Origin of the sequence: Providencia sp. PROV141 (genome assembly GCF_028481645.1) — a bacterium.
Lineage (GTDB): Bacteria > Pseudomonadota > Gammaproteobacteria > Enterobacterales > Enterobacteriaceae > Providencia > Providencia rettgeri.
In genome coordinates, this window is record NZ_JAMPPR010000008.1 from 403,698 (window position 1) to 461,368 (window position 57,671).

Here is a 57,671-nt window from a genome sequence, read left to right on the forward strand (position 1 = left end):
GCAACGACACTTATCAGCGTTGCGATTACTTTGTGTGGTGCCCTGAGCTTTCTGTTTTTACCCGTTTCTCCGTTGCCTCAAGTGGACTACCCTGTGATTAACGTGACAGCGTCACTTCCAGGGGCATCACCCGAAACGATGGCGTCCTCCGTTGCGACGCCACTTGAACGCTCTTTAGGCAGTATTGCTGGGATCAGCGAAATGACCTCAAGCAGTGCGCTTGGGCGAACCACCATTACCCTTGAGTTCAATCTCGACAAAGACATTAATAACGCTGCACGGGAAGTTCAAGCCGCAATTAATGCCGCACAGAACCTGCTACCCAGCGGTATGCCAAGCCGTCCACGTTATTACAAATCAAACCCGTCTGATGCGCCAATTATGATTTTGACCATGACCTCAGACACCCTAAATACTGGCGAAATTTATGATATTGCTTCGACGCGTTTAGCCCAACGAATAGCCCAAATTGAAGGGGTTAGTGAAGTTTCTGTGGGGGGAGGCTCACTCCCTGCCGTGCGTGTTGAACTCAACCCAACTGCCCTATTTAACCAAGGGGTTTCCCTTGATGCCGTGCGCTCAGCCATCAGCAGTGCTAACGTTCGCCAACCGCAAGGCTATATCAATGATGACGAAAAACGTTATCAGGTACAGACCAATGATGAATTAAAAAAAGCCGCAGATTATCGGCCTATTATTGTTCATTATAGCCAAGGCAATGCCGTTAAACTCAGTGATGTCGCCAATGTTAAAGATTCCATTGAAAACGTACGTGCGGCAGGTATGGCAGACGGTAAACCGGCTATTTTGATTGTCATTCGTCGTGAAGCGGGTGCCAATATCATTGAAACGGTTAACCGTATTCGTGATGAATTACCTGAATTCAATGACATGATCCCCGCCGCCATCGAGTTAAAAGTGGCACAAGATAGAACACCGACCATCCGCGCGTCTTTAGCAGAAGTTGAGCGCGCCCTACTGATTGCCGTTGCCTTGGTGATCCTCGTGGTGCTGCTATTCTTACGTTCAGGTCGCGCTACTTTGATCCCTGCCGTTGCCGTCCCCGTCTCATTGATTGGGACTTTTACGGCCATGTATTTATGTGGCTTTAGTTTAAATAACTTGTCATTAATGGCACTAACGGTTGCGACTGGCTTTGTGGTCGATGATGCGATTGTGGTATTAGAAAATATCTCACGTCATATCGAAAATGGCACAAAACCGTTTATTGCCGCGGTTAAAGGTGTGCATGAAGTCGGCTTTACCGTCGTTTCCATGAGCATTTCCTTAGTAGCAGTTTTTATTCCCCTATTGCTAATGGATGGGCTGGTCGGCCGCTTATTTCGCGAATTTGCCATTACCCTTGCAACCGCTATCGGTATTTCATTGGTGATTTCGCTAACGCTCACCCCCATGATGTGTGCTTATTTACTGAAGAAACGCCCTCGCAACATCAAAGCCAAGCATCGCGGATTTGGACGTGTATTACTGCGTTTGCAAGAAAGTTATGGTGTCGCTTTAAATTGGGTGCTAGGACATCGCCGGAGTGTTCTCGCAGTGCTATTTGCCACAATCGGCTTAAATGTTTACCTGTATATCACCGTTCCGAAAACTTTCTTTCCTGAACAAGATACTGGCCGAGTGCTGGGCTTTGTGCGCGCAGACCAAAGCATTTCATTCCAGTCAATGAAAGAAAAAATGACCCGTTTTATGCAGCAAGTTAAAGCCGACCCAGCGACGGATAATGTCACCGGTTTTACTGGCGGTAGCCGGGTCAACAGCGGTTTTATGTATATCTCATTAAAACCACTGGGTGAACGTACTGAAAGTTCAGCTGAAGTCATCAATCGGTTACGCATGAAATTAGCCAATGAGCCTGGGGCTAACCTGTTTATGATGCCAGTACAAGATATTCGTGTGGGAGGCCGACAAGCCAATGCCAGTTACCAGTTTACCTTGCTTGCAGATGAACTTTCTGCATTGCGTGACTGGGAACCCGCCATTCGTAAAGCACTCGGTGAATTGCCACAGCTGACAGATGTGAACTCGGATAAGGAAGACAAAGGCGCGGAAATGGCGATCACCTACGATAGGGACTTAATGGCCCAGCTAGGTATCGATGTCCGTGAAGCTAACAGTTTGCTTAACAACGCATTTGGCCAACGCCAAGTTTCCACTATTTATGAGGCGATGAACCAATATAAAGTCGTGATGGAAGTTGCTCCTGAATATACGCAAGATGTCAGTGCTCTCGACAAAATGTTTGTCATCAACAAAGATGGCGACGCTATCCCACTGTCTTATTTTGCACGTTGGCAACCCGCAAATGCACCGCTAAGTGTGAATCACCAAGGGCTATCAGCTTCATCCACTATCGCGTTTAATGTCGCGGACGGCTATACCTTAAATGATGCCATTGTCGAAATTGAAAAAACCATGACTGCACTTGGCGTGCCATCGACGGTAAGAGGGTCTTTTGCAGGAACGGCACAAATATTCCAAGAAACCTTGCAGTCACAATTATTTTTAATTTTAGCCGCCATTGTGACCGTTTATTTGGTACTGGGTATATTATATGAAAGTTATATTCACCCACTGACTATTTTATCAACCCTACCCTCTGCAGGTGTCGGGGCATTATTAGCTCTTGAATTATTCGATACGCCATTTAGTTTAATCGCCTTAATAGGCATCATGCTATTAATTGGGATCGTCAAGAAGAATGCGATTATTATGGTCGACTTCGCCATTCAAGCACAAAGAACCGCAGGTTTAACGGCCCGAGAAGCCATTTTCCGTGCCAGTTTATTACGTTTTCGCCCTATATTAATGACAACACTCGCCGCTATTTTTGGTGCATTACCGTTAATGTTGGGTAGTGGTGATGGCGCAGAATTGCGTCAACCTCTCGGGATCACCATTGTCGGTGGCTTAATAATGAGCCAATTGCTGACCTTATTTACTACCCCTGTGGTGTATTTAAGTTTTGATAGCTTGAGACAACGTTGGCAGCGCAAGAAATCAGTAACGCAGCAAATTGCGGAGGATACCCATGAAGCTTAGGTTGAATAGCGTGAGTACTCGGCTCTTTCTGGCTATTTTTGCGACATGCTTGCTGCTCGTGGTGATTATGCACCAAGGCGTACGCATGAGTTTTCAGCACGGTTTTATTGATTATATTAAAGAAAATGATCAACAACGTGTTGAGCTGGTTTCTTCTGCCCTTGCGGAACAATATGAAGAAATGGGCAATTGGGCTTTTTTGATTGGTAATGAGCGCATTTTCTTTCGCATTTTGCGCTCTGTAGAACATCAACAACATCGCGGCCCGATGCGCCAACGCTGGCGAACCATTTTCTGGGTTTATGATACACAAGACCGACTCATTTTCGGGCAAGACACGCCCTTACCGAGTAAAGTTCTCCGTGAACCTATTGTGACTAGCAATGGCGATACCGTCGGCTGGCTTGTTGCCAGTTATGAAACAGGAATTAGCAGCGCCCTTGACCGCCGTTTTGATACCAAGCAAATGTATACCAGTTGGATCATCGCTGGGCTGTCTTTGTTTGTGGCTCTGATTGCCACATTGTTCCTTGCCCGTAGCTTTTTAAAACCGATTAAGCGGTTACTCGAGGGCACTAACCGGCTCGCCAATGGTGATTTTGCCACACGGGTTCCTGAATCCGGCCGCGATGAGCTAGGGCAACTGGCTAAAGATTTTAACCATCTTGCCTCGACCCTCGAAAAAAATGAACAAATGCGTCGTGATTATATGGCGGATATTTCCCATGAACTCCGCACACCGTTGTCAGTTCTGCGAGGCGAATTAGAAGCAGTGCAAGATGGTGTCCGTCAAGCCACTCCCGAAACAATCAATTCCCTACTCAATGAAACCCAAACTTTAATTAAGCTAGTTAATGACCTCCACCAGCTCTCATTATCGGATAGAGGCTCATTGGTTTATCGCATGCAACTTACCGATATTATTCCTTTAATTGAAATGGCAATAGGGCAAGCTCGCTGGCGGTTAGAAGACCAACAGCTTTCAGTTGAACGGCAATTTATTGCAGAAGGCTACGTGTTTGCCGACCCAGATCGCATCACTCAGTTGTTCTATAATTTAATGGAAAACAGCTTACGCTATACAGATCCACAAGGTAAAATTGCCATCCAAGTCACACAAGACCAACACCAGCTCTGTATAATTTGGCAAGATAGCGCCCCGGGGCTTACAGCTGAGCAATGCCAACATTTATTTGAGCGTTTTTATCGCGCTGAAGGCTCACGTAATCGCGCCAGTGGTGGTTCCGGTTTAGGGCTGGCCATTTGCTATAATATTGTTGAGGCTCACCATGGTACAATTTCTGCAGCACCGTCATCATTAGGAGGTGTCAAAATTACCATCAATTTACCGATTCAATTAAAAGATAAAGGGTTATGATCATGGCTGAACAGAGCAATACCCCTATTTTGGTTGTGGAGGATGAACCCAAACTAGGCCAACTGCTGTTTGATTACTTACAAGCTGCAAACTACCAACCCGCATTAATTGCGCGTGGTGACGAAGTCATTGACTATGTGAAAGAACACCAACCTGCGCTCATTTTATTAGATTTAATGTTACCGGGCCTGGACGGCATTTCAGTATGTCGTGAATTGCGAAAATTCAGTGATGTTCCCATTATTATGGTGACGGCAAAAACTGAAGAGATTGATCGTTTATTAGGGTTAGAAATCGGCGCTGACGACTATATTTGTAAACCTTTTAGCCCACGAGAAGTTGTGGCTCGTGTCAAAACGATTTTACGTCGTTGCCAACCAAACATAACGACTAGCAATAACCAAACCAAACTTATTATTGATGAGAATGCCTTTCAAGTACGCTACGGCTCTCAGTTACTTGAACTCACACCCGCTGAGTTTCGGTTGCTCAAATTTATGTCTGATAATGCAGGTATGGTATTTTCTCGCGACCAGTTACTGGATATCTTGTATGACGACCACCGCGTGGTAACGGACCGCACAATTGATAGCCACGTCAAAAATTTACGCCGTAAATTAGAGTCCCTCGATAACGAAAAAACTTTTATTCGTTCAATCTATGGCCTTGGCTACCGTTGGGATGAATGTTAAGCAATCAATAGACATACTATTCTTGTGGGATATTTGGTTTTTTTAGCAAATAGGAGTAAAATCCCCATCCCTTAAAAACACTCTCTCGTATGAGTGAGTGCTGACTTGACATCAGATAGAGAATAACCATGTTTACACCAGAGCTTTTATCCCCTGCCGGTTCGTTAAAAAATATGCGCTACGCTTTTGCGTATGGCGCAGACGCCGTTTATGCAGGCCAACCTCGTTACAGCTTACGCGTACGAAATAACGAATTTAATCACGAAAACTTAGCCAAAGGCATTCAAGAAGCTCATGAGCTGGGTAAAAAGTTTTATGTGGTCGTGAATATTGCCCCTCATAATGCGAAATTAAAAACTTTTATTCGTGATTTAACCCCTGTCATTGAAATGGGCCCAGATGCACTGATTATGTCTGATCCTGGCCTTATTATGATGGTTCGTGAAGCGTTTCCTGAGATGGATATTCATTTATCTGTACAGGCCAATGCGGTTAACTGGGCTTCGGTGAAGTTCTGGAAACAAATGGGCTTAACACGCGTGATCTTATCGCGCGAATTATCCCTCGATGAAATTGCTGAAATTCGCCAACAAGTACCGGAAATTGAGCTTGAAGTGTTTGTTCACGGTGCCCTTTGTATGGCCTATTCCGGCCGTTGTTTACTTTCTGGTTATATTAATAAACGCGACCCTAATCAAGGGACTTGCACCAATGCTTGCCGCTGGGAATATAACGTCCAAGAAGGTAAAGAAGACGATGTGGGTAACATTGTCCATATGCATGAGCCGATCCCAGTACAAAATGTGACGCCAACCTTAGGTGCGGGTGCGCCAACCGATAAAGTCTTTATGATAGAAGAAGCCAAACGTCCGGGCGAATATATGACCGCCTTTGAAGACGAGCACGGTACTTATATCATGAATTCAAAGGATTTACGCGCAATCGAGCACGTTGAAAACCTAACAAAAATGGGTGTTCACTCCTTAAAAATTGAAGGCCGTACAAAATCGTTTTATTACTGTGCTCGTACTGCACAAGTCTATAGACGTGCAATTGACGATGCTGTCGCCGGTAAACCTTTTGACCCAACGTTGCTATCTACCTTAGAAGGCTTAGCACACCGTGGTTATACTGAAGGTTTCTTACGCCGCCACACCCACGATGCCTATCAAACCTATGAATATGGCTACTCTGTTTCTGAAACGCAGCAATTTGTGGGTGAATTTACCGGCAAACGTGTCAATGGGATGGCTGAAGTTGATGTAAAAAATAAATTTAGCGTTGGGGATAGCTTAGAGATGATGACACCTGCGGGTAATATTGTCTTTACCTTAGACGCTTTAACAAACCGCAAAGGCGAAGCGATTGATGTTGCACCAGGCAACGGCCATGTGGTTTATCTACCAATCCCTGAAGATGTTGATGTCAATTTTGGTTTGTTGATCCGTAATCTAGCAGGAACAAACACCCGGGCACCTCATCAAACTCAGCCAGAAAAGCAAATTGCGGGCTAATCGCCACTTAGTTATTTTTAAATAACTTGTTCACTAAAAGCCAAAATCTCATCGTTTAATACTTTGATATTTTGGCTTTTTTTTTACCTATAAAACGATATTATTTCACTTTATATGCTTTTTTCTTATATGATAATCATTCGCGTTATTGACATTTTCATTAAAAAATGCGCTGAATATCCAATTTTATGCAACAGATCACATCAATTGGTTATTCGATATCGTATAGTCACTCTCGAAAACGAAGAACTAGAAAGTCATAAAATAAGACTAGGAACCACCTCCTTGGCTGGCTCAATCTCCCTTGAGCTAGCCATTTCTTTTATCTACTACTTTTATTTCATTTCTCTTGTTAACGCTATTTCTGTAAAAAAACGAAAAAAAGCTCATCCATATTTTATTAATCCATTTATACTCGTTTTAACGAATATTTGACATACGTTAAGCCAAATGGATGGGTATTTATGAATCAATATCAGTCAGCCATGGTTATTCTTAATGGTAAACAAGCCAATCACATTGAGCTGCGAAAAGCCATTACTCACCTGCGTAAAGAAGGCCATCAAATTCAAGTCCGTATTCCTTGGGAGCTGGATGATACGCATTATTTTATCTCTCAGGCGATAAAACATGGTGTTGATACCATCATTGCCGCCGGAGGTGATGGTACTGTGAATGCGGTTGCCAGTACCCTGATGAAATTCCCTAGCGAGTCCCGTCCTACTTTAGGGATCCTCCCGATGGGCACAGCAAATGATTTTGCCACTAGCGCGAATATTCCAATGGATATTGAATCTGCCCTAGCACTCTCATTAAAAGGCAAAGCTGTGCCTATTGATATTGCCCAAGTTAATGAGCAATATTATTTCCTCAATATGGCCACTGGCGGCTTTGGGACACGTATTACCACCGAAACACCAGAAGCACTAAAGTCGGCGTTAGGAGGAGCGGCTTACGTAATAAATGGCTTACTGCGTCCTGACACACTGAAAACGGACATTTGCCATATTGAAGGGGAAAATTTTAGTTGGGAGGGGGAGACGTTAGTGATCGCTATCGGAAACGGCCGGCAAGCAGGTGGAGGCCAGCAACTGACACCACAGGCACTCATTAATGACGGTGCATTAAATTTACTGATTATTCCTGCAAGGGATGTGATACCCGCATTTTTATCGAATTTATTTTCAGCTGATAAAAACGAACACTTAGTTGAAAAGCAATTATCATGGGTAAAAATTTCATCTCCTCACGATATGATCTTAAACCTTGATGGTGAGCCACTATCGGGAGATACCTTTACGTTCTCAGTGCAGCCAAACGCCATTCAGTGCCGGTTACCTCCTCAATGTAACTTATTAACTTAAAGCATAATATGAAAGCCCGAGTATTTGGGCTTTCAATCTTTTAAGGTTACCACCATGCATGGAAGTGATGCACAGGACCTATTCCCTTTCCAACTTCTAAGCTATCCGCTTGTTCTAACGCGGCTTGTAAATACGCTTTAGCCTGCGTAACGGTTTCTTGCCAATCCGCGCAACGAGGGCGCAACGCAGCCAAAGCTGCTGACAAAGTACACCCTGTACCATGGGTATTTTTAGTATTTATACGAACAGAAGTAAAACGCCATTCGCCTTTTGGTGTGATTAACCAATCTGGGCTTTCAGCATCACTTAGGTGCCCGCCTTTCATTAATACCGCTTGGCAACCTTTTTCAAGCAATTTATACCCTTGAGTCAGCATTTGACTTTCTGTTTGTGCGACTTTTTCGTCTAACAATACCGCTGCTTCGGGTAGATTTGGTGTAATAATAGAAACGAGGGGTAATAACTGTTGACGCAGCGCATCAACCGCATCTGGTAATAGCAACGGGTCGCCACTTTTAGCCACCATGACGGTGTCCAATACCACATACGGGATAGAATATTGTTTCAGCGCATTCGCCACAACGGCGACATTACTTTGATTAAACAACATACCGATTTTTGCGCTATCAATTCGCACATCACTGAGAACCGAGTCTAATTGTGCCGCCACAAATTCAGGGGGTAAGTCTTGAACAGATTGCACACCTCGAGTATTTTGAGCCACCAATGCTGTCATCACGCTCGTACCATAAGCCTCTAACGCAGAGAACGTTTTTAAGTCTGCCTGAATACCCGCCCCACCCGATGGGTCTGTTCCGGCTATGGTTAACGCATTGATCCTCATGTGTGACTCCCCTTTTCGTCGGCTAAAGCAATTGAATAGATTGATAAGCAAGGTTTACTGAAATCATTTTAAATCAAACAATAAAACCGCCTTAATTGTCTCATAACATTTAACAAATACCAGCGGTTAGTGAATGAATTTTAATGAGTTAGATAAAAAGAGAGGATATCTCACGCAGGGAGAATTAACATAATTTATAAGTACACATTAGGCAAATGAATATTATCAACACCTCGCTGCTGTAATAGTTGAGCGAATGCCTCCACTTCTATTTGGGTTGCCGCAGGCCAGTTAGCTGCTTCATTTTTTACGCCATGCTGTTGAAAGGCGTTAATCTTTATCCGTGTGCTCGTAGGAAGTTGATTTAGAAAATCAGCAAGTTCATCAATATGTTCTAGGTAATCTGTTTGCTGAGGAATATACAATAAGCGCAATTCATACAATTTCTCTGCTTGCGCCAAATATTGAATCGATTGAAAAACACGCTGGTTATCTTTTCCTGTTAGCCTTAAAGCACACTCATCACTCCATGATTTTAGGTCAATCATCACGCCATCCGTATACTCAATCACTTTATTCCAGCCCGCAGAAGCCAGATGTCCATTACTGTCAATAAAGCAGGTTAAATGCTTGAGCTCCGGTGTGGCCTTAATTGCTTTAAATAATTCAATAATAAAAGGTAATTGTGTTGTTGCTTCCCCACCACTAATGGTTACGCCATTCAGGAAAACAACATTTTTTTTCAAGTCATTAATGGCGTCATTAACACTTAATGGCACCGTCATCGGACTTGAATTTTTAGTGCACGTTTGCAAACAGGTATCGCAAAGCTGGCAGGCATCGCTATCCCAGATAACCTTACCATCCACAAACGATAACCCATTGTGAGGACAGGTTAAAACACAGTCCCCACAATGGTCACAAAGCGACATGGTATATGGATTATGGCAATTCAAACACCGTAAATTGCAACCTTGCAAAAAAATAACGTGCCGATTACCAGGGCCATCTACACAGGAAAAAGGAATAACCTTATTCAGCGTAGCGCATCGATTGCTCATGACTAATTACTCGTTGCTGACGGGCTGTAATTTTACAGTTCTTAGTCGCTTCCTCTCCTAACCAGGTAGTGTTACTTCTAGAACCTTGTTCTTTGTATTTTTCGATATCCGACAAACGTACCATGTAGCCAGTAACACGGACTAAATCATTACTCGCCACGTTTGCAGTAAACTCACGCATTCCACAGCTAAATGCCCCTTTGCACAATTGCATTAATGCTTGCGGGTTTTGTTTAATCGTTTCATCGATGGTTAAAATGTCACTGATCCCAGACAAATAGTGTTTGTGATGAGGCGCTACGGCTTGGATATGCGAAACAGGATCGGGCTCTTCACCGTATGGAATGCGAGCCCCCGGTGTAGTCCCTATATCCGAACTGATCCCAGATTGGGCATGGAGCATGGCTCGGTTTTTATAACCATATTTAACAGGTGTGGTTTCGACAAAGTCTGCCAACTGTTCACTGATTTGATAAGACAGTGGCAAGGCAGGTGAATTTGCTTGATACGCACCTTTCGCTCCATCTTTTTCCATAAGGATATTCACGGCTTCAGCTAAACCATAAATACCAAACATCGGGGCAAAGCGTTCTGGCTCTATTAATCCTTCTTGGACAAGAAAACTGGTTTGGAAGAAGTTTGATTCCTCAAATAAAAATGCGCTACGTGTTTCAATGAGTTCCATTTGTAACTCACAATACTTTTTCAATTGCACATTTAAAAAATCAGCTGAATTTTGACTGCGTAATGCAACCTCGCGCAAATTAATACGAACTAAAGTGCTTCCTCCGCCTGCAACAGGCAATGCATTATAACAGCTGACAATGCCGTAACCTTGTTCATCAAATGCAGCACGATGAATGATATCATTCGCAATATGCGGTTTGCTGCATTCACAAATATTTTCAATCGCTTGTAAGAAAAGTGATTCAGGTGTGCGCTGTGGGTGATAAACAAATGTCAGGTTAGGTGCGACTTGCTTCAATTCCGCATCGATACGTAAAATCAAACGGCAAATCACGTTGTCATCCGGCCCAATATTGGCATGCATAAAGGCATCAGGTAGAGTTCGGTCTAATTGTATCCAAAATCTTTTTAATTTTGGATACAATTGTTCTTCTGTCAATTCCCCTACATATGGCATGAGTACTTTATCTAAGTACCCTAAAAATACAGGGAAATTGGTTACCGATGGAACGTGATGATATAAAATCATCAGATGATTAAGCGCATCATCAAAGTCCTCAGCAGGAGCTAATTCTAGGTATGCTGAACCTTGGTTGAGGTATTTTACATAATCAGGCAACACATAGCGTGGCCTATACGGTGCATTTCCTTCATACATATCACAAATAACACGTTCACTTAACGCCTCTGCGAGGGGTTGGCTCATCGCAAGATAGGGAATGTGGCTATCCGCCTCTACCGCTAAAAAATTGGCTTTTTGTTTTGGTGATAATATTTTATCTGTGGCGATAGCCAAGCATTTAGCTTGGTATTCAGTCAGTGGTTCTTGACGTTTCATCATGGTGATGTTCCTTTTTTAGTTAGAAGCTAACGTTGCTTACAGCAATGTATATGCCGTAAACTTTCAAGAACTAGCTCCTAGCCGTGTTGACATGCAGCAACTTATAACCGCCGCCTATATCCTCCATTTCATCCCATTGAGACAAGTCATTATTTGACGTGCGTCATACTTTTTGGATTTGTTTGCACGCTATTTTTCATAAATGTCTGCTCTATCAACATTACTAGTCGTTATCACCTAAATAATACGAAATACCTCTTTATTACAGAAAGTTAGCCACATCTAGAATGAGTGATACATTGGTTTTTCTTATCTTTACTAACTCAATTCAGCTCATTTATTTTCATCAAGTAATCACATTATCTAATTAAAAATGGAGTATTTTGTCAATTATTGGTTTTTTAGGAGAATTAACCTATTCAATAGCCAATTTGATCAGCTAATATCCCTTTTTACTGTCAGTTATCCCCCTTAAAAATAGGCAAAATTAAACAGTTCTAATATGACCAGCTAGTTATTATCCTTAACTATGTAATTAATACTGTTATATTCTGTACATCTTAATTAAAATAATTGAGCTCAAAATTATAATAATAATGCTAATCTGATAATCATTAGCGAGCTAATCATCATTTTTATATCTGCGATACAGAACTGGATTTACAATGAGAGTTTATAAAAACATACAGTTGGCCGTAGGTGCTTCGCTACTCATGAGCGCCTCAATCTGCATATCATCGCCTGCCGTTGCGCAAGAGCAACCGGCAAATTTATGGGATAAATTTAAAAATAATGTCAGTACCACATGGGACTCTGACAAATATGAGTTATATGTTCCAGCGGTGACTTGGCACAACCGTGCAATGTACGACAAGAAAAAAACGGATGAGTATAACGAGCGACCTTGGGGTTTTGGCCTTGGTAAATATCGTTATGATGAAGACAATGACTGGCATGCTATCTATGCAATGGCATTTAAAGATTCACATAATGATTGGGAACCAATTGGTGGTTATGCATTCCAAAAAATGTGGATCCCAGGGGACATTGATGGTTTTCGTATGGGAGCAGGCTTCACTCTAAGTGTCACTGCCCGTAGGGATATGTACTACATTCCAATCCCAGCACCGCTCCCGCTAGTATCAGTGGAATATGACAAGCTTTCGCTGCAAGCCACTTATATTCCAGGAACTTATAATAACGGTAACGTATTATTTGCTTGGCTACGTTGGCAGTGGTGACCTAACGACTTCATCGCAGTATAAAAAGACCGGTCGGGTATTCCCACCGGTCTTTTTATTATAAGAAAAAAACCAAATCTAGCTTAATTGTTGGCTTTTGGCTAAGTCTTGCTTTTTAGCCCCTGAGAATTGATACCCAACCCATAGAACTGCTATCCATAATGGCATAATTAATACCGAAATGCGCAAGCCGTCCATTGTCAGGATGATCCCTAAAATCAACAGTAAAAATGCTAAGCACAGATAGTTTCCAAATGGATACCAAATGCTTTTAAATTTCGTTTCAACACCTTGTTTGTTCATTGCTGCTCTGAACTTCAAATTTGAAACACAAATCATAATCCAGTTCAGAACCAAGGTTGTCACGACCAATGACATTAACAATTCGAAAGCTTTACCTTCCATCACAAAGTTAATTAAAATTCCACCAGAAGTCGCAATACCTGAAATGAATAATGCCATGACGGGGACGCCACCTTTATTCACTTTCGCAAGAAATTTAGGTGCATTACTTTGTTGTGCTAAACCAAACAACATACGGCTTGTTGCATAAGCCCCACTGTTATACACAGACAACGCAGCAATTAAAATAACCACATTCAATGAATTAGCAACCAGTAAATCGCCTAATTCATGGAAAATCAAGACGAATGGGCTTGTTTTGCCATCAAGATCAACCCAAGGATATAACGCGAGTAATACCGCTAACGAGCCAATATAAAAAATCAAGATGCGATATACCACTTGGTTTATTGCTTTTGGAATGCTTTTATCTGGGTCTTCGGCCTCTGCAGCGGTAATACCGACAAGCTCTAAGCCCCCAAATGAAAACATAATAATTGCCAAAGCCATTATTAGCCCATTAAAGCCATTAGCAAAGAAACCACCATATTCCCATAAGTTACTGACTTTCGCTTGTGGGCCGCCATGACCGCTGAGCAGTAAGTAGCAACCAAAAATAATCATAGCAACGACTGCAATGACTTTGATTAATGCAAACCAGAACTCAGTTTCCCCATAAGAGCGCACATTGACCAAGTTAACCGCATTCACAGCAATAAAAAACACCGCGGCAGAAACCCATATCGGGAGTTCAGGCCACCAATGTTGCATATATTTACCTGCGGCGGTTAGTTCTGTCATCCCAACAAGGATAAACATGACCCAGTAGTTCCACCCTGAGAGAAAACCTGCAAAGCCACCCCAATACTTAAATGCAAAATGACTAAACGAACCCGCGACAGGTTCCTGAACAATCATTTCTCCCAACTGGCGCATAATAAGAAAAGCAATAAACCCACACAGTGCGTAACCAAGTAAAACCGATGGCCCTGCCATTTGTATGGTTGTTGCTATTCCGAGGAATAACCCTGTACCAACAGCGCCTCCCAAAGCAATCAATTGGATATGCCTGTTTTTTAATCCCCGCTTTAGCGTCTGTTGCTGTTGCGCCATAACTTTACCCTTTCGTCCTCTTACTTGCTTTTTATCGTCCAAAATAATGATAATGACACAAGTTTATTTGAATTTTCTTATTAACACTACATTCTTCTGGCGCTGTTTTTACCATATTTTACGGCCCAAAAGCAGGTGCTATTAGTTATTTTTTTTCATCACATAACAAAATGATACCGCAGGATAGTTACCCCAACTCAATATCATGGATTGTGCATTAAAAAGCAAATTCAAAATGGTAACAAGTCAGTTACACGACAAATACCAAAAATAAAGTTTTCTCCCCCCTGATCACACAGGTTGTCCATCGCTAAGAGATAGAAAAAAAGACACGCTAAGACAGCACTTACAGCAATAATTAATTTACGACCAAACACCGACAATTCCTTCATATTTCTATGATGATTTTATTTTTCAAATGATTACAATATTAAGGTACTGCCATTTTATGATAGATATCATTTATGGCATTGCACGTAATGCGTTTATAGAACAAATGGTACTCTAATTTAGAGCATCAAATTTGAGGAAAATATGCAATTGACCTCTTTTTACAAAAATTCCGCTCATTTTAGGCGCTATTGGTCATTAACTTATTCTGATTGTGCTTTTTTTACCCTAAAAATGGGAAATACCGCACAAGCAGCCTTTGTCATCATGAAATGAAGTTGTGTATACTTCTGCTACCGTAAAACTAGAAAACATTTGAGATGCCACAAGATAACCACTTAGCACTTGTTTATGCTTTGAGTAAATGGATAGAAGAACACTTAGGGCGCGTGATCCACTTAGAAGAGCTCGCGGCTTATTCAGGCTATTCACTTTGGCATATGCAAAAAATCTTTAAAGAAGTCACAGGGATTTCACTGGGTAAATATATCCGCCAACGCCGTCTTGCGGGTGCGGTTAACTTACTGCGCAATAGCAGCCAGTCTATTTTCGATATCGCTCTGGATTTTGGTTTTGGGTCACAATCCCACTTTACCTATATGTTCCGTAAAGAATATGGCATTACGCCATTTGATTTTAGACAGAATGACCAAATTCAATTAGATGTGAAGCAACCGCTTCATTTAATTCATAATTATGAGTGAGAATATTTTAGCCGCATTAATCTATTGATTCACATGCTAATGCTATAAAACATTGTCATTTCAAGCTTCGACTATTGAACAGAGTTCCTGCTTTGTATTCTGTTCAATTTCATATCAAACACCCATTATTCTATTGTGAGTAAAATTATAACTATTCGTATAATTTACATTCTGAATAATTGGAGTAAGGTATTGGCAGAAAGCACGCATTTTAGGAGGCATTGGATGTCAATCAAACTGGTCGCCATTGATTTAGATGGCACATTACTTAACTCCCAACACCAAATATCTCCCGCAGTAAAAGAGGCTATCACTCAAGCCAAACAAAAAGGTGTACATATTGTCTTAGCCTCAGGTAGGCCATTTTCGGGGATCTCCCCTTACCTACGGGAATTAGATTTAAATACCGCAGATAACTATTGTATTAGCAATAATGGTAGTGTCATTCACCAAGCCAATGATGGAAGTCATCTGGCAGAGAATTTGTTAGATTTCGCTGACTTCCAATATTTTGAAGAACTAGCTAGAAATGTCGGGGTTCACATGCATGCTCTTGCGGATAACAGCATGTTCACGGCAAACCGCCATATTAGTCACTATACAGTTGCAGATGCTTATTTAACTCACACTCCACTAATCTATTGCCCCGTTAATGAAATGGACTCTTCTTTGGAATTTACTAAATTTATGATGATTGACCATCCAGAGAAATTAGATATTGGTATCAGTTATCTTCCAGAGAATGTCTTCGATAATTACGCTTTAACCCGAACAAGCCCGTATTTCCTAGAGGTGTCAAATAAAACCTCAAGTAAAGGCGCGGCATTGCAATGTATCTGTGAAAAACTGGGTATTACACCTGACAAAGTCATGAGTATTGGTGACCAAAATAATGATATCCAAATGCTACAATACGCCAGTGTTTCTGTCGCAATGGGCAATGCTTTAGAGCCAATTCGCCAAATGGTTAAATTTGTGACCACAACTAATGATGAAGATGGCATTGCTGTCGCCATTAATAAATTTATTAATGTATAAGTCCGCAAAAATTCACTTTAGTCTAATTTCTGTTGCAGCGCTTATCTGGACGCGCTGCACCTTTTAACCACTTATTGGTTTTTGCCTCGTCGCTAAAAAGCAAATCACCGACCCCATTGTCACCATTAACACACCTTGCCAAAAACTTAACGTTAATGCCGTGCTTAATAACATAGACGCGAATGCAGTTGATATAACTGGGGTAAAATAAGAAAGTGTCCCTAAAAAAGCCACATTGCCCTTGATAACCGCAAATGTCCATAATGCATTCGCTCCGCCAGTCGCAATTGAGGCAACCAGTAATAATAACAGGCTTTCTTTATTGATAATAAACGGTGTTGGGGTACTGAAAAAATACAGAATCCATAACCCAATAGAGGTCATGATAAAGAATAGTACCATACCATTGTGACCTCCAGAAATACGCTTAGTGACATTGCTGTAAAACGACCAAACAATAGCCCCAATAAAGGCTAAAAAATAACACAGTGGATTGCTTTGAATATTTTCCCAAATCGTTTGCACCGACAATGGCTGATTTCCTGAAATTACCCAGATCAACCCCATAAATGCTAAAACTAACCCTAATCCCAACAATAAAGTGAAACGTTGACGGTTAAAAAATACCGCCAGTGCGATAGTAAAACTTGGCCACAAATAATTCACCATACCAAGTTCAATAGCTTGCTGCCGGCTATTGGCTAAGCCTAACGCCAATACAAAACAGATTTCATAACTAACAAACAGTACCGTTCCCCAGAGTAAATAGCGTTTGGGATACTTCGTTATTTTAGGCACCCCCATGGCAAGTACTAACACAAGGGAACCGACTGTATAAACTAATGCTGCACCACCGACAGGCCCAAAATTTTCACTTACACTGCGGATCAGCCCAACCATTGTGCTCCACAACAAGATTGAAATAACTCCATACAGCGTTGCGGCGTACTGATTCAATTTCATAACTCTCTCGGCTATTTAAATTAGAAATAGGATATATACTGTGATAATACATTTATTTCATCACCTTAAAAAACCTTATAGCTCAAAGAATTATAAAACAAGCGTTTATTCTTATTAAACCTTGATAATATTGCATAAAAAAATTCTCAGGCTTTCACCTAAGAATTTTATGCTTTACGTTTTTTATATTAGCGAGATGTTTCTTTCTCAACCCACTTATCGACTTCTTCTTTTTCCCATATCCCCTCCTCAAACTGTTTCTTTAATTCAGGGTGCTGATTAATATCAAAAGTCGGTATTTTACCTGCAACCAATTGCTGGTTATAATCTTTAGCGAGTTTGAAAGCGATACCCGATAATAAAAGGATCGCGATTAGATTTGTTATTGCCATTAACCCCATGGATAAATCAGCAAGTTTCCAAATAAATGGCATTTCAGCAAGTGCACCAAACATCACCATACCTAATGCAGCTAAACGGAAAATAAATAAACCCGCTGTATGATTATTTTCTAGAAAAATCATATTGCTTTCAGCGTATGCATAGTTAGCAATGATTGATGTAAACGCAAAAAAGAAGATAGCAATCGCAATAAAGGTGCTTCCCCAGCTACCAACGGCAGAAGATAGCGCAAGTTGTGTCAATTCAATGCCATTAATGTTATCCATCCCACTTTCTAGAACACCAGATGACAAAATAATAATTGCGGTCGCACTACAAATAACAATAGTATCCATAAAAACACCAAGCATCTGCACATATCCTTGAGATGCAGGATGAGGTGGATAAGGTGCTGCGGATGCCGCTGCATTTGGTGCTGACCCCATCCCGGCTTCGTTAGAGAATAGCCCTCTCTGAATACCTTGTGTCATAGCCTGAGCAACACCATAGCCAACAGCCCCCCCCGCTGCCTCTTGCAAACCAAATGCATTTCGGATTATCAGCATAAAAACTTCAGGTAATCGTTCAATATGGTGCCCAACAACCCAAAATGCCAATAACAAATAGGCTAACGCCATGACAGGAACAACTAATTCAGCAACCCTCGCAATGGATTTCAATCCACCAAAAATAATAACTCCGCTTAATAAAACTAAGCCAATGCCAACATAAATTGGATTGAAATCAAAGGCGACTGCGGTTGCTTGAGCAATAGAATTAGCTTGTACTGCATTAAATACTAAACCAAAGGCAATAATCAGGAATATTGAAAACAACACCCCCATCCAACGTTGGTTTAAGCCTTTTTGCATATAATATGAAGGCCCACCACGATAATTTCCTTTATCATCTTTGGTTTTATATAACTGTGCTAAAGTACATTCAATAAAAGATGTTGCCATTCCGAGTATAGCTACGACCCACATCCAAAAAATAGCACCGGGTCCGCCAGCTGTTAGTGCAATTGCGACCCCGGTTAAGTTTCCTGTACCGACTCTAGCGGCTAAACTTGTACATAGTGCCTGAAAAGAGGAAATACCTGCGCTATCCGATTGTTTACTGTTTTTTAAGACACTAAACATATGGCCAAAATGCCTAATTTGAATAAACCCTGATCGAAGCGTAAAATACAGGCCTGCCCCCAGTAATAAATAAATAAGTAACGAACCCCAAATAATATTAGTTAATGAGTTTATAAATTCTATCAAATTACACTCCTTTTTTATTAGAACGATTAATAATGTATTAATCGAAAATCAACCCCTCACATTTAAAACATACCCACAGAAAAAGGAGTTTAGCTTACAAAAGCTCAATCATCTTAATATGATTATCAGAAATTATATTTTTTTCTCTTTAATGTAAATTAATTTCCGTTTCATCAATCGTTAACTACATTGTGCTTTAATTAAAACAAGTTAGACACTCCCAAATAAACACATATAACACCTTGAAAAACCTAACCAAGAAAAAATTCTTTATGATTAAGTAAGAAATTAATCAAATGATTGATTTTCAGTATTTATTTTAACCAGCAAGTTACTTGAATAAATAAAAAAACATTATTCATTTCATCGTTTCATTCTTAATTAGCTTATTTCTTAACAAAAATATTTATAATATTTCTTTTGTTTAATTTATTTATTATTTGGAATATCTAATCAATGAATGAGGTTAATTTATAATCAAAAAAACCGTCACCGCACAACCATCGTAATTAGATAGTTGCTTATACTTTCACTTAACAATAAACTGAGCCTAATTAAATTTTATAGACAAGAGGTTAACGTATGGAAATTAATATCAAGTTATCTGATGACCCACTTTCTCAGCTCCCTGAAAAATCATATGAGTCCTTCATTGCTGAGCTAAAAGCACGTGTTTTAGAAGTCTACCCTGGCAGCTATCTTTTGATTACTCATGATAATGGCCCAACAACCTTTCAAACTAAAGGCTTTCATGATGATAACGAAGCACATATTGTCTTACATGAACTTGTCGAAGATGTCTTAAAACATGGCCATTGGTTAAAACAGTAATCTCCCTGTTAGGTTACATGAACAAAACCAGCTATGAGTCTACCTGACCTCTAGCTGGTTATTTTTTATTTCGCCCATATTTCGATAACACGCCTCTAATATGGGTTCAAACTCTGATCAAGATCATACTTAACCTTAACTTTCACCAAAACAAGTTAAAATCGCTTTACCTTACACCGCTATATGATAATGTATATAACGTAATTTTCATTTACATTGCTTTTGCTAATTATAGCGGCCAGTATTTATACTGGCTCTTTTTTATGAAATCATGCTAAAAACCTACTCGTCATCCCCCATTTTAGGCCTAATCTGCTATAGTATTTTTCTAGTACCAGATAGAGTTATTATTCATTGTGTGCAAAATAGAGGTATGACTATGAAGCGTTTGTTACTGGCTTTTTGCCTGGCTCCAGCCCTTGTTATGGCTGATAATGCCCCATTAAATATTAGTGAAATAGCCAAAGATTATTGTGAGATCACTGGTCAAGCACTAAGTGAAGCATACAGCACTGACAAAACTAGCAGTGAATTAACCCAATCAACTATTGCTAAATTGAAAAGTGAAAATGTCGACCTCAAGCAATTAGCCACTGTAGAGTCAGACCTACGCGAAAATCTAACATCAGCGATTGACGCCGTACGTAGCAATAAATCTAAGTTTGCTAATGAAGCCGACTTCAATAAATCACTAAATGACTCTATTTCAGCTTGTAAAATTCAAACTGAACTGCTTTTGAATAAATCTTAATGATTTAATTTTTTAGAAAAGAAAAAACGCTCAAACTAAAATTTGAGCGTTTTTTTATTAATTGGTTGGTTTTTTAATACACAACTGTTCAATCGAGAATTGTAATTCAGGTGTTTCACTAATAATCAATTGCCCATGCTCAGAGAAACGCCCTTCTTTAATGCTGACATTTGCAACAAATGGTAGCGAGCTATCTTGGGTCGATAAGCGGTATAAGCCACAAACCCGATAACTTTCTCCTTCCTTAAACTCACTTTTTTGTACTATATCCACATCACTGAACTCAATCGCTGATGCGTTTCCTAGCTTCTTTTCCACCATGCTTTGCGCTTCATTTTTAACATCTGAGTCACCAATACTGGTATAAGAATGGTATGCAAATACGCCTAAAGCCAATAGCAATACAATTAATAATTTTGTTTTTATACGTTTCAACGCATCACCCTTTCTATTTTATGACAACTCAACCTAGTATAGGTGTATTATATCAATTTGAGTAAACAATTTGAGCTTTTGCCTTACTCATTTACGTTTGTCCTAACCAGTTGACACTAGTTTATAATAATTAATTTTTAAAAACTGAGAATATTACCAATATCCTTCCTGTTATTATTGATTCAATGTATATCTATTAAATTAACATTAATAAAAAAAACATTTTTTATTTAGTTAGTTAGTTTTATACTGGCCTATATACTACTTCACTGATTTAATATATTTTTATGAAAGAAAAAATCGTTAAAAACCTTGTTAGCCTGACTCATGGAACCAACAATGATGTTAAAATAGCGGCAATAAATGCATTAGGCGATTATATTTGTTCTATTGAGCAAGAAGATGCTATCGATAGACTATTAGCCTTATGTGAGGATTATAATAAAGATATAGCTGTCGCATCAATTGTATCAATTAGCAAATTAGCCAAATTCTTCCATGAAACCCAACAAAATAAAACTAACTAAAAAATATCAATTTAACGTAAAATTCATTTGTTTAACAAATAATTTTCATTATGAGAAAATAATGGAAGAAACATGACTGAATTATGGTTTATTCATTTAGATAAGTAAATACAATTGAATTAATTAATTCAAATGGCAGAATAATAATTAATAAATATCTAAAGGAGATATAACATGAATATATTAAAGCCATTAATTCTCAGTGCAAGTTTAATCGCGGTTAGCTTTTCAACATTCGCTTACCCAGGAGATGGCAATGGTTCATGGCACCGCGGAGGGTACCAAAACCAACAGCAATATAATGATAGGCCTTGCGATAATTACCGCCACTCTAATTATGCAAATCGTCACCGTGGTATGATGCAGTATTCAACATCAATTCAAACTACTCAACCAGATGAAACACTGAAAAAAATTGCTGCGGATGCTCCTAAAGGAGAAAATGGTAAACAATATATGGTTAAAGTTGCGGTTGTAGAAATTACACCTAATCCCCCTGTACAAGGCCAATAATTTTTACCAAGGGTAGAATAACACTACCCTTTTTTGTTTATATCACTTCAATGGTTATACCCCCCATATAATTGCTCTCCCTTACTTTGCTACCTTGGCATGTTTCTTTTCATATTTACCATAGATAAATTTGCAATAGTTCACAAGCCAATCAAATGAATAAGTAATCATAAAAAGTAAATAATTATTTACTTTAAGACTATTTTGAGTAATCTAATACTTTCAAAGATAATAATTTCAGGGAATAACTATGGATCGCCGTTCGTTTCTTAAATCCACATCAGTAGTTGCAGGTGGAATTGCACTTAACTCGCTTTTTAATCAAGCCATTGCGCAAACAAACAACATAAATATACCAAGTGAAAAACAACCTCTCTTGCTGAATTTTAATGAAAATTCATTAGGGATGTCACCGAGTGCAAAAGAGGCCATTATCAAAGCGTTACCTAATGCATTTCGTTATCCGGATGACGCTCGCGCTGAATTACAGCATAATATCGGTGAGCGCTACAGTTTATCTAATAAGCACATTAGCATGGGTAATGGATCATCTGAAACGATTCAAGCTGCTGTCGCTATGTTGGCAAATAAAGCAAACAAACTCGGTAAAAAAATTCAACTAGTCACTCCTGACCCAACGTTCAATTATGCAGAACTTTATTCTCTGCCATTGGGTATTACGATAACGAAAATTCCTTTAAAAACTGATTTATCATTTGATTTAGAAGGAATGGAAAAAGCGGCTAATGATTTTGACGGTTTATCAATGGTCTATATTTGTAACCCGAATAATCCGACAGCAATGATCACGCCTTATAGCCAGTTGGTTAAATGGATGGGTAAAGAGTCTGACAACACATTTTTTATCGTTGATGAAGCTTACGCCGAATTTGTTGAAGACCCGAATTTTACGAGTGCTATTGAATTAGTCAAAAAAGGCCAAAGTAACCTGATTGTCACACGTACTTTCTCAAAAATTTTCGCCTTAGCAGGTTTAAGAGTTGGCTATGGTGTTGCGGCTCCCGAAATTATTGCTGCTGTAGACGAATTTTTATCTATTGATAATACCAATACAGCAGGAGCAGTCGCTGCAATCGCGTCTCTAAAGGATAAATCATTTATTGAATACAGCCTAAAATCTAACAATATTTCGAGAAAAATCGTAGAAAAAGCATTAAATGAGATTGGGTTAGAATATGCCCCATCTCAGGCTAATTTTATTTTCCATAAAGTTAAAGGTGACGTAAAAACCTATCAACAACGTATGGCTGAAGCTCATGTTATGGTTGGCCGTGAATTCCCACCAGCCATTGGCTGGAATAGACTCACACTAGGAACCCCCGAAGAAATGCAGCAATTTGTTGTGATATTAAAGCAGTTTCATGAAAAAGGGTGGGCATAAATTAAGTTAACCCAAAAAGAGCAGTTCAAGCTGCTCTTTTTAAATTAAAATGGCCCCTTAAAGATAAAAAAGGCGCCAGCAAAAATAAGAATAAAACCAATTAAATGGTTAATGGTAAAGCTTTCACCTAAATACAATACCGAAAAAAGAACAAAAACACAGAGTGTTATCACCTCTTGCATTGTTTTTAATTCAGCCGCACTGTAATACTGATGCCCTAACCGATTAGCTGGCACTGCAAAACAGTATTCAACCAATGCAATTAACCAGCTAAAGAAAATAACAACATACAACGGCTTTGTTGTGAACTTTAAATGCCCGTACCAAGCAAACATCATAAATACATTTGAAATAATAAGTAAGAATACTGGGTAAAATTTAGTTAACATGCTGATTCAATAGACAAAGAATAAATAACCGATATTATGAGGTTAGAATTAACACACGACAATGTGCTCCCATAAATACCCCTGCACTTCATATCATAAATTTAAACGTATTTAGCAATCATTACGAGGTAATAATGAATATTAAATATGAATTAATGACACAACCAGATTGTCCTGCTGTCGCCCAATTATTGCAATCTAATTCTGAATCCCAACAAGGTGGGTTACTCGGTGAGTATCCTCAAGCCAAAGTCAATGCAATGTTTACTGGAAGTCTGACTACCGTTGTAGCTCGAGATGGAAATAAAATTATTGCTGTCGTATTTAGCTTTGACGCTAACTCTTCATCCCTACCCGCTATAGCGCATTTGATCATTAAACAGCATGCAGAAATTATACAAGATAACTGGTTCTATGGCCCTGTTTGTATCGATAGTGATTATCGAGGGAAAAATATTCTCAAATCTCTTTTTGATAAAATTTGTTCATACAATCAAGGAAAACCTGTTGCCTTTATTAATGCAGACAATCTCAGATCACTTATGGCACATCAAAAAATAGGCATGAGCAATGCCACTAATTTTGAATTTAATGGCATCACATATCATCTAATGGTTGGGAGTTAATTGTGTACTAATTAGTACATTTTTATTTTAATTTGCTTATTTTTTGCTACACTGTGACAAATTATTGTATACAGGAGTCATTTTATGACAGATTTCATTAGTGCAAATCAAAAAGCATGGGATAAACAAGCTGAATCACAACTTGCTTGGTCAACCCCCGTTGATTCCAAAACTATCAATGATGCCAAACAGGGAAAATGGCAAGTTCATTTAACACCAACTCCTGTTGATGATGCTTGGTTAGGGAATGTAAAAGATAAAAAAATTCTTTGCTTAGCTTCTGCAGGGGGACAGCAAGCGCCGGTACTCGCGGCAGCAGGAGCAAATGTGACTGTTTTTGATTTTTCTCAGAAACAGCTTGATCAAGACAAAATGGTGGCAGAAAGAGATAATTTAACCTTAGAGATCGTTCAAGGTGACATGCGATCATTACACATGTTTGCTAATGAAACATTTGATATTATATTTCATCCTATTTCTAATCTATATATTCCAGATGTTAACCCTGTCTGGCAAGAATGCTACCGTGTTTTAAAACCAAATGGACGGCTGTTATCCAGTTTTTTTAATCCTGTTGTTTTTATTGGAGCACGTGATAAACAATATGACGAACAAGGCATAATAAAGCCAAGTTATACTATGCCTTACTCCGAGTTATCTACTTTATCAGCAGAGCAAATAGCACAAAAACAGGCAAGGCAAGAAGCTTTTGTATTTGGTCACTCACTGACAGATCTAATTGGTGGGCAAATAAAGGTAGGCTTTCATATCACTGGCTTTAAAGAGGACTGGCAACCTAATCCACGGTTTGTCGTTGATAATTATCTACCCACATTCCTAACGACGATGGCAGTTAAATCAAATTAATATTAGTGACGCTCGTTTTGCTAGCAACTCAACGAGCTATCATTAATTTAGCTTCTTTTACAATATCTATCCCACACAGCTTCGAATTGTTCTGCGGGAATAATATCATCTGTTTTTTCTACAAAAGGAATGGATATCATTACTTTTCCAGCTCTATTTTTATGAAGCCTAACGATAAACCTTTTATAGCCATGGGGTAATTCATTTTCAAAACCAAAGACTTCACCGCAATAATAGCCCGTTTCATCCCCTTCTTCACTTTTCGTCAATACATAATATTGAACATTTTTATAATTTGCAGCCGAGGGGTAAGCAAGAAAATCTTCGACAGAACTTTTCACTCGGCTTTCGGTATCTAACTCAGCATCAAGTTTAACTTCAGTCATAATTCCTGCAATATACGCACAGCCAGCAACTAACAGTAATACCAGGGTTCTTAATAACATTTTAGTGGTACAGTTCAATAGAAAACACTGCTTATCATTATAGTTAATACTTAAATTTTTGCGACTATAACCAAGTGTGTTTAAGCCGTCAGCATATCGAAAGAGTTTAGTTTTATGATGTTTTATAGCTAATTATTTCACTCTATGTTATTTATTGAGTTAGTTGCCATATATAAACTAATATTGCCGCTGTTATTATCCAAATAGCGGTTGCCATACTTAAACTTCCCCAAGCAGTCATTTTCGTTGCTAATAAATATACCGTTAGTAAATACATTGCATAAGGAATGAGAGACCAGAGCCCAAACAGTGCAGTTTTTCTGAGAGCTTCTGTTCCTTGTTCTTGAACGACAATAACATGTGCAATTAATGCAAATGTAGGAAATAACGGAACTAAACCTGCAATATAGTAAATTTTGCTACGTGAAAATAGTGCAATAATCAATACGGCTAAAGCACCTAAAAGGCATTTAAAGAATAAAGAAAGCATACCGTACTCAAGACTCAAATTTTAAACGTTGACTATTATTATCACAAATCACTCGTAAATTAACTCTCTTATAGGTAGCAATCTACAACAATTATTTCCTCTTAATTCCCTCGTTATCAGTAAAGGTTGCCTAATCCCTTTCAATTTTATGAGCTAAGTCAAATTGTTGAATATAAAGTATCCAGAATTAGTGCCGATACATTTACTTAGTCCCTACGCCTGATGCTTTCGCGTGACTACATATAACTTTTTAGCTATCGGACAGCTTCGATTTGCTCATGGTTAATAACGTTATGTTTAGAAGTCGTTCTTAGTATGCGTACAAACATACTACTCGATGGTATGAAAGGAAATAATCAATGATGTCTGGTAATTTAAAAAAAATTAATTTTAGTTCAGCTAAAGTCTCTTTTTCTGGTTTTAAGACAACAACCCTAGTCTGGTTTATTTCAGGCCTACTTATCGCCCTTCTTCTTTCAACTTGTTGGTTTTTCTTTAGTTCTTTAAAACAATATCAAGAAACATTAACCAAGCTCGATACTATCTATAACGAACAAACACAGTTGAATAATACATGGCAGTCTTTATTGCAGGCACGAAATACCTTAAATCGTGCTAGCTCTCGCCATTTATTGATTATCAATAAGATGAAAACTTCAAATACTGACATAGATAGCCTTATCGAGTTTTATCATAAAAAAATGGCAGAAACAGGTAATTATTGGGATGCATTCACTGCCACCTCACTCTACAAAAACAGCGGTGAATTTGCTGAGTTAGAAAAATCATATAAAGCGTTATATGCTGCATTGAATGAGCTTTCAGTCTTTTTAGTTCAAGGAAAAACATATGACTTTTTAAATCAGCCTACTCAAGGATTTCAGGATACATTTGAAAAAAACTACGTAAGTTATCATCAACAATTAAATAGTAGTTATCATGATATTGCTCTTGCAAGTGAGCAACTGTATAAACAAAGTTTGATTGGTTTAATTATTACTATTTCAATAGTTATCCTCTTAGCTCTATTTATTCGATTTATTCTACAACTTTTCTTTATTCGTCCGCTAAACCAAGTTATTGATGGCATTGAAAAAGTTAGCCAAGGCGTTTTATATCATAGCTTTGATAATAAGGGGTTATATGAGATCAAGTTACTTAAACAGCATATGTCTAATATGCAAAGTAAACTGATTGATATCGTCAAAAATATTTATGACAACACTCACCATATAAAAGTTGAACTTGGTGACATCACTCAGATGAATCACGATCTTTCTATTCGAGCAGATCAACAGGCCGCAGCCATTGTTGAAACAGCAGCCAGTGTCGAAGAACTCGATTCATCTTTTAAATTAAATACGGCCCACACTAATCAATCGTGCCAATTGATGTCCGAGACGAGTGTAACGATTGATAAAAGTAATGAACTTATTTCTGATGTTGTAGAAAACATGGATGATATTGTCGATTTTTCCAAAGAAATCAGTAAAATCACCTCCACCATCGATAACATTGCTTTTCAAACTAATTTATTAGCATTGAACGCCGCTGTAGAAGCTGCCAGAGTAGGTGAACATGGCAAAGGCTTTGCGGTTGTCGCAAATGAAGTACGCGAATTATCAATTAGTTGTACTCAAGCATCCAAAGAAATTAAGTTATTAATTAATAATTCAAACGATAAAATTAATCACTGTTTCCAATTAGCTGCGGATGCAAATGATAATATCGTTTCAATTGCACAAGACACATCTAATATCAATGAAATGATCCAAAGTGTTGCACTTGCTTCAAATGAGCAAACCCATGGGGTAAGCCAAATACACTTAGCAATTAATGAGTTAGATAATACCACACAAGCGAATGCGGCTATGACTCGCGAATTACAATCATCCTTAAAAGCGTTAGAATCTCAATCAGATTTATTAGAAGATATTATTTCTATTTTTCACACTAAACCGAAAACTGACCATGAAGTTGACAGTGATATTCACCACGAAGTGAAAAAAGTAAAACAATTTGTCTAATCATGTATTATTTTGTATGCCGTTTATTTAGGAGGTTGGCTTTCGATAGTCGCCTCCGATAATTTTCTCATGTCCCTCTCATTCCTCCAATTTTTGTTACTATGTTTTATCGCCATTTAATAACTTTTTACAGTTTATCTGATATAACTGATTACGATTACTTCTATTAAACATGAGTTCATGATGACAATAAAAATTACTGTTCTTGTAGATAATAATACCCTGATTGATAGCTATTTTTGCGGTGAGCCCGGTGTTTGCTACTATATCGAAGCTGATAATAAAAAAATATTATTCGATACAGGCTATTCAGATATATTTATTGATAATGCACATATCTTAAATATTGACCTTGCTGATATCACTGATCTGGTTCTTTCTCACGGCCACAACGATCACACATGGGGCTTAAGTCACTTAATTCAACATTTTGACCGCCGTAACATTGAAACACAAGAAGCTAAGCACCTGATATACCATCCAGATGCCTTAATTCCCAAAAAATTTCAATCTAAAGTCATCGGAGCAAATACACCTAAAGAGTTTTTAGCTTCTTATTTTCATTGTATTGAAACGACTAAGCCATATTATCTTTCTGAAAATATTATATTTTTAGGCCAAATTCCTAGAGCCAATAGCTTTGAAGGAAAAGAACCCATTGGTACTACCCTCGACTTCAACCATAATATCGTTGACGACTATGTCTTTGATGACTCTGCACTTGCCATTAAAACATCGGAAGGCCTAATTGTGATAACGGGTTGCTCTCATTCTGGAATTTGCAATATTACTGAATATGCAAAGCATGTAACTGGCATCAATAACATTGTGACTGTGATAGGCGGGTTTCATTTGCAGCAAGCCTCAGAAGAAGTTTTAGAACAAACAGGTAATTACTTTCGCCAGCAAGATTTAAAATTTATACACCCATGTCACTGTACCGATCTTAACGCCAAAATACATTTAGCGAAATTTGCGCCCGTACAAGAAGTTGGCACAGGATTACAGTTAACTTACTCAAGTTAATATAAAACCAGTTAACACAAAATAGAATAAGGTAAAACCTAGTGTTACATTAGGTTTTACCTACACCAGTAATATTAAGCCCTTACAAAAACAATCAAAATTTAGGTTCTTGAACCCAAATCTTCATCCGTATTACTGCCTTTAACCATTCTTGTCATTTCCTCGCAACGGATAATTTTCCCATCTTCTATTTGAAAACAAGCAAATACCTCAAATTCACTTATTGAACCATCTTTTTTAGTCGCTTTTGCCAGATGCTGAGTATGAACACACCCATTCCCTTCTGCGATCGATTTTATAGTAATAACGATTGATTCAGTGGCTTCTTTCAATACCTGCAAATGGGCAATAAACTCATTAAAATCAATTTGTTTCCCATCAACAACTTGGATATATTTGTCTGAAAAATATTGCTTAGCCACAGACAATGAACCTATATCCTCGCCTAATACCGCATTTAATGCTTGTGTTACCCACTGTGCATTAGTCATATTTTATCCCTTATCATAAAAACAGCATTAATAATTGTTATGGGAGTATTATTTTGTATTTCAAGTCAAAAACCAATTTATTATCTTTTTAATTTTATTCCTATACTATATTTCAATAATTTCTTATTTGTCCGTAAATTAATCTACAAAACACCACTTAATTTACTATTTTTATGATTACTCTGATTTGGATTAAGTACTAATCACTGGTATTATCTAATGGTCTATCTAAGCAATAGACACCTTATAACAATAACTATAAATATACATTTCCATTAGATACCCCTGCATGCAGGGGCTTTTTTTTTATTAAATAATTTCATCCCCTAAAGAACCATTATTGATAACCTGTGACTTTTTCCTCATTTTACGACTCTCCTAATTGCTAACATCATACTCCAATCCCATACTTTTTAAGCATTATGAAAATATCTTAGCTAACCACCTAAAGAGGTTAATCATGAAGTTACTTTTGTTAGGATGCATACTTACTGCTTCTTTTTCTTTGCAAGCAATTGCCGCTACTGAAACGCCGATCCGACTAGTTATCCACGGTGGTGCAGGTACTATTACGAAAAATACAATCACGCCTGAACAAGAAAAAGCATACCAAGATAAACTAAATGAAGCGCTAGAAGCAGGTTATAACATATTGAATAAAGGAGGTTCTAGCCTTGATGCAGTACAAGCTTCCATTAATGTAATGGAAGATTCGCCTTTATTTAATGCAGGCAAAGGTGCGGTATTCACTCACGATGGAAAAAATGAAATGGATGCCTCAATAATGGATGGTAGTAACCTGAAAGCAGGCGCCGTTGCTGGTGTTACCATTATCAAAAACCCAATCAATGCCGCCTATGCAGTTATGACAAAAAGCCCTCACGTGATGATGGTTTCTAAAGGTGCTGAGCAATTTGCTGCTGAGCAAGGCATTGAAATTGTCGATCCAGCTTATTTCCGTACTGATTTTCGCTGGAAGCAATTGCAAAAAGCGAAAGAAAAAGAAAAAGTCGTATTAGATCATGATGGGAAAACAGCTGCCCTATTTGTAGACCCGATGTTATACGATTATAAATATGGCACTGTTGGAGCTGTTGCTTTAGACAAACAAGGTAACCTTGCAGCTGGTACATCAACAGGGGGTATGACAAACAAACGGTATGGTCGCGTTGGCGACTCCCCTATTATTGGTGCAGGAAATTATGCAGATAATAATACCGTAGCTGTTTCCGCAACAGGCTCTGGAGAAATGTTTATTCGAACAGCTACGGCTCATAATATTGCAGCACAGGTAAAATATAATAAAGCCAGCCTTTCTGATGCATCTCGTAATGCACTCGATGACGTTAAAGCTATCGGAGGCAGTGGCGGTGTGATTGTGTTGGATAAATCTGGCAATTACGCAATGGAATTTAATTCAGAAGGTATGTACCGTGGAACCATAGGTAATGACGGTATCCCTCATGTATCTATTTATAAAGAATAAACTTTAAGTAAACAACAATCCCTCACGACTTAATTAATAAGTATTGAGGGATTTTATTTCTATTATGACAATATTAAGATAAATGACAGTTACAATCTTTAACTATTTGTAAAGGAAATAAACATGCAATTAGAGTAAATTAATTAATAATTATAACTTTTATAAAAGGTATTTTTATGCGATTTAATCTAACTCAAGTAAATATATTAGAAGAAAACACAAAGATTACAGGGTTACATATAACTTTACTCGGTGATGATAGTTCTGTTCATACACTTAAAATGGATATAAAAGGTTTGGATACCATGAATATGAGTTTAAGGGATATAGAAAAGTATGCCATTAAACAACTTAAACATAACTTTGAACATTGTTCTAATGGTTAAATTATACGATTACTTCTAGGCAATAATAAAATTTATTGCCATATAAATAAATTTTTACTCTTCATCAGGGTTTTTAAGTACTTTATATATTTCTTCTTTTAATCGTAGTTTCTGTTTTTTTAACTCAACCACCTCATCGCCATACCCTCTTCGGTCTGAATGTTCCAATCTTGCAATTTCATGGTCTAACTGATTATGTTTTTCAAAAAGAGCACGAAAATGTGGGTTTGATTGACGAAGTTGAGAAATTAAATCGCGGTACTCTGGAAACATAAGTTATTTCTCCTGCGTTAGTTATATCAGCACATAATCTAGTCATTTTCACCTAAATCAAAAATAATATCATCCACCTTATATCAAATTCCTAACCAACTTCAACTAAATTTTATGTCATTTTGAGTGAAGTATCATCACTATGTTAGTTTAAGCAGGTTATTAATACTTTATTTATGAGTTCATTAAACTATCAATAAAAAATAGCATCATAATGACTCTATTATACAATGCGTTAATGTTAATATGGCGTTTCTATCTCTTATTAAATTTAAACCAACGAGTAAGGTACACTCGAAAATTTAAGATATCTATTTAGAACTCGGGAAAATAAATGCAAATTAAAAATACCGGCGAAATTGAGCAAGATATTCAGGTATACCTTGTAAATTCTTTCACACAAAATAATACTGGTGGTAACCCTGCTGGTGTTGTTCTCAACCCGCCAGCACTCAATACTTCACAAAAAATAGCTATTGCGCAACAAGTCGGTTTTTCAGAAACAGCATTTGTCTATAATGGTGAACAAACTGATTTTGAAGTAGATTTCTACACCCCCGAAGGTGAAGTCGATTTTTGTGGTCATGCCACATTAGCGGTGTTTTTTACTTTAGCGTCACTTAAGCTGATTTCCTCTGGGTGTTACACCCAAAAAACCAAGGCCGGTATTCTAAGTGTGTCTGTTAGCCCGAACAATATCGTTATGGAGCAGGCGCTACCCACCCTGCGAGATGGGCCTAATATCAATGAAGTTGCAGCAGCCCTTGGCATAACGAGTGAAATTATCACTGAAACAAGCTTACCTATCATGATAATTTCAACTGGGTTACCCGACATTATAATTCCTGTAAAAACAGGTCATTTAGATTTACTACAGCCTAATTATGACGCAATAACCACAATAAGTAGAGAATCAAATGCTATCGGCTTTCATGTATTTGAGTTAAATCAAGACACCTCAATCACAGCACATTGTCGAAATTTCGCACCGCTCTATGGAATAAATGAGGAATCGGCAACAGGCAGCGCTAGCGGAGCGCTTGGCTGTTATTTGGTCAATTATGTCTTACCAAATGAAACTCAATTTCTATTTGAGCAAGGTCGTGCCATGGGATGCTCCTCATCGATTCAAGTCAACATTCACTCACAAGCGAAAAATATTACTCAAGTGAAAGTTGGCGGCCAAGCCGCCATGATGGGAACTCGATCAATACATATTTAACTAGAAAGACAATATCTTAGGCCATAAATTATGATTTAATTATTCAATAAAACAATGAGGCTAGCACATGCAAGATTGGAACCCAGATTTGTATCTGCAATTTAAACAGGAAAGAACGCGTCCATCATACGACTTAATCAGCCATATTCATGCCGATAACGTATGTAATTTAACCGATTTAGGTTGTGGTCCGGGTAATTCAACTCAAATACTTCGTGAAATATACCCATTAGCAAGAATAATTGGGGTCGATAACTCTCCTGCCATGCTAGTTGAAGCGAAAAAGAACCTTCCTGACTGCCAGTTTATAGATGCAAACATTGAAACCTGGGTTCCTGAAATCAAACAGGACCTTATATTTGCTAATGCTTCGCTACAATGGTTACCTGATCACAACCTATTATTCCCTCATCTAGTTAATCAATTAAAAAGCAACGGTATTTTAGCCATCCAGATGCCAAATAATTGGAATGAACCCACACATGCTTTAATGCGCAAAGTGGCCAGTGAGCACGCTATTTCCGCCGTCAATAGAACAGCGCTTTTATCAATAGCTGAATATTATGATTTGCTTTCAGCAGCCCATTGTTCTGTTGATATATGGCAAACGACTTATTATCACGTCATGCCATCTATTGATTCAATCATTGATTGGTTAAGCGCGACAGGATTAAGACCCTACGTTGAAAACCTAGATAAAAAACAAACCGAACAATTTCTCGCGCGTTACCATGAATTATTAACAGAAGCTTACCCAACACAAGATAATGGCCATGTTTTAATGCCATTTCCTCGATTGTTTATCATCGCAAGAATGCTTAACTAATTAGTATGGAAACTTTTCCCACGGATGGGATAGTCTAGCAATATAATGAAATACTATGCTGTTAACCTATAACTATCTTCGATTAACTCCTTGAGTTCATCATCAGTAAGGCGCCCTGGCAACTTTATCGTAATCCAATGCTCTTTATTCATGTGATACGCTGGATAAATATCATCTTTTAACCGCAATGAACCAATAAGTTCAGGTGGAGCTTTAAGGTTGATAATATTAATTACCTCCTCATTTTTATTTATTTCTAATTTTTTAGATGAAATACACATAATAACTGCAAACCATTTTGCGTTATTTTTTCGTCTAAAAACAATATATTCAGGATACTTCATCCATGGACTTTCAGGCTCCACACCATAATGATACTGAATATAATCAATCAATTCACTTCTGTTCATTTTATCATTCCATCTCATCAATGATGATTAAATAAAATTACTTACCTACAGAATTATACGCCTTCTCGCTCACTCTGTAACAATATCTTTATTCATGCAGTTATACTTAAAGGGGTTTTTTTACTAAAATTCTTATGAAAACAAGAATATTACCAGTGAATCTTCTAGAGGAACTATCGCACCGATATTTATTTTTCGAACGATAAATTAACAAAGAACAGTTACTAAATAGAAATCACTTTAATGATCCCAAGCAACCACAACACCATTGTAGTGAATAATGTGCTTAATTACTGACATCGATTATCCCAAATCTTCTGAAAATCCGGCTCAGGGATCATTTCCCCCTCGAAATCAAATAAAGGAATGGAAAACACGCACTGGCCTTCATGATTAGCAGCAACTTCAACAATAAACCGCTTATACTTATATGGTAAATCATCTTTAAATGTAAATACTTCACCACATACATCTCCAACAACCTTATGACCCATCATTGAACCATGTGAATAGAATTTAACATTTCTCATGTCAGCAGCTTTCGGTTGGTGCATAAAATCCACTACTGTTTGTTTAGCGCCATCAATAAGGGTTGGTTTTTTACTAAAGTTTATTGAAACACCTATGATAAAGGCTAATAATATCAACAATAAAACACATAAAACTCGCAAAATTTTGGTGTACACAGCAAGCTACCACTCCTGAAATTAATTGCTTGTAATGTATTCCTAATATACGTTTAGGGCAATCATAACCCCTATTTAGCGTGTGATTTGCTTATCCTTTGAAGAAAACCATATCTGTTTTGCACTTACATGACCCCTTTTCGGTTAAAATTCGCTATTATCATTCGATGTTGTATCTATCATGGCAGATAAAATCTGATACAGAAATTACAACTGATAAAACATCAATTATGTGTATTTAATCAATCTTTAATATGTATATTTACCCATTATTTTATAAGAAAGTTAATATTTGAGTGTGCTGATTTTTACATTTAGTTAAAAACGCACCAATTCAATTCACATAGGAAGTAATTATTTAAAGAATATAACAATAAACACTAAAGATAATCTTTACCTTTGAAAACATGAATGGTTATACCGTTTTATTTTTCAGCAGAAAATGAATAACAAACGCATCGTTCCATATTGAAACGAGACAGGAAAATTTCACCCTTCACGATTAATTTACTCAAGTATGCAAAACCACTGCCGATATTCTAAATAATCACGACTAGATTTAATATAGGTTCGTTATTACTTACAGTAAAATCCGTACATAATAAAATTTCTCGGGCTGATTTATTATTATCCAATCAATTAATTTGTAACAAAATATTTCAATTGGTAATATTTTATTACAAACATGATATGACATTGTAAATAAGAATATTTATATATGTATAAATTAAATGGAAATATAGAATAAAAAGTAGAATAAATAAAACACTAAACAATAAGCATAATTTAATCATTAAAATTAATATTCAAAGTATCATACAAAAATGAAATCGTAAATACTCTTTATGCGAGTATTTACGATTGTCAATTCATTTATGTCGCAATATTAAAAAAACAACAAAAACCAATTTAATTTTTATTTATCATCCATTTATAACAAAATGAAGATTAAAATCAAACGATTGATTATTCCATTTCAATCGATTGTACCTATGAAAAATATACCATTGAGCGTTTTAAACGATTGTACTTAGTATTATTATTTGACTAATTTTTTATCTCAGAAAGTTCTTACTCATTATAGGAGTTAATATGGATCGTGCTATTTTAAATAGCAAAGTAAACATCTTAATTGGAAATTATTTAAGACAGAAACGAATTGAAAATGACCTGACCGGTGAAGATATAAGCAAATTACTTCATGTCAGCCAACAACAGGTTTCACGTTACGAAAATGGTGTTAATACTATATCATTCAGTCTAATTCTACTATTTTTAATACAATTAAATATTAGTGTAGAATCCTTCTTTGTTTCTTTATTAAAAGAATTGGAGAGTGAAGGTGAGATTATTGATTTAGGATTAAAATTATACTCTAACTCATCACCAAATAGAAACCAATATCTTTATTTATGAAGATATTTATTCTCAAATAAAAAATACTGCACAACACCAATATGCCAGATAAAAAAATAATAATGAAAGAAATCACACAAAGGAATAAGAACCTTGGTGAATATATAAAAACTATAAGAGTAAAAAGTACGATATCAACTCATGAAATGGCAAGCCATCTGAATATTACAGAAAATCATTACATAGAGTATGAGCATGGGGACACTTCAATTTATGCAGACCATTTAATATCCATATCTAAAATTTTTAATATCAATATAAATGTATTATTAAATGTTTATTTGAAAAACTAGATAATACCACTTGTGTCAGAAGGCTTGGCTCCTACTAGCCTTTTAACCTTCTGACCCTGATTTGCCTCATACTTAAACTTGAAGAAAACAATTGTTTTACCTAAATCAAGCGAACAAGAAATGCAAAAAAGCTAGCGGCTGGCTGCATGAAGCGCAATAATTTGGGTAGTTCCAGTAAAAAGGCCGCTCCTTGTTAGCTAGAGGACTAAGGATTTAATATAATGAAAGGTACTCCGCAATGAGGGTCATCAATAACTGAAATATCGGCTTGGTACAATGTATTCACTTGCTGCTGGGTTAAAATTTCTTTAGGGGATCCATTAGCAATAATTTGCCCTTGATGCATTAAAATAATGCGATCAGCAAAGCGAGCTGCAAGATTTAAATCGTGTAATACACAGCACACATTTATTTTTCGTGTATTGACTAGTTGCCGTAGCAAGCGAAAAAGATGTTGTTGGTGGTGAATATCGAGCGCTGATGTCGGTTCATCCAAAAATAACCATTTAGATACAGGTTCATCCTCCCAAAGCTGAGCCAATAACCGAGCCAATTGCACCCGTTGCTGCTCTCCTCCTGACAAGCTCATATAGTCACGGTGAGCTAAACTCGCACAGTCACACAATTCCATAATATATTGAGCATTATCCTTCTTTTTTAATGAAGGAGACAAATAGCATCCCATTAGAACAATTTCCCGCACACGAAAAGAAAAAGCCATATTGCTATTTTGCTGCATAACGGCTCGAACACAAGCTAATGCCTCGGGTTGCCACTCTTTAAGAGATTTCCCCAACAACATACACTCACCACTATCTGAAGGTAAAAAACCTGTTAATTGGCGTAAAAGTGTCGACTTACCGGCTCCGTTAGGGCCTAAAATTGCGACAATTTCACCGTCAGGTAAAACTAACGAGACGTTATCGGTTAATTTTTTATTGCCCACGCTATAGTTCAAATTTTTCGCGACAATCATGCCATTCTCCGTACACGTAAAATTAACCAAAGGAAATAAGGCCCGCCAATTAAACTGGTTAGTAATCCTACTGGCATTTCCGCTGGTTGAACCACTGTTCTCGCTAATGTATCTGCTCCTAATAATAAACAAGCCCCTGCAAGCGCTGAACATGGTAATAACCAACGGTGATCTGCACCTATCGTCATGCGCACTAAATGGGGGATAACTAACCCGACGAAGCCAATTACTCCGCTAACAGCAACGCTTGCTCCTACTAATAATGAGCTAATTAACAACAATTGCTGGCGAGTTCGTTTTACGTTCACACCTAAATAATGAGCTTCCTCATCACCAAGTTGCAGAAGATTGAGCCGCTGGCTCAGGTAACTTGCAGCGATTAAGGCAGGGAAAATAAATGAAACACAAACCAACAAGGTCGGCCATTGCGCTTGTCCTAAATTACCCATCATCCATAAAGTGAGTTGGCGTAATTGCTGCTCATCTCCTACATAACTCAATACACCAATTGCGGCACCACATAATGCATTGATTGCGATCCCTGCTAATAATAACTGCATCACGCCACCATGCGTGTAACGACGGCTAATCAGATAAATAATAGCGCAAACAATCAAACTACCAGTGATGGCATAAATCATTTGCTCATAAAGAATTAAAATCGCTGGAAAAGAGAATGGAATGACAATCGCAATGCCAACCATTAGTGCCGACCCACTACTGACGCCGAGTAAAGCAGGGTCTGCCATAGGATTACGAAATAAGCCTTGCATAATTACACCTGATGCGGCAAGTGCCCCACCCACTAAAACCGCCAGCAATACCCGTGGAAGACGAATATTAAGCCAAATATCACGGTATTGTTCATCTTGCAAAGAGGCAAATGAGAGCTTAATTGCGCCTTGTCCTGATGCAATAAAAACTAATATTCCTAAAACGACAGTCAACCCTAACAATACAGAAGAAGATGCACGTAACTCATTCATATTCCATTAACTCACGACAAATAAGGCGGCCTTAACCAAATTGGCCGCAATTAATTCAAGCAGGTACTAAATCTGGTTGAATAACACTGTAAATTTGTTTTTTCAGCTCTGGCTGTTGGCCAACTTGGTATACTAACGCAGCAACATCGGCTCGCATCACTAAGCCATGCACCTCAATACCTTGTTGTAGAATTGCTTTTCCAGTTGCATCTCCATTGAGTAAGCCACCAGGACGAATGATGGCATAATCGAGAGCGCTCGTTTGCAGCCATGATTCAGCTAACGTTTTTTCACGAACAGCTTGACCAAATGCAGCCCGAGCGCGCAATGACAAATAAGGCCATGAATCCCCACACCCTAACGATGTCACTAAAACCATGCGAGTAATACCCGTTTGCTCAGCATTATCAATGATTGTGCGATGAGCTAAATAATCCTGCGCCCCACCTATGGTAGAAACTACAGTCGCCTGAGTACCTGCAGCTTGGCATGCCTCCGTGACCACCTGGTTGTCACAAGCATCCCCGACAAATACCTGTATACCCATCGCTAATAGTTTATCGGCGGCTCCTGCATTACGAACGACCGCAACCACTGACTGCTTATCCGCGATTGCCAGTTGAGCAATCATGTTGCCAACACCCTGCCCACCAGCACCAAAAACTAACCATCTTGCCATTAATTATTCTCTTTAAGTTGCTTAACTAATAAACGAAAAGCTTCAAGTTGTTCCTGTAATAATTGGCGATGTTCATCACGCCCTAAGAAAATTTTAAACATGGCATCCCCTGATTGATTAAAAAATAAAATCGAGACGGTATCCATTCCCATAAATTTTCGTTCAACTAGTGCAATATATGTACAATTTTCAGCTTTGATATGCCCTGTCATGCCTTTTTTGCCGCGTAAATTGAAATAGCCATGGCGATGAAAACCTGAAGGTAATTCACCTGAAAATTCTAAAATAACATCCTGCGTATGAACCAGCGTGGTGACATTGCCCCATGTATGGACAGTATCCCAAACCAAGTCAAAATGTTTTCCTGTCGTCAAAGCCATATCGGGCAAATGTCTTACTACATCCAATAAGGTGGTATCATATTGTTTTGCAATAGTTTCTAATGTTCCATCGGGCTCTGTTTTCAAAAAATCAGCTAACGCTACATTACTCATTAAATGTTCCTTTACGATATTTTTTCTTGCGTGAATTGGATAGAATTAAGATTCACGATAATCTCTTGAAGTGATTGAAGAATATTACTTGCCCAAAAACGGCCTTCATTCGTTAGTCTTAAATCCGTCGAAGTATCTTGTGTTAATCCTGATTGATGCCACTGCTGTAAGAGTGGAGACAGCATTTGTGCATGAGGGGTAAATTGTTCAAGTACAACTCGCGCTGTTTCAATACCAGCCTGTAAGCGATGGCGCCATTGATACTGCGGATCGGTCGTCTGCATCATCATCATGAGTGGCTTTTTTTTCGCATTGATTGCTTCATAGTATGAGGTCAGATTCCTCTCTCCCATCCATGAATATCCATTGAGAGAGCCCCCTGCACCAGAGCCAAACGCCAAGCAATCAGCCCCCTGTTTAATCAACAAATTATATAAATTGCGTTCCCGTGTTGTCCGCGCCCAGTGGCTATTACTGATGCAATGCCAGCCTTGTTTATCCATAAATTCGCAGCCTTGTAAATACAAGTCACGACGCTTGGCAGGATCAGGAACTGTGACTCGATTATTTTCAACCGCTTTGCCAAGTGGCGTACTTGGGATCAAGTTAAGTGCATAAAGGTCGACACCATCTAGGCCAATCTCGCTTGCAATTCTCAGGTCTTCACCCCAAAACGCTGTTGTCTGCTCTGGTAAACCAAATAACAAATCACAAACCACCGCTGCTCTATCTCGATGGCACAATTTTTCCATAAATTTCCGAGCTTCCTCACCATTTGATGTCCGGGCCATTTTTTTACGAATTTTGCTATTAAATGACTGAATACCAATTGAAAAACGATTTGCTCCTGCATCTAAACATGCATCAATACGTGCATCATCAAAATTAAGAACTCTCCCTTCAATGGTTATTTCACAATCAGGGGCTAATGGTAAACGAAGGCGTAACACATTAATAATACGCGCTAAATCATTAGCAGAAAGTGCAGAGGGGGTTCCACCGCCAAAATAAACAGCATGGATCGGGGCAGACTGGTGTAATACGTTGTCAGCTTCCGTTTCAATTTCCCGGATCAAATACTCTGTATAAATATGGCTTTCAGAGGCATCATAGCGATTTTGGTAGAAACCACAGAAAGTACAATGTGTTGCACAAAAAGGAATATGCAGGTACACCAATCGCTTACGTGGTTCAAACGTCGAATTGGTTAATTTCTGCCATGTGTCTTGGCGTTTATCAGCACTAATTGGTACCGCCCCGCGCCAAGGCATTGTTGCATGCCTATCTTTAAATGGTTGATGGCCTTCTAATGCAAAATAAGGCGATAAATCAATATCATATTTCATATTATCACTCACTATCCGTTTCATCTGGCCAAAGATTGTGGTGTAAAATCTCGACGGCATCCGCAATTCGAGGCCCCATACCTAAAATGAGTGCCTGATCGATATTCACAATACGTTTATTTTTCCAAGCAGAAGTTCGGGTAAGTCCGGGAACTTGTTCTAGTTGGTTAAGTCCCTTTTCTGCCATCTGGCTGGTTACTATGATCACTTCAGGGTTTGCCGCAATCAGAGCTTCTGCACTATAACTTTTGTACTGTGTGTGTTGCGCAAGATTGTTCGCACCCGCCAGTGTCAAAATGATATCGGCAACGCTACCTTTCCCTGCAATTTGTGGCGCACTACTACCCGCGGAAAGAATAAATAACACATTGATTTTTTTGCCTTTCTTTTCATTCAGTTGAGCAATATTATCCAACCGGCTACGTAACTGATTAACCAACGCATTCCCCTGTTCCGGTTTATCTAACACCTCCGATAAGGTATGAATATTGAGATACATTTGTTCAACTGTGGCTGGTATTCGAGGTAACGTTAATACACTGACTTTTTGCAGTTTTAGCTGTTCAAAAACCAGTTGAGGGCTTGCATCTTGCCAAGTGATAAACAACGTTGGATGCAAAGATAAAATCCCTTCAGTACTTAACTGTTTCCAATAACCAATATGAGGTAATTTTGCTGTTTCTACTGGCCAAGTGGTTGTTTCGTCAACACCAACCACTTGGTTTCCAGCACCTAAAGCGTATACCAACTCAGTGAGAGAGCCTCCTGCCACAACAATTCTTTCACTCGCAGCACTCACCATTGAAAAACTGAGTACAAATAGTGCAGCTATCATTTTTTTCATTTTTAGAATTTCCATACAAAGCCTGTTGCAGCGCTAAAACCAGAAGCAGGGATTGATTCGTGGGCAGTTTGGTATTTTTTATTGGTTAAGTTATTTAACGATAAGTTAATTTGGTACTGATCGTCTGAGCCAAATTCTGTATTAAACGCAAGGTTAAGAGTGGCCCAGCCTGCTGTGCTTGTTGGCTTTTCACCCGTTTTATCCTGTGCTTTTGCAGCGGCTCGAAGATATAAATCTGAGGTTAAGTTCACTTGGTCTAAAATCAGTTGATGTTTAGCCCCAAAGCGCCCACTAATATTAGGCTCTCCGGTATCCCAAGTTTTTATATTCACACCATCAAATTGACGACGTAAATAATTCCCTGTGGCATAGGGAGTGATATCCCATCCTTGGTATTCGACGGTCATCTCTAGTCCGTATGTTTTTGCACGATTGATATTGTCATAATAGTGATATCGTGTTCGTGAAGAATTACTGTTTCCACTGCATATTGACTGCCCTGAACATGTGACTAAGGCGATATAATCCTTCGCTTCGGAATAATATAAAGCGCTATCGATATACCATTGATTACCGTTATAACGCGCACCGATTTCATAGTTATTAGAACGCTCAGCTTTCAGTCCCTCATTTCCATAATTGATACTTCCCCCCGCTGAGGTTTGCATAAATAACTGGCTCAATGTTGGAAATACATAACCTTGAGCGAATGCGATACGCAGCTCTGTATTCTCAAACCCTGAATATCGTAAGCTTGTTGATGTAATAAATTGATTATCATGAGTTTTTGAGCTTTTAAGGTTATGATAAGTGTTCCCCGTTGTTGAGTGATTTGTATTTTCAAAACCACTTAACAACTCCGAACTTAACCAATACTGCCGCGCCCCTAATGTCCATTTCCAATCATCTGCAAAAGCATATTGATTTTGAGCGAATATCGACCAGTTTGTTTGCTCTGTTCGATTATGTGAATCACTGGTTTTTGTATAATTGACGGCAGGAGGGAACTGCGTTGAGCTTTGGGATTCTGTTGAACTTTTTGAAGACTGCTTTACACGGTCGCGCTGAAGCTGAGCTCCCACAACCAGTTGATTATTCGCGGGTAATGTAATATCTGTTTGTAGTGTGATCCCTTGAGTATATTGTTTGTCATTCGATTGAGTCTGATTAGCCACCCGTAAATCGCCAATCATTGGGCTCCCTGTTGGTGTCACAACCGCCAGCTTATTTTCAAAATCACGCTCAATAGTTTGTTCATAAGCATCTAAATGAATATTTTTAATATATTCACCATCCGCTTGATAATCATAAAAAAGACCAATTTTTTCACGAGTTAAATCAGGAATTTTGACACTGAAGTGTTCATAGCTTGGGTCTTCATGCCATGTTTGTGTCGACAATTTATATCTATCAAGGGAAAGACCAAATTTATGTTTACCTTCGGTGTAACCTAACCACATACCTTGGCTATTATTGCGATGGTTTGTATTTTTTAGGCGCCCCTCAGGAGTATCTCTGTCACCTTGATCGGAGTAACTTCCGTTGAGCCGATAATCAAACTTGCCTATGCTCCCCCATGCCGCTGCTGACTCTTCCCACCCTGTCGTTGCGGAGTTATATACCGCTTTAACAGTGCCTCCCAATGGCTTATTGCCACCTTTTTTGGTTATGAAATTAACGATACCACCAATAGCTTGAGAGCCGTAAAGTACTGAATAGGGGCCTTTCACCACTTCAATTCGTTCCAATGCGGATTCATCAATAAGCAAGCCAGCACCATAGTCTTGCCCTGCCCGTTGATAAGTGACTTCTTGCCCATCAATTAAGATCAATACTCGGGAAGAGGCTTCCCCACGAATGCGAATTTGTTTACGTCCCGCTAAGGCATTATCGGTAATTTCAACACCTGGAATATCGCGTAAATCATCTGCTAACGCTATGTTTGTCGAACTGTCAAGCTGTTGCTTATCAATGACTTGCATTGTTACTGGGCTATTCCATAAACTACTTTCACTTCGTGTTGATGTGACAACCATCGTTTCACTGGCATCAATATGGGCACGCGGTGAAGGCGTTGATGCAGCGAAGGCGCCTTGACTAACAAAAAGCGCTAATGAGCTGAGTAAAAATGTTCCATTAATATCCGTACGCATAGTTAACCTTTATGATAATAATAATTAGTATTATTATCATTTATAATTTAAAGGGTAATTAATGGTCAATTAATAAATTGCAAATAGCATGCAACTTTGATTTAAATCAAAAAAGCATAACGAAGATTATAAGTCCACGCTCCAGCAATCCCTTGCTGCAGTAAGCCGAACTTATTCCCCCATAAAACTGGAAGGGAAAATATTGCTCAAAGTTGCCCCTGTTCCTGAAAGAAAGATCGTCAAATTCTCGCTGGAGCTGATTAAGTTCATAGAGGTTATGATTATCACAAGCTGTAATTTCTTAAGCTTTATGACAAAAATCGAGATGGCAATTGCGAATAATTATTTATGTAAATAATAAAATTAAAGCACTAAACTGTATCATCAATATCTTCAATGCTACATCGCACACATTTGAGGACTAGAATATGAATACCTTTTACCAACTAACAGCTAGAAGTCTTAGTGGTCAGCTTGTCTCTATGGCAGACTACACAGGTAAGGTGGTTCTAGTCGTTAATACAGCCAGTCATTGCGGTTTTACTCCACAATACGGTGGACTTGAATCACTCTACAAGAAATACGCCGCCCAAGGTTTGGTGGTGCTAGGTTTCCCTTGCAATCAGTTTGGGAAGCAGGAACCTGGCAACGCTGATGAAATCGCACAAACCTGCTACATTAACTATGGTGTAAGTTTCCCGATGTTCGAGAAAATAGAAGTCAATGGAGCCGCTACACATCCAGTGTTTCACTATCTTAAGAACGCGCTGCCCGGTTTGTTAGGTAAGAGGATTAAGTGGAATTTTACTAAGTTTCTAATTGGTCGTGACGGCGCCCCGCTCAAGCGCTTTGCACCCAATACACCCCCTGAAAAAATGGAAACGGCAATCTTTGCAGCACTTTCAAAATAACAATCATAATTAAATCTCTACATCACAAGAGATTTGATTATATCTGTTATCTAGAAATAGCGAGAAACAGAATTCTTTTCTACCTGTCGTCTTCCCAAGAGCTTTCTATAAACACTACTGGTCTAATTTGAGATAAGTTGATTATATACTAGAGTAAAAAATCAACTAAAAGGATGCTAATGATGGAAATCTATACTTACCCTAAATCTAGATCTATTCGTGTAACGTGGACAGCTGAAGCTCTTGGTTTAGAATACAAATGCATCTTTTTTGATGTGATGAACAAAAATAAAGATAATCCAAGCATTACAATGAAAGTTCCTACTCTTGTCGATGGCGATTTAGTATTTTTTGAATCTTCCGCTATTTGTACTTATTTATCTGAGAAGTATGGAAGCAACCTTTTATCTCCAATTGATATCAATGAAAAAGCTTTAATAAACCAATGGCTTGCTTTTATCATTAACGAACTTGAATCCCCACTATGGACCATCTTAAAGCATTCAATGTTTCTTCCCGAGTCAAAGAGAGTTGTTGATATAATCCCTATAGCTAAAGAAGAATACCTTTCATCGATTGAAGTTCTTTCCTCAGCATTAAACAGGAATGTATTCATCGCTAATAATAAATTTTCTATCGCCGATATTTTCCTTTTCCAAACGACTCAATGGGCTTTGAATTTAGGATTCAAAATACCTCAAAATGTTATTAACCATCATGATAATTTAAAATCGAGTCCCGCCTACCTGAGTGCAGTTGCGAAACAAAACGAAGCAATGAAAGCAGTCATAGGTAGTTAATCTGGTATACCAAATTCTACTCAATGAATAGCATTTGTAGAATTAAATATAATCAATCTCTAAGTATTCTAATGAGGGAAAATACAGAAGTTATAAGCACTATAGATAAAGTAAGAACTAACCAATAATCTAGAGTAAGGTCAAATTTCAGCCACATATATATAGCATTTACAATGTAGACAACCATTACTATTGATATGCCAATAAAAAATAACAAAAAGTGTTTATATGTGGCCATTGATTTTACTTGATGGCGCATCATAGCCACGCAAATAAACAAAACTAAAATAAAAATCATAAAATCACTCATATCGCTACCTTGAGAGCATTAATTAGATACAGTATAAATGCTCTCAGTAGCATAGTTCCACTTTGACGAATTATTTCCCCCGTTATTTCATCTCATCATATTCACCAGAGCCAATAATTAATTTGAATTCATTACATTTGACATAACCCAAAGTATACCGAATCTGTTTTTAGTATAGGCTATCCATTCTTCTTCAGTACCTTCCGCTGAACGCTCATAAATGCTCATCCCATACAAACTATCATAAAAAACAAACACAGGTATGCTACCCTTATCAATACACCATCCCATAGATAATAATGGGTTTTCAAATGTGTAATTTTTTTCTTCACAATATTCTTTTAGTTTTAAAAAAATATCCTCACGAAGATTAAGTATTGAAATTGGGCCGCTGTCTGTCATCCCACCAGCTGCGCCTGGTAAGTTTTTCTCAATGTATTGTATAGTGCCATTATTTCTTGGCTCCCCTAGGCGCAATTTACCATTTGAGCAACCAGAAACAATGAATATAGTCGTTATTAGAAATAAATAATGAAGCAATTTATTTTTAATTATTTTCATTAGGATTCTTCCATATAGCTGGGAAAATATCTTTAGCGGAATCTATCCATTCATTAACGCTAATCCCTTTATTTCTTTCAACCACTGCGATCATATAGTCGTGCCTAGAAGAGTGCACTATGAATGTAGGTTCATTGTTCTTATTCAAGCACCAAGCCAAAGAAATATAAGATTGCTGAAAATTTCCGCCATTGCTCTCACAAAATTCTCTTAGTGCCAAAAATCGGATCTGAGCTAAATCTAACTCGATGACCCCTTTAGCCACTATCGTTCTGATATGTGAATCTTCGGGATATTGAGTCTCCAAATAATCGATTACCCCTCCATCTATAGGATCACCGCCTTTGAAAGTAGCACAAGATGATAGATGAGCAATGAAGACTACTAGTAGTATCCTTTTAAAAAAAACAAAAAATTTCATTTATCGCTCTCAAAAGGGTGACATAACACCCATTATATTCAGTGAATAAACTTGTTAGCCAGAAAACATTTTTTATTAAACAAACTGTATAGCTATTTTATATCATGTTTAATATAAACACTAAAAAATACTGTTACTCCATTCTAAGATAATTCAATTTTATGCCTTCCCACTTCAATCTCTCGAATGGCCTTTTTATCTACATCACATTGTTCTATCACTGTTAGTAGTGACTCGTTATACAACAAAAAAACAAATGAAATTTGGCGTTCTATTTGCACGAAATCATTCAATCAGCGCATATAGCGCTAATTTTATTGATTGTGATTTAGAGGAATTCGCACGATTTATGAATTTACTTTTTTCTAAATAAACATGGAGGGAGAATAAAATGAAATATACCCACGTGCTGGTAGATATTATCCACCAAATTTAATTAAACCTGATAGCGATATTATTTAATTTTAAATCTGTATGAGACAGATGTGTGGCAGTATTTTCTGTGACACAGACAAAAACATTGAAAACTTGGGTGTAGTAAGAGTTTGAAGCGCCCGTACCAAGTTATCAAACCATAATAAAACGGGAACCATTAGGCTCCCGTTATTAATTACACCACGTAATAAATTACATGTGTTTAATGATAGCGTCACCGAATTCGCTACATTTCAGTAATTTAGCGCCTTCTAATTGACGTTCGAAGTCATAGGTTACAGTCTTAGCTTCGATTGCGCCTTCCATACCTTTAACGATTAGGTCAGCCGCTTCAGTCCAGCCCATATGGCGCAGCAGTATATAGCTACATTAATCATAACTTACTGATAGGTTTAATATTATTGATAATATTTTCACTAAAACACAGTCAAAATCGTGTTTTATAAGCCATTGATTATATAAAATAATAATCTAGTTTTGATAACTACTATTTCTTAAAAATTGAACACAAACCAATCGATTTTCACACACTTAAATCCTATCCTTCCACCTAGCGTTCATAGAGAATATAATCCAACCAATTAGTGTTTTTAAATTTTAAGCTGAATATAGCTAAGGTTACCCCATCACAGTAATCGGCTTTTCTAATCGCTCAAACTTTCTTTACTCTATATAAGACAACTAAACTTGACGGTCTGCTCAGAGCGAAGGGCGGACGCCCACATAGTGTAAACAGGCGTCCGATATTCTGAAGTGGGCAGATTACTTAACCCGCTTCCCCGCTTCTCCGTTTCGTCAATGACTTTCTCACTATCTTCTTTGGTAAACGCCCCTTTCTGACCTTCTGTTAGAATATCTAGCACTATTTCTGAAGGGCGGAAAAGCTGCGCCATATACGAGGCGACACATCTTTTAGTTACCTTGAAAATTGTGCAATTTTGCACTAAATCACAATTTAATCCTATGAACTCTATAAATATAACAATCTATCATCATTCCACTTTTTTTTGATTTTTACACCATGTAACATTGCTATTATTTTCAGCCAATTATTAAGAACTCCAATGACAAACTATGATTTCAGAGCACTCAATAATGAAGAGTTTGAAAGACTAGCTATAGACCTCTTAAGCAAGAGAGAAAATCTGCTTATTGAGCGTTTTAAATCAGGAAAAGATGGTGGAATTGATGGTCGTTTTTATCACTCTGGCGAAGTAATAATCCAAGTTAAACACTATGTTAAAACTGGTTATAGTGGATTATTAAGTAAACTTAAAAGCGAAGAAATTACAAAAGTTGAAAACTTAAAACCTAATCGATACATTTTCATCACAAGCGTTGGTTTATCCCCTGCTAATAAAAAAGAAATCTTCGATTTATTTAATCCTTACATTCTAAGCAATAATGACATCATTGGTCCTGAGCATCTCAATGATCTTTTAACGCGTTACCCCGAAGTAGAACGGAACCATTACAAACTTTGGCTTTCCAGTACAAATTTTTTAATTAGTGTACTAAATAATGCTGCAATTCAAAATAGTAACTTCCTGATTGAAGATGCTAGGAAAGAATCATACAAATTCATCGAAACCAAGCAATTACAAAAAGCTTTAGAGATTTTAGATAAAAACAAAGTTGTAATCATTACTGGTTTACCTGGCGTTGGTAAAACCACTCTTGCAAAACAAGTGATGCTTATGCATTGCAATCGCGACTATGAAATTTACCACATTGAAGGATCAATTTCGGAAATAGAATCTATATATTTTAAAGAGAGAAAGCAATTTTTCTATTTTGATGATTTTCTCGGTGCTACTCTTTTAGAAATTTTCACTAGAAACTCTGATTCTAAAATCGTTCAGTTTATAAAAAAAATCATTAACGACAAAAACAAAAAGATGATTTTGACGTCAAGAACCAATATATTAAATAGAGCTAAAAATCTCAGTGATTTATTTAATATAGAAAAAATTGAAAAAAAAGAACTTGAGATAAATGTATCAGATCTTACTGATATAGAAAAGGCTGATATACTTTACAATCATGTTTGGCATAGTTCATTGCCGCAGGAGTACATTGATACTTTTTATGATAATCGTAATTATTGGAAAATAATACATCATCCAAACTTTAACCCACGACTTATATCGTTTATTACAGATAGCGATAGAATATCAGGAATCGATAGTTCGAATTTTTGGTCATATATCGAAAATTCATTAGACAATCCTGAAATGATCTGGTCGCACTGTTTCAATAATCAAACACGTGAGGAAGTCCTTGATCTAGTTTGCTTGGTCGTTTTTAATGCTAATAACATTGAAGAACAGGATTGTAAAAATGCATTAAAACGTGTTTTCAATATCAAATATAAAAATAACTTTTACTCCAAAGTAAATAAAATAGATGAATACATAAAAGAGTCAATAAAATCAACACTTAATAGAAGTCTGACACAACTAAATAAAAATGTAATGATAAGATTGACACCATTCAATCCATCAGTGTCTGACTATATCATCAATCGCTATGCTACTGATGAAACCTCTCTTTCACTTTACTTTTCAGCTCTTAAGACAAATCAATCAATTAATACTTTATTCTCTTTGCACAGCAATAGGAAAATCAATTCAGATATATTTGTTTCAGTGCTTGAGTCAGTACTCAATGCCGTTGATCTTAAATGCTTAAATGATTACTCAATTCATCTTCTTCATTCGGTTATACATTCCAATTTAATCTCCACCAATAAAAATAGAATGGTCTATCCGAGCTTATTTTTAAACATTAAAGAAGAATATCTAACTTACGATTACGAAGTTGGGGAGTGCGTGTTATGGGCTGTAAAAAATGCTCCAAGTCTATTTTCCGATCAATTCATCTCTGACTTTATAAATTATGCCATGAGGTCTAGTTGGAGATATACTCTCAACCATGACGATTACCTCCCCTTAGCACACTTAATCAATCTTCGACCTGCGATAAAAGAAGAGGAGGTTACTCAGGAACTAATGGAACATATCAAAGAATATTGGCACGAAAATTATGACGAATATTTATCTGGAACAGGAAAAATTCAATCATTAGATTATGACGAAAGATCTAAAGCTGATGACATTGCATATGACATGCTACATGATTTAATTAATGAATACGGTTTTCCTTTTGAGGACAATGAAATTGAATATATGTATAGTAAAGTCGATGCGTCTACACATCTCTATGACTCTTACGATTATGATGAGCATGAAAGAGATAACTTCTATAGCCACAGAGATGAAAAAGAACATAGCGAAAGCTATATAAACGATTTATTTCAAAAACATTAGCTAATTTTATAACTCACTATTTTGGCCACACATGAAAAATAGCGCAAATCACCGGAGGCCAGTCCGATGGTTTGCTATTGATATATCATAATGCACAGCTGAATAGTTCAAAATTTTTTTTCAAAAGATTTCATTGTGGTGCTGGATAATCAACTCCCTTTTCCAAAAGTCTCATTTGGCTCACACAAAAATCCACAACAGCCCCAACCATTTCGATGTCTCTTTCATAGTCCTGCTGCAACTCTGCGCTGCTGTAACTCAGTTTTTGGTTCTTATATTCCCAATCCCAGAGCATTGTTAGAATTGGACAGTTCCTATCAAATCGCACACTCGCTTCCGGTTTAACTTTTCTGGCCCCCCATCGTAAGTTATCCTTTAATTATCACATCCACCTGACCAGCTCCTACCGCTTATTACGTTCCAAACTTAGCAATGTCCGCTCTTGGCACAAAGCAGCCAATTATATTCAATTTAGCTCTGTGCCCCAGTTGTGTCAGGTCAAAAAGTAAAGTCCATATTGTTTGTACTTCACAGCTCCTCTCCCTACCCTTTTTTACTTATTCAGCAATACAGTTAAAACGTCCAGCCCATTTCTTAGCTTTTAACCACTCGTAATTCATCAAAATTTGTCGTGTAAGCAGGCGACAACATTTCTCTTTTCATTTTGTATCCACTATCGCCGCCCTTACTTGCAAACCACACTTTACCATGCCCGCTCTTATTAATGGCGTCTAATGTTTTCATTAACTCATCGCTATTACGAAATGGCTTTTGTGTTGAAAACATATCAAGCTGGGTAACAGCTGAATCGGTAAAATCAGATAGTATGATGCCTGCTTTATAATACCGGTAACCGTCACACCAAATAATATTTAACCCTCGCATTGCTGCATTGATAATATCTCTGGTGTCACTGCTGGGGTATTCGAGTTTTATATTAATGCTATTTGCGTAATCTTCACCTGATGCGTGACGGCTAGTTTGAATAAATAATCCGATAATTTTACAGCGTTGCTTTTCTTCTCTTAATTTTTCTGCTGCTCGTTCTGCATAATCACAAACAGCCTTACGCATTGTTTCTATATCTAAAACTTTCTGGCCAAATGAACGCGAGCACAGTATTTGCTGCTTAATTTTTCGGACTTCTTCTAATTCAATACATGGCTCACCATTGAGTTCTCTCAATGTCCTTTCTAATGTAACCCCGAATGTTTTACGGATGGTTGCTACTGGTGCATTTGCTAAATCCAAAGCGGTATTTACACCCATGATCCTTAATTTTGCCGATATTCTACGGCCAATACCCCACACCTCTTCGATTGGAATAAGAGATAATAATTTTCGCTGCCGTTGCTCGCTGGAGAGCTCGACGACACCACCTGTTTTTTTCCATGTTTTTGCTGCATGGTTGGCTAATTTCGCTAAAGTTTTTGTAGGAGCAATACCGATGCCTACAGGGAGGTGAGTATTTTGAAGGATAGTTGATTGGATTTTACTGCCGTATTCCTCAAGATTAAAGGTATTATTCATACCTGCAAAATCAAGAAAGGCCTCATCGATTGAATAGATTTCTAGGCTGGGTGCAAATGTTGATAATAGTGACATGACCCTATTACTCATATCCGCATAAAGTACGTAGTTAGAACTAAATATATTAATGTTGTTTTGTCTATAAAAACTGTGGCGCTCGTAATATAGTTCTCCCATCTTTACGCCAAGTTTTTTCGCTTCTGATGAACGTGCAATCACGCAGCCATCATTATTACTTAAAACAATTACTGGCTTCCCAGCCAGATCTGGCCTAAAGACTTTCTCACAACTTGCATAAAAACTATTTACATCAACAAGCGCAAACATTATTGAGCCCGATGAATAATGTAGGTAACAACGCCAAATATTTGAAAATCCTGCTCATCGTTGATAATGATTGGTGAATAAGCGGGATTCATTGGAAGTAACATAGGTGGGTTGAGGTGTAGTTTCTTAACCGTAAATTCGCCCTCGAAGCTAGCTATAACGATATCCCCCTCTTTTGCTGTGACCGCGCTGTCAACAATAACAACATCACCATCATTGATATTCGCATCAATCATTGAATTGCCTTCGACCCTGAGCATGTATGTGCTTTCAGGGTGCTTAATGAGGGCGCTATTTAAATTTATGCGGTCTTCAACATAGTCCGCAGCGGGTGATGGAAAACCTGCTGGCACTCGGTCAAGAAAGAGAGGGAAGCTTGCTAGTAAATCATCTGTTTCGATTAATCTTAGTTTCATACGACACCAATAATACTGTATGCATAAACAGTATTATTTGATCATTTTATGCGTATGTAAAGCCCTATTTTTACATGCCTCTACATCATACTAGTAAGCAAGATTTATATTTTTCCGACTGATCTTGATATAATCCTCCCTGTGGCTCACATATCATAAGACCTCACAATCGGAGGTTACATGAACAACAATCAGCTACTTTTACTTGCACTAAACTGTATCAATGAAAATAGAGAGCCATCTCACACGGAGCTGTCAAAGATTTACGTTTTTTATAGAACTGAGATAGATTACAAAGGTATTTCAATTGACGAGTTTATGCTGAATCAAAATTGGCAACTCGTTGAAGAGAAAAAGATTCTAAAAGCGATAAGCTTTATTGAAACGTATCTTCATCTGTCATCGGAAAAGGCTAAAGATAGAAAACATGTCGAATAAAACTATTGGTGAATTTATTAAGCAATTGCGCTTATCAAAAAATATATCAACTTCAGAAATAGCAAAGAATCTCACGATTTCTGAAGCTGAATATATAAAGTGTGAAAATGGTGAGTCATCTATCTACGTAGATGATTTGAAGAGTATTGCTGGTATGTTATCAGTTAAAGAATCAACATTGATAGAAAAATACATTGATTAGGCCTCGTTTTGGCCTTCCTGCTCTGCCCTTTCCGCTTCCTCTGCTGTACGCTTAGCTTCTTCTTGCGCTAATCGCTCTGCTTCTAGCTTAGCGAGTCTCTCAGCTTCAGCTTGCTTTTGATTGTAGATAGAATTGGATGGCATGTTTACACGAACGTCAATCCAGTGGCCACGTGGAATGTCACAGGGCGCTCCTGGTGTTAATTCTACTTTGCCGTCAAATAACGGCAGCGGTTCTTCATCTTCTCCTGCATCACGTAAAAACTCAGGATAAAGCTTAAAGCGCTCATATTGAATGTCTTGTGGTAGTTCGTGCGGCCTATACGACGTATACAGAACAATATCACCGTCTTCGTCCGGTTCAACGATATGAAGATCGAAAGGGTGCGGCGTTCCTTTTTCTAGCACATCATATTTAACGAAAACAAGTGGAAGCTGGTTAATACCGCATGGGATTGTGATGCCACCATTGATACCACCCCAACTAGCATCAGAGTGTAGACCAAGAACGCCATGCAACTGGTAAATACCTGTATGCAGTTTTTTGAGTGTTACACCTTCTGCCTCATCGTTTGGATCGACATGGTCAGCAAATACTCGGATAATCGGTGATGCTGCTTTTAAGTTACCGTTTGAGTCTTTTGTTGTATTTCGTGTAGTATACACCTGCATAGAGTTTACTGATGAACCATCTCCATATCCGACTTTAAATGACCCATCAGTGTACCCCACACTCATAGAGCTCCAAGTGCCACCTACTTTAGAGTAGGTTATGGGGGACCACACGTTACTATATGCGGAGGTATTAGCTGTATTTCTAAATATTTTAGACACAGTAGAAGGATGTTTGAAATGATACTCAATATCAACTATCGATAGAGCTAATTCCTCTCCTGACGACACGGTAATTTTCCAAGGCGAGTTGTCTGCGCCAGCAGTATTAGACCATCTGTGGAATAAAGTTCCCGCCCCGCTTATAAATATTTGAGCCCTTCTATTAGAGGCATAATTACTTTGGAGTCCTGCACCATTCGAGGGCCAGCCATCTTGATTGGCAGCTGCTGCATCAGAGTAAGAAACGAAACAGTTTCGATAATCTTTACCTAATCTTGCTTCTTTATCGGCGCCAAAGCCATAATCACCAACTAGCATTGCTGTACCTGAGCGATTTGGGATACTAACAAGGCCTAATGTTTTTTCGTCTTTATCCTTATTGGTTATACTGAGCATGGCGGCGTCAGATGCTGGATTAGTTTGAAGCATTGCATATGAACCATCCTGCTTAATTAACCTCAACGATGTCCAATCGTTTGTACCATGAATTCTTACATTAGTATGGTTGAAAGTAGTGGGACCTGTTACCGTGCCGCCCTTTTTATCAAACTTATCATCTAGCTGCTTATCCATTTCTTTTGTCGTGCGTAGCTGCTGAGTCGTTTGGTCTGGCAATGTCACAGTGATAATGCCCTGCTCTGTCATCCAGCGCATTAATATGTCGCTGAACTGCACATTCGCCCCATTCATCGACACAATTTTATTCATCGCATCGGAAACAGAATGAACCATCGTCGTGAGAATGACGTATTTTGCCCCCGTTGCTGCGGTTGGTAATGGGAAATTTAACGTGAGTTCAGTATCTGATTGAATCGACTGAATACTATTATTGTGAACCGTGGTACCAATTTGAATTTGTATTGCTTGCTCTGCGGATACACGATTAATGTTATTGAGCCATTTGGTTCCAGCACCGACTAATTTAGTGCTATTTGCTGTTGTTGTGACTGTGCCTGTGTTGTACATAGGATTCTCCGAAATTTAGATACAAAAAAACCGCAATTAAGCGGCCTGTTAATTATTATGAGGTTTAAATGGTTAGTGCTTTTACTGTCGATGTGCCAACTTTGAAAACTTCCACCCTCTTCAGATTTGAGTAACTCAAAATAACGCTTGCTGTTGCATTCGTATTTGGGTCGCTTTCTGTGGATACTGCACGAATATAGATATAACTCTTACCGCCTCGGGGTGAAACAGGCAACTGAATAGGGCCTGCATTGACAGTTAAATCTAATCCACCATTTCCTGTATATTTACCCGTTTCACTGTACGCAGTCGCTACACCTCCATTACCATCATCAACACCAACCTGAATTCGAACATATGCGGAGTATTGCCAGCCACCTTCTACCCTGGTCATTTTCAAGTTACACGCTAAATCTGCATCAAATACTCTGCTAAAAATTTCAGAGTTGATTTCAACTGCTTTTATCCACCCAGTGTTTAGCATTCCAACACCAAATGTTGCATTGCAAACTGTGCCTGTAATTTTCGTTGATGTTGAATAATACACATCACCCAAGATTTCTTTTGCATCAACGGTACCACTAAAATAACCGTCAGCACCCTCAATCCGACCGCGGAATATTGCATTGTTAAGCTCAACATCGCCATTTTTATCAATTTTCCAGCCATCATCCCCTGCTTTATAGCTATTAGACTGAATAACATTGCCAATTTTGGCATTAGTAATAGAGCCGTCTTCAATATAAGTTGGACCTAAAAACACTTGATTATTTTTTATTGCAAATGGAGTAACAAGTTGGCCATTAGCGTTATTAAAAATAGCAAATGTGTCTGCACTGAAGCCAATTAGCGTCTCAACCTCTCCGTTTTTAACGCTAGCTCCCATCATGAACTTAGCGTCATAGTATTGGCCGTTCCAATTAATGCCCGTTTTGATTGTGTAGATAGCAGAACCATTCCCTTTATGGTCGAAAACAGTTTGTCCACGCAATTCAATTGCCGCCTTGTTATCGCCGATTTCTGATTTAATGAGTTCGTTAACCTCCGCTTGTGACTTCTGGTTATCAGCAACAACCTTCTGTAGCGAGGTGATATTTGAATTCATATCGCCATATTGAGCATTAAGCTGTTCAATTTTTTGAGCAAATGCCAGTTCGTTGTTGGCGACAACCGTTTCAACATTTCTGATTGATGCTCTCGCCTTAAGTATTTCCGTGCCTTGTATATTGTGTTGTGCAGTTAATTGCCCTACCGTTTCAACATTAGCGCCTTCCATGTTTGCCATTGTTTGTTGAATATAGGCAATAAAAGCCTCATTATCCTCAAAACGGGATTCAGCCTGCTGATTAACTTCTGTGAGTGTTTTATCAGTTTCAGTAATAGCCGTTGTATTTTTCGTTACCGCTGCACTGATATTTGATAACTCCCCCTTGTTTTTATCAATTTCATCTTTGTTCGCGTTAATGTCTTTACCAAGCTCTGCACGCACTTGTTCTGTGCGCTCAGATTGGGCCTTATCTTTCTCCGCTATTGATTTACGAACATCAACAAATTCAGCTTCTGATTGCTCACGCTGCGCTTTTACACTCTCAGCTAATTCGGCTGTCGCTTGCTCATTTGTTGCTGTTGCCGTTGCAAGTCGGGTGACTTCGGATTTTGTTTTCAATAACTCTGAATTAGTTTCATTCACTTGCGCATTGGTTTGCATCAGTGCTTCAGAGAAAGAAAACTCAAGATTAGTGATAGTTTGATTGATATTCGTGATATAGCCGGTCATTTCACCGAACTGGGCTGTCGTCGATTGTTCAAACTTCGCTTGCGCTTGTTTTAAATCAGCTGTTGCCGTTTCGACTGTAGTGACACGGCCTTTGATGTTGCCGACTTCTTTGTTTGTTTCCCCTAGATCTGCTTTGACTTGACTGATTTGCTGTGCTGTCGCTTTCTCATAAGTCGCCTGTGCATCTTTAATATTCAGAATTTCAGATGCGTTGAAGTCAACTTTTGCTGTGAT

General features: G+C 38.1%; 56 protein-coding genes and 2 pseudogenes (2 of these 58 cut by a window edge). 28 read left to right on the forward strand and 30 right to left on the reverse strand.

Translation table 11 applies throughout. The features are described from left to right. From mdtC to yegS, 5 genes are all read left to right on the forward strand, one after another. A protein-coding gene (gene mdtC, locus PSF09_RS08230) for a multidrug efflux RND transporter permease subunit MdtC (RefSeq protein ID WP_272683745.1) crosses the window boundary here: on the forward strand, positions 1–3,063 show its 3' portion. The gene continues 39 nt to the left of window position 1, outside the view; only the last 3,063 of its 3,102 coding nucleotides appear in the window; its start codon lies off the left edge, out of view; the stop codon is at positions 3,061–3,063. Continuing rightward, complete coding sequence (gene baeS, locus PSF09_RS08235) at positions 3,053–4,441, forward strand: two-component system sensor histidine kinase BaeS (protein ID WP_272683746.1); 1,389 nt, start codon at positions 3,053–3,055, stop codon at positions 4,439–4,441. The genes mdtC and baeS overlap by 11 nt, the downstream gene beginning before the upstream one ends. Then, positions 4,438–5,133: a two-component system response regulator BaeR gene (baeR, locus tag PSF09_RS08240; RefSeq protein ID WP_272683747.1), complete on the forward strand. Its 696-nt coding sequence runs from the start codon at positions 4,438–4,440 to the stop codon at positions 5,131–5,133. Before baeS ends, baeR begins: the two co-directional genes overlap by 4 nt. A 128-nt stretch (positions 5,134–5,261) precedes the next feature. After that, entirely contained in the window at positions 5,262–6,647 is a 1,386-nt protein-coding gene (gene trhP / locus PSF09_RS08245) for a prephenate-dependent tRNA uridine(34) hydroxylase TrhP (protein WP_272683748.1), read from the forward strand. Positions 6,648–7,111: 464 nt separating this feature from the next. Next, positions 7,112–8,011, forward strand: coding sequence for a lipid kinase YegS (yegS, locus tag PSF09_RS08250; RefSeq protein ID WP_272683749.1), 900 nt, complete (start codon positions 7,112–7,114; stop codon positions 8,009–8,011). Between the two features lie 46 nt (positions 8,012–8,057). On the opposite strand, the gene thiD is transcribed toward yegS, so the two are convergent. The 3 genes from thiD to PSF09_RS08265 form a co-directional block, all read right to left on the reverse strand. Then, entirely contained in the window at positions 8,058–8,855 is a 798-nt protein-coding gene (gene thiD, locus PSF09_RS08255; protein ID WP_272664739.1) for a bifunctional hydroxymethylpyrimidine kinase/phosphomethylpyrimidine kinase, read from the reverse strand. 194 nt (positions 8,856–9,049) lie between these two features. Continuing rightward, positions 9,050–9,916 (reverse strand): YjjW family glycine radical enzyme activase, encoded by an 867-nt coding sequence (locus PSF09_RS08260; RefSeq protein ID WP_272683750.1) that lies wholly within the window; start codon positions 9,914–9,916, stop codon positions 9,050–9,052. Then, entirely contained in the window at positions 9,888–11,444 is a 1,557-nt protein-coding gene (locus PSF09_RS08265; protein WP_272683751.1) for a YjjI family glycine radical enzyme, read from the reverse strand. Before PSF09_RS08265 ends, PSF09_RS08260 begins: the two co-directional genes overlap by 29 nt. A gap of 665 nt (positions 11,445–12,109) precedes the next feature. On the opposite strand from PSF09_RS08265, the gene pagP reads away from it, so the two are divergent. After that, positions 12,110–12,685, forward strand: a complete 576-nt coding sequence (gene pagP / locus PSF09_RS08270) for a lipid IV(A) palmitoyltransferase PagP (RefSeq protein WP_272683752.1) — start codon at positions 12,110–12,112, stop codon at positions 12,683–12,685. A 78-nt stretch (positions 12,686–12,763) separates the two neighbouring features. Here pagP and PSF09_RS08275 read toward each other — a convergent pair whose 3' ends face one another. Continuing rightward, positions 12,764–14,140 carry an amino acid permease gene (locus tag PSF09_RS08275; protein WP_272664736.1) on the reverse strand — a complete coding sequence of 459 codons (1,377 nt, stop codon included), beginning with the start codon at positions 14,138–14,140 and terminating at the stop codon, positions 12,764–12,766. Positions 14,141–14,370: 230 nt separating this feature from the next. Continuing rightward, positions 14,371–14,517: a PhoP/PhoQ regulator MgrB gene (mgrB, locus tag PSF09_RS08280; RefSeq protein ID WP_004911439.1), complete on the reverse strand. Its 147-nt coding sequence runs from the start codon at positions 14,515–14,517 to the stop codon at positions 14,371–14,373. A 333-nt stretch (positions 14,518–14,850) separates the two neighbouring features. Between mgrB and PSF09_RS08285 the strand changes: the two genes are divergently transcribed. Beyond that, positions 14,851–15,234, forward strand: coding sequence for a helix-turn-helix domain-containing protein (locus PSF09_RS08285; RefSeq protein ID WP_004911441.1), 384 nt, complete (start codon positions 14,851–14,853; stop codon positions 15,232–15,234). A 225-nt stretch (positions 15,235–15,459) separates the two neighbouring features. Then, positions 15,460–16,272 carry a sugar-phosphatase gene (gene yidA, locus PSF09_RS08290; RefSeq protein ID WP_272683753.1) on the forward strand — a complete coding sequence of 271 codons (813 nt, stop codon included), beginning with the start codon at positions 15,460–15,462 and terminating at the stop codon, positions 16,270–16,272. Positions 16,273–16,335: 63 nt separating this feature from the next. Here yidA and yddG read toward each other — a convergent pair whose 3' ends face one another. Both yddG and PSF09_RS08300 read right to left on the reverse strand, forming a co-directional pair. After that, on the reverse strand, positions 16,336–17,235 hold the full coding sequence (yddG, locus tag PSF09_RS08295; RefSeq protein WP_210836340.1) for an aromatic amino acid DMT transporter YddG: 900 nt from the start codon (positions 17,233–17,235) through the stop codon (positions 16,336–16,338). 188 nt (positions 17,236–17,423) lie between these two features. Next, complete coding sequence (locus tag PSF09_RS08300; protein WP_210836343.1) at positions 17,424–18,884, reverse strand: alanine/glycine:cation symporter family protein; 1,461 nt, start codon at positions 18,882–18,884, stop codon at positions 17,424–17,426. A 582-nt stretch (positions 18,885–19,466) separates the two neighbouring features. On the opposite strand from PSF09_RS08300, the gene PSF09_RS08305 reads away from it, so the two are divergent. Beyond that, positions 19,467–19,715, forward strand: coding sequence for a DinI-like family protein (locus PSF09_RS08305; protein WP_004253462.1), 249 nt, complete (start codon positions 19,467–19,469; stop codon positions 19,713–19,715). Between the two features lie 379 nt (positions 19,716–20,094). Further along, positions 20,095–20,466, forward strand: a complete 372-nt coding sequence (locus PSF09_RS08310; RefSeq protein ID WP_109912418.1) for a hypothetical protein — start codon at positions 20,095–20,097, stop codon at positions 20,464–20,466. Positions 20,467–20,523: 57 nt separating this feature from the next. Here PSF09_RS08310 and PSF09_RS08315 read toward each other — a convergent pair whose 3' ends face one another. Then, positions 20,524–20,901 carry a hypothetical protein gene (locus tag PSF09_RS08315; RefSeq protein WP_210840507.1) on the reverse strand — a complete coding sequence of 126 codons (378 nt, stop codon included), beginning with the start codon at positions 20,899–20,901 and terminating at the stop codon, positions 20,524–20,526. A 287-nt stretch (positions 20,902–21,188) separates the two neighbouring features. Between PSF09_RS08315 and PSF09_RS08320 the strand changes: the two genes are divergently transcribed. The 3 genes from PSF09_RS08320 (at position 21,189) to PSF09_RS08330 (ending at position 23,343) form a co-directional block, all read left to right on the forward strand. Beyond that, positions 21,189–21,428: a HEAT repeat domain-containing protein gene (locus tag PSF09_RS08320; RefSeq protein WP_004911467.1), complete on the forward strand. Its 240-nt coding sequence runs from the start codon at positions 21,189–21,191 to the stop codon at positions 21,426–21,428. 174 nt (positions 21,429–21,602) lie between these two features. Continuing rightward, the gene (locus tag PSF09_RS08325) at positions 21,603–21,941 is read left to right on the forward strand and encodes a hypothetical protein (protein ID WP_210839812.1); all 339 of its coding nucleotides are present in this window, start codon (positions 21,603–21,605) and stop codon (positions 21,939–21,941) included. A gap of 250 nt (positions 21,942–22,191) precedes the next feature. After that, a complete protein-coding gene (locus PSF09_RS08330; RefSeq protein ID WP_272683754.1) occupies positions 22,192–23,343 on the forward strand; it encodes a pyridoxal phosphate-dependent aminotransferase in 1,152 nt (383 codons plus the stop codon). A 44-nt stretch (positions 23,344–23,387) separates the two neighbouring features. On the opposite strand, the gene PSF09_RS08335 is transcribed toward PSF09_RS08330, so the two are convergent. Beyond that, complete coding sequence (locus PSF09_RS08335; RefSeq protein ID WP_115167132.1) at positions 23,388–23,732, reverse strand: DMT family protein; 345 nt, start codon at positions 23,730–23,732, stop codon at positions 23,388–23,390. Positions 23,733–23,866: 134 nt separating this feature from the next. Here PSF09_RS08335 and PSF09_RS08340 point away from each other — a divergent pair, with 134 nt between their 5' ends. Together PSF09_RS08340 and PSF09_RS08345 are read left to right on the forward strand one after the other, a co-directional pair. Next, entirely contained in the window at positions 23,867–24,358 is a 492-nt protein-coding gene (locus tag PSF09_RS08340; protein WP_272664732.1) for an N-acetyltransferase, read from the forward strand. Between the two features lie 84 nt (positions 24,359–24,442). Further along, positions 24,443–25,225: a class I SAM-dependent methyltransferase gene (locus tag PSF09_RS08345; protein WP_210839806.1), complete on the forward strand. Its 783-nt coding sequence runs from the start codon at positions 24,443–24,445 to the stop codon at positions 25,223–25,225. A gap of 47 nt (positions 25,226–25,272) precedes the next feature. Here PSF09_RS08345 and PSF09_RS08350 read toward each other — a convergent pair whose 3' ends face one another. Together PSF09_RS08350 and PSF09_RS08355 are read right to left on the reverse strand one after the other, a co-directional pair. Then, the gene (locus tag PSF09_RS08350; protein WP_210839804.1) at positions 25,273–25,671 is read right to left on the reverse strand and encodes a hypothetical protein; all 399 of its coding nucleotides are present in this window, start codon (positions 25,669–25,671) and stop codon (positions 25,273–25,275) included. 151 nt (positions 25,672–25,822) lie between these two features. Beyond that, positions 25,823–26,161: a GlpM family protein gene (locus PSF09_RS08355; protein ID WP_004911490.1), complete on the reverse strand. Its 339-nt coding sequence runs from the start codon at positions 26,159–26,161 to the stop codon at positions 25,823–25,825. 359 nt (positions 26,162–26,520) lie between these two features. Here PSF09_RS08355 and PSF09_RS08360 point away from each other — a divergent pair, with 359 nt between their 5' ends. Both PSF09_RS08360 and PSF09_RS08365 read left to right on the forward strand, forming a co-directional pair. Continuing rightward, a complete protein-coding gene (locus tag PSF09_RS08360; RefSeq protein WP_272683755.1) occupies positions 26,521–28,188 on the forward strand; it encodes a methyl-accepting chemotaxis protein in 1,668 nt (555 codons plus the stop codon). Between the two features lie 183 nt (positions 28,189–28,371). Next, the gene (locus tag PSF09_RS08365; protein ID WP_210839802.1) at positions 28,372–29,214 is read left to right on the forward strand and encodes an MBL fold metallo-hydrolase; all 843 of its coding nucleotides are present in this window, start codon (positions 28,372–28,374) and stop codon (positions 29,212–29,214) included. 101 nt (positions 29,215–29,315) lie between these two features. Here PSF09_RS08365 and PSF09_RS08370 read toward each other — a convergent pair whose 3' ends face one another. Next, positions 29,316–29,705, reverse strand: coding sequence for a nuclear transport factor 2 family protein (locus tag PSF09_RS08370; RefSeq protein ID WP_272683756.1), 390 nt, complete (start codon positions 29,703–29,705; stop codon positions 29,316–29,318). Between the two features lie 460 nt (positions 29,706–30,165). Between PSF09_RS08370 and PSF09_RS08375 the strand changes: the two genes are divergently transcribed. Together PSF09_RS08375 and PSF09_RS08380 are read left to right on the forward strand one after the other, a co-directional pair. Continuing rightward, positions 30,166–31,191 (forward strand): isoaspartyl peptidase/L-asparaginase family protein, encoded by a 1,026-nt coding sequence (locus PSF09_RS08375; RefSeq protein ID WP_210839798.1) that lies wholly within the window; start codon positions 30,166–30,168, stop codon positions 31,189–31,191. A gap of 176 nt (positions 31,192–31,367) precedes the next feature. Continuing rightward, positions 31,368–31,577: a hypothetical protein gene (locus PSF09_RS08380; RefSeq protein WP_272664729.1), complete on the forward strand. Its 210-nt coding sequence runs from the start codon at positions 31,368–31,370 to the stop codon at positions 31,575–31,577. A gap of 54 nt (positions 31,578–31,631) precedes the next feature. Here PSF09_RS08380 and PSF09_RS08385 read toward each other — a convergent pair whose 3' ends face one another. Beyond that, complete coding sequence (locus PSF09_RS08385) at positions 31,632–31,850, reverse strand: YdcH family protein (protein ID WP_004911507.1); 219 nt, start codon at positions 31,848–31,850, stop codon at positions 31,632–31,634. 334 nt (positions 31,851–32,184) lie between these two features. On the opposite strand from PSF09_RS08385, the gene PSF09_RS08390 reads away from it, so the two are divergent. Beyond that, complete coding sequence (locus tag PSF09_RS08390; RefSeq protein WP_210839794.1) at positions 32,185–33,072, forward strand: PhzF family phenazine biosynthesis protein; 888 nt, start codon at positions 32,185–32,187, stop codon at positions 33,070–33,072. Between the two features lie 67 nt (positions 33,073–33,139). Continuing rightward, positions 33,140–33,898 carry a trans-aconitate 2-methyltransferase gene (tam, locus tag PSF09_RS08395; protein WP_272664728.1) on the forward strand — a complete coding sequence of 253 codons (759 nt, stop codon included), beginning with the start codon at positions 33,140–33,142 and terminating at the stop codon, positions 33,896–33,898. A gap of 53 nt (positions 33,899–33,951) precedes the next feature. Here tam and PSF09_RS08400 read toward each other — a convergent pair whose 3' ends face one another. After that, positions 33,952–34,308: an MmcQ/YjbR family DNA-binding protein gene (locus PSF09_RS08400; protein ID WP_272664727.1), complete on the reverse strand. Its 357-nt coding sequence runs from the start codon at positions 34,306–34,308 to the stop codon at positions 33,952–33,954. A 290-nt stretch (positions 34,309–34,598) separates the two neighbouring features. Continuing rightward, the gene (locus PSF09_RS08405) at positions 34,599–34,994 is read right to left on the reverse strand and encodes a hypothetical protein (RefSeq protein WP_115167124.1); all 396 of its coding nucleotides are present in this window, start codon (positions 34,992–34,994) and stop codon (positions 34,599–34,601) included. 1,092 nt (positions 34,995–36,086) lie between these two features. Between PSF09_RS08405 and PSF09_RS08410 the strand changes: the two genes are divergently transcribed. Both PSF09_RS08410 and PSF09_RS08415 read left to right on the forward strand, forming a co-directional pair. Beyond that, a complete protein-coding gene (locus PSF09_RS08410; protein WP_272664726.1) occupies positions 36,087–36,410 on the forward strand; it encodes a helix-turn-helix domain-containing protein in 324 nt (107 codons plus the stop codon). 62 nt (positions 36,411–36,472) lie between these two features. Further along, entirely contained in the window at positions 36,473–36,703 is a 231-nt protein-coding gene (locus PSF09_RS08415) for a helix-turn-helix domain-containing protein (RefSeq protein WP_210836877.1), read from the forward strand. 205 nt (positions 36,704–36,908) lie between these two features. Here the strand turns inward: PSF09_RS08415 and PSF09_RS08420 are convergent, their stop codons facing one another. The 7 genes from PSF09_RS08420 to PSF09_RS08450 are packed head-to-tail and all read right to left on the reverse strand — an operon-like array spanning position 36,909 to position 44,181. Further along, entirely contained in the window at positions 36,909–37,679 is a 771-nt protein-coding gene (locus PSF09_RS08420; protein ID WP_272664725.1) for a heme ABC transporter ATP-binding protein, read from the reverse strand. Beyond that, on the reverse strand, positions 37,676–38,665 hold the full coding sequence (locus PSF09_RS08425; RefSeq protein ID WP_210836867.1) for a FecCD family ABC transporter permease: 990 nt from the start codon (positions 38,663–38,665) through the stop codon (positions 37,676–37,678). Before PSF09_RS08425 ends, PSF09_RS08420 begins: the two co-directional genes overlap by 4 nt. A gap of 55 nt (positions 38,666–38,720) precedes the next feature. After that, a complete protein-coding gene (locus tag PSF09_RS08430) occupies positions 38,721–39,344 on the reverse strand; it encodes an NAD(P)H-binding protein (RefSeq protein ID WP_272683757.1) in 624 nt (207 codons plus the stop codon). Next, on the reverse strand, positions 39,344–39,838 hold the full coding sequence (gene hutX / locus PSF09_RS08435; protein ID WP_272683758.1) for a heme utilization cystosolic carrier protein HutX: 495 nt from the start codon (positions 39,836–39,838) through the stop codon (positions 39,344–39,346). The genes PSF09_RS08430 and hutX overlap by 1 nt, the downstream gene beginning before the upstream one ends. 11 nt (positions 39,839–39,849) lie before the next feature. Next, positions 39,850–41,184: a heme anaerobic degradation radical SAM methyltransferase ChuW/HutW gene (hutW, locus tag PSF09_RS08440; protein ID WP_272683759.1), complete on the reverse strand. Its 1,335-nt coding sequence runs from the start codon at positions 41,182–41,184 to the stop codon at positions 39,850–39,852. Positions 41,185–41,188: 4 nt separating this feature from the next. Continuing rightward, positions 41,189–42,043 carry a heme/hemin ABC transporter substrate-binding protein gene (locus tag PSF09_RS08445; RefSeq protein ID WP_371031541.1) on the reverse strand — a complete coding sequence of 285 codons (855 nt, stop codon included), beginning with the start codon at positions 42,041–42,043 and terminating at the stop codon, positions 41,189–41,191. Further along, positions 42,031–44,181, reverse strand: coding sequence for a TonB-dependent receptor (locus PSF09_RS08450; protein ID WP_272664720.1), 2,151 nt, complete (start codon positions 44,179–44,181; stop codon positions 42,031–42,033). Before PSF09_RS08450 ends, PSF09_RS08445 begins: the two co-directional genes overlap by 13 nt. Positions 44,182–44,609: 428 nt before the next feature. On the opposite strand from PSF09_RS08450, the gene PSF09_RS08455 reads away from it, so the two are divergent. Both PSF09_RS08455 and PSF09_RS08460 read left to right on the forward strand, forming a co-directional pair. Then, the gene (locus PSF09_RS08455; protein WP_210836861.1) at positions 44,610–45,092 is read left to right on the forward strand and encodes a glutathione peroxidase; all 483 of its coding nucleotides are present in this window, start codon (positions 44,610–44,612) and stop codon (positions 45,090–45,092) included. A gap of 179 nt (positions 45,093–45,271) precedes the next feature. Further along, positions 45,272–45,892, forward strand: coding sequence for a glutathione S-transferase family protein (locus tag PSF09_RS08460; protein ID WP_210836860.1), 621 nt, complete (start codon positions 45,272–45,274; stop codon positions 45,890–45,892). Between the two features lie 427 nt (positions 45,893–46,319). Here PSF09_RS08460 and PSF09_RS08465 read toward each other — a convergent pair whose 3' ends face one another. The 4 genes and pseudogenes from PSF09_RS08465 to PSF09_RS08480 all read right to left on the reverse strand — a co-directional run. Continuing rightward, positions 46,320–46,763, reverse strand: a complete 444-nt coding sequence (locus PSF09_RS08465) for a hypothetical protein (RefSeq protein WP_210836859.1) — start codon at positions 46,761–46,763, stop codon at positions 46,320–46,322. Further along, on the reverse strand, positions 46,750–47,184 hold the full coding sequence (locus tag PSF09_RS08470) for a hypothetical protein (protein WP_272664718.1): 435 nt from the start codon (positions 47,182–47,184) through the stop codon (positions 46,750–46,752). The genes PSF09_RS08465 and PSF09_RS08470 overlap by 14 nt, the downstream gene beginning before the upstream one ends. A gap of 627 nt (positions 47,185–47,811) precedes the next feature. Continuing rightward, a pseudogene (locus PSF09_RS08475) lies at positions 47,812–47,979 on the reverse strand (isocitrate/isopropylmalate family dehydrogenase); the annotation flags it as partial. A gap of 419 nt (positions 47,980–48,398) precedes the next feature. Beyond that, a pseudogene (locus PSF09_RS08480) lies at positions 48,399–48,506 on the reverse strand (arsenate reductase); the annotation flags it as partial. A 177-nt stretch (positions 48,507–48,683) separates the two neighbouring features. Between PSF09_RS08480 and PSF09_RS08485 the strand changes: the two are divergent. Then, positions 48,684–50,948 (forward strand): restriction endonuclease, encoded by a 2,265-nt coding sequence (locus tag PSF09_RS08485; RefSeq protein WP_272683760.1) that lies wholly within the window; start codon positions 48,684–48,686, stop codon positions 50,946–50,948. 594 nt (positions 50,949–51,542) lie between these two features. On the opposite strand, the gene umuC is transcribed toward PSF09_RS08485, so the two are convergent. Together umuC and umuD are read right to left on the reverse strand one after the other, a co-directional pair. Then, the gene (gene umuC, locus PSF09_RS08490; protein WP_272683761.1) at positions 51,543–52,805 is read right to left on the reverse strand and encodes a translesion error-prone DNA polymerase V subunit UmuC; all 1,263 of its coding nucleotides are present in this window, start codon (positions 52,803–52,805) and stop codon (positions 51,543–51,545) included. Further along, entirely contained in the window at positions 52,805–53,221 is a 417-nt protein-coding gene (gene umuD, locus PSF09_RS08495; protein ID WP_110731987.1) for a translesion error-prone DNA polymerase V autoproteolytic subunit, read from the reverse strand. The genes umuC and umuD overlap by 1 nt, the downstream gene beginning before the upstream one ends. A gap of 180 nt (positions 53,222–53,401) precedes the next feature. On the opposite strand from umuD, the gene PSF09_RS08500 reads away from it, so the two are divergent. Both PSF09_RS08500 and PSF09_RS08505 read left to right on the forward strand, forming a co-directional pair. Next, positions 53,402–53,659, forward strand: a complete 258-nt coding sequence (locus PSF09_RS08500) for a hypothetical protein (protein WP_272683762.1) — start codon at positions 53,402–53,404, stop codon at positions 53,657–53,659. Next, positions 53,649–53,861 carry a helix-turn-helix domain-containing protein gene (locus tag PSF09_RS08505; protein ID WP_272683763.1) on the forward strand — a complete coding sequence of 71 codons (213 nt, stop codon included), beginning with the start codon at positions 53,649–53,651 and terminating at the stop codon, positions 53,859–53,861. Before PSF09_RS08500 ends, PSF09_RS08505 begins: the two co-directional genes overlap by 11 nt. Here the strand turns inward: PSF09_RS08505 and PSF09_RS08510 are convergent. Next, on the reverse strand, positions 53,858–55,660 hold the full coding sequence (locus PSF09_RS08510; protein ID WP_272683764.1) for a phage tail fiber protein: 1,803 nt from the start codon (positions 55,658–55,660) through the stop codon (positions 53,858–53,860). The genes PSF09_RS08505 and PSF09_RS08510 overlap by 4 nt on opposite strands. A gap of 64 nt (positions 55,661–55,724) precedes the next feature. Next, positions 55,725–57,671, reverse strand: part of the annotated coding region (gene gpJ, locus PSF09_RS08515) for a TipJ family phage tail tip protein (protein WP_272683765.1) (this coding region is incomplete at its 5' end). The annotated region continues 2,614 nt past the right edge of the window; 1,947 of its 4,561 annotated nt are in view.

Bases quoted from the DNA above. Each gene is read 5' to 3' on its own strand.
- baeS (WP_272683746.1), top strand. From the start codon at position 3,053: ATGAAGCTTAGGTTGAATAGCGTGAGTACTCGGCTCTTTCTGGCTATT.
- baeR (WP_272683747.1), top strand. From the start codon at position 4,438: ATGATCATGGCTGAACAGAGCAATACCCCTATTTTGGTTGTGGAGGAT.
- trhP (WP_272683748.1), top strand. From the start codon at position 5,262: ATGTTTACACCAGAGCTTTTATCCCCTGCCGGTTCGTTAAAAAATATG.
- yegS (WP_272683749.1), top strand. From the start codon at position 7,112: ATGAATCAATATCAGTCAGCCATGGTTATTCTTAATGGTAAACAAGCC.
- thiD (WP_272664739.1), bottom strand. From the start codon at position 8,855: ATGAGGATCAATGCGTTAACCATAGCCGGAACAGACCCATCGGGTGGG.
- PSF09_RS08260 (WP_272683750.1), bottom strand. From the start codon at position 9,916: ATGAGCAATCGATGCGCTACGCTGAATAAGGTTATTCCTTTTTCCTGT.
- PSF09_RS08265 (WP_272683751.1), bottom strand. From the start codon at position 11,444: ATGATGAAACGTCAAGAACCACTGACTGAATACCAAGCTAAATGCTTG.
- pagP (WP_272683752.1), top strand. From the start codon at position 12,110: ATGAGAGTTTATAAAAACATACAGTTGGCCGTAGGTGCTTCGCTACTC.
- PSF09_RS08275 (WP_272664736.1), bottom strand. From the start codon at position 14,140: ATGGCGCAACAGCAACAGACGCTAAAGCGGGGATTAAAAAACAGGCAT.
- PSF09_RS08285 (WP_004911441.1), top strand. From the start codon at position 14,851: ATGCCACAAGATAACCACTTAGCACTTGTTTATGCTTTGAGTAAATGG.
- yidA (WP_272683753.1), top strand. From the start codon at position 15,460: ATGTCAATCAAACTGGTCGCCATTGATTTAGATGGCACATTACTTAAC.
- yddG (WP_210836340.1), bottom strand. From the start codon at position 17,235: ATGAAATTGAATCAGTACGCCGCAACGCTGTATGGAGTTATTTCAATC.
- PSF09_RS08305 (WP_004253462.1), top strand. From the start codon at position 19,467: ATGGAAATTAATATCAAGTTATCTGATGACCCACTTTCTCAGCTCCCT.
- PSF09_RS08310 (WP_109912418.1), top strand. From the start codon at position 20,095: ATGAAGCGTTTGTTACTGGCTTTTTGCCTGGCTCCAGCCCTTGTTATG.
- PSF09_RS08320 (WP_004911467.1), top strand. From the start codon at position 21,189: ATGAAAGAAAAAATCGTTAAAAACCTTGTTAGCCTGACTCATGGAACC.
- PSF09_RS08325 (WP_210839812.1), top strand. From the start codon at position 21,603: ATGAATATATTAAAGCCATTAATTCTCAGTGCAAGTTTAATCGCGGTT.
- PSF09_RS08330 (WP_272683754.1), top strand. From the start codon at position 22,192: ATGGATCGCCGTTCGTTTCTTAAATCCACATCAGTAGTTGCAGGTGGA.
- PSF09_RS08335 (WP_115167132.1), bottom strand. From the start codon at position 23,732: ATGTTAACTAAATTTTACCCAGTATTCTTACTTATTATTTCAAATGTA.
- PSF09_RS08340 (WP_272664732.1), top strand. From the start codon at position 23,867: ATGAATATTAAATATGAATTAATGACACAACCAGATTGTCCTGCTGTC.
- PSF09_RS08345 (WP_210839806.1), top strand. From the start codon at position 24,443: ATGACAGATTTCATTAGTGCAAATCAAAAAGCATGGGATAAACAAGCT.
- PSF09_RS08350 (WP_210839804.1), bottom strand. From the start codon at position 25,671: ATGTTATTAAGAACCCTGGTATTACTGTTAGTTGCTGGCTGTGCGTAT.
- PSF09_RS08355 (WP_004911490.1), bottom strand. From the start codon at position 26,161: ATGCTTTCTTTATTCTTTAAATGCCTTTTAGGTGCTTTAGCCGTATTG.
- PSF09_RS08360 (WP_272683755.1), top strand. From the start codon at position 26,521: ATGATGTCTGGTAATTTAAAAAAAATTAATTTTAGTTCAGCTAAAGTC.
- PSF09_RS08365 (WP_210839802.1), top strand. From the start codon at position 28,372: ATGACAATAAAAATTACTGTTCTTGTAGATAATAATACCCTGATTGAT.
- PSF09_RS08370 (WP_272683756.1), bottom strand. From the start codon at position 29,705: ATGACTAATGCACAGTGGGTAACACAAGCATTAAATGCGGTATTAGGC.
- PSF09_RS08375 (WP_210839798.1), top strand. From the start codon at position 30,166: ATGAAGTTACTTTTGTTAGGATGCATACTTACTGCTTCTTTTTCTTTG.
- PSF09_RS08380 (WP_272664729.1), top strand. From the start codon at position 31,368: ATGCGATTTAATCTAACTCAAGTAAATATATTAGAAGAAAACACAAAG.
- PSF09_RS08385 (WP_004911507.1), bottom strand. From the start codon at position 31,850: ATGTTTCCAGAGTACCGCGATTTAATTTCTCAACTTCGTCAATCAAAC.
- PSF09_RS08390 (WP_210839794.1), top strand. From the start codon at position 32,185: ATGCAAATTAAAAATACCGGCGAAATTGAGCAAGATATTCAGGTATAC.
- tam (WP_272664728.1), top strand. From the start codon at position 33,140: ATGCAAGATTGGAACCCAGATTTGTATCTGCAATTTAAACAGGAAAGA.
- PSF09_RS08400 (WP_272664727.1), bottom strand. From the start codon at position 34,308: ATGAACAGAAGTGAATTGATTGATTATATTCAGTATCATTATGGTGTG.
- PSF09_RS08410 (WP_272664726.1), top strand. From the start codon at position 36,087: ATGGATCGTGCTATTTTAAATAGCAAAGTAAACATCTTAATTGGAAAT.
- PSF09_RS08415 (WP_210836877.1), top strand. From the start codon at position 36,473: ATGAAAGAAATCACACAAAGGAATAAGAACCTTGGTGAATATATAAAA.
- PSF09_RS08420 (WP_272664725.1), bottom strand. From the start codon at position 37,679: ATGATTGTCGCGAAAAATTTGAACTATAGCGTGGGCAATAAAAAATTA.
- PSF09_RS08425 (WP_210836867.1), bottom strand. From the start codon at position 38,665: ATGAATGAGTTACGTGCATCTTCTTCTGTATTGTTAGGGTTGACTGTC.
- PSF09_RS08430 (WP_272683757.1), bottom strand. From the start codon at position 39,344: ATGGCAAGATGGTTAGTTTTTGGTGCTGGTGGGCAGGGTGTTGGCAAC.
- hutX (WP_272683758.1), bottom strand. From the start codon at position 39,838: ATGAGTAATGTAGCGTTAGCTGATTTTTTGAAAACAGAGCCCGATGGA.
- hutW (WP_272683759.1), bottom strand. From the start codon at position 41,184: ATGAAATATGATATTGATTTATCGCCTTATTTTGCATTAGAAGGCCAT.
- PSF09_RS08445 (WP_371031541.1), bottom strand. From the start codon at position 42,043: ATGGAAATTCTAAAAATGAAAAAAATGATAGCTGCACTATTTGTACTC.
- PSF09_RS08450 (WP_272664720.1), bottom strand. From the start codon at position 44,181: ATGCGTACGGATATTAATGGAACATTTTTACTCAGCTCATTAGCGCTT.
- PSF09_RS08455 (WP_210836861.1), top strand. From the start codon at position 44,610: ATGAATACCTTTTACCAACTAACAGCTAGAAGTCTTAGTGGTCAGCTT.
- PSF09_RS08460 (WP_210836860.1), top strand. From the start codon at position 45,272: ATGATGGAAATCTATACTTACCCTAAATCTAGATCTATTCGTGTAACG.
- PSF09_RS08465 (WP_210836859.1), bottom strand. From the start codon at position 46,763: ATGAAAATAATTAAAAATAAATTGCTTCATTATTTATTTCTAATAACG.
- PSF09_RS08470 (WP_272664718.1), bottom strand. From the start codon at position 47,184: ATGAAATTTTTTGTTTTTTTTAAAAGGATACTACTAGTAGTCTTCATT.
- PSF09_RS08485 (WP_272683760.1), top strand. From the start codon at position 48,684: ATGACAAACTATGATTTCAGAGCACTCAATAATGAAGAGTTTGAAAGA.
- umuC (WP_272683761.1), bottom strand. From the start codon at position 52,805: ATGTTTGCGCTTGTTGATGTAAATAGTTTTTATGCAAGTTGTGAGAAA.
- umuD (WP_110731987.1), bottom strand. From the start codon at position 53,221: ATGAAACTAAGATTAATCGAAACAGATGATTTACTAGCAAGCTTCCCT.
- PSF09_RS08500 (WP_272683762.1), top strand. From the start codon at position 53,402: ATGAACAACAATCAGCTACTTTTACTTGCACTAAACTGTATCAATGAA.
- PSF09_RS08505 (WP_272683763.1), top strand. From the start codon at position 53,649: ATGTCGAATAAAACTATTGGTGAATTTATTAAGCAATTGCGCTTATCA.
- PSF09_RS08510 (WP_272683764.1), bottom strand. From the start codon at position 55,660: ATGTACAACACAGGCACAGTCACAACAACAGCAAATAGCACTAAATTA.